The sequence below is a fragment of the Butyrivibrio sp. INlla18 genome, assembly GCF_900103635.1.
Classification (GTDB): domain Bacteria; phylum Bacillota; class Clostridia; order Lachnospirales; family Lachnospiraceae; genus Butyrivibrio.
In genome coordinates this window covers 1-57,671 of record NZ_FMXK01000012.1, presented here as the reverse complement: position 1 = coordinate 57,671, position 57,671 = coordinate 1, and the positions used below count along the sequence as shown (strand labels likewise).

Below are 57,671 nucleotides of genomic sequence, written 5' to 3'. Positions count from 1 at the left end.
TGATGGCATATGTTCATCATATATCTTGGTTTCTGGACTTTCTCTTATGGGAGCAACAGTAGATTGCGTTCTTCCTGACAGGATCAAGGATGGATATGGCCTTAGTATCAAGCTTGTGGATGATGCTCTTGCAGATGGCATTGATACTATCATTACTTGCGACAATGGAATTGCAGCCTATGACCAGGTTCAGCATGCCAAGGATAACGGCATGAATATTGTTGTCACAGACCATCACGAGGTTCCAAAGGATGGAGACAAAGAGATCCTTCCTCCTGCAGATGCAGTAATAGATCCAAAGAGACAGGATGGAACTTATCCATTTAAAGAGATCTGCGGAGCAGTAGTGGCTTATAAGTTCCTTCAGGTTATGGCTGGTCTTTTTGATGACAAAAAAGACGAATTAAAGGCCTTTTTTGACGAGAAGATCATCTTTGCAGGAATTGCTACTGTATGCGACGTAATGGAGCTTAGAGACGAAAATAGGATCATTGTGAAGGAATCCCTAAACAGAATTCCTTATACATCAAATAAGGGCTTAAAAGCGCTTATAAACGTAAATGGTCTTAATGCTCGTGAGATGTCTAGCTTTCACTATGGATTTGTGATCGGACCATGCCTTAATGCAACAGGAAGACTTGACCTTGCAACAAGGGCGCTTTCACTATTTACCTGTGAGGATGAGGCTACAGCTGCCAGGATAGCCGGCGATCTTAAGGCTATGAATGATGACCGCAAGGACCTTACCAAGAAGGGCGTTGATGAAGCTATAGAAATGGTTGAGAGCCAGAGCCAGGAAGGAAATCTTCCAAAGGTCATTGTTTTGTACCTTCCAAAGGTTCATGAGTCTATAGCAGGTATCATTGCTGGTAAGGTAAAAGAGAAGTATTACAGACCTACAATTATCCTAACTAAAGCTTTAGATGGCGGCGCCAAGGGATCTGGAAGATCAATTGAGAGCTATGACATGTTTGAACATTTATCTGCATGCAAAGAGCTCTTTACTAAGTTTGGCGGACACAAGATGGCTGCAGGACTTTCACTTCCTGAGGAAAATATCGAGATCTTAAGAAAAAGGCTTAACGACGAATGTGAACTTAAACCAGAAGATTTTCAGGAGATCGTTCACCTTGATATGGTAATGCCACTTAAATACGCTACTATGGATCTTGTTAAAGAGTTTAAATATCTTGAACCTTTTGGAACAGGAAACTCTAAACCAAGCTTTGCTCAAAGAGATGTATATCTTTTATCTGGTAGGATTCTTGGCAAGAACAAGAACTGCGGCAAATACAAAGTATCAGACGGAACAGGCAAGATCCTTGATATGATGTACTTTGGAGATATGGATAAGTGGCATGGATTCCTTACTGAGAAATATGGTCAGGAGGGACTTGATGAGCTATATGCCGGAACAGCAGAAAATATGAAGGTAAATATAGCATATTATCCGGATATCAATAGTTATCAGGGAAGAGATAGCATTCAGATAGTAATGAATGATTTTGTGTAAAAAAAATACCCCTAAAACCACAAAAACACACGCGAAGCGTGTGTCTGCGGTTTCTTATGAGGGGGAGATTGTGAGCTATTGCTCACATCTATACGTATATAATACTGCAAAATTGTGAATAAAATGTGACGAAAAAATAAAAAATGGAGAGGCTAATATGAAACTAAGTAATTTACTGGAAAAACTAGAATTTGAAGTGACTAGAGGGAATTCTAGAGAGAAGATCGACCCATCAGTTGTCGAAATAAAGGATGTAGTTAACGACAACAGAAAGATTTCTGAAGGATCTCTTTTCATCTGCATCAAGGGTGCAAATTTTGATGGACATAGCTGTGCAAAAGAAGCTGCTGAAAAGAAGGCTGCAGCAATCGTTGTAAGTCAGGATGTAGAGCTTCCAGAAGGCTCTGATATTGCAGTAGTAAGAGTAAAAGATACTAGATATGCAATGGCATTTATCTCAGCAGCTTACTTTGGAAATCCAGCAAGCAAATTAAAGACTATCGGTATCACAGGAACAAAGGGTAAGACAACAACAACTTATCTTATCAGAAACATGCTTGAGAACGCAGGTCATAAGGTTGGTCTTATTGGAACTATCGAAGTCATCATTGGCGATGAGCATATTCATGCAGAGAACACAACACCTGAGTCATTCGCGCTTCAGGAATACATGGCCAAGATGGTTGAAGCTGGATGCGATAGCGTAGTAATGGAAGTATCATCTCAGGGACTTATGCTTCATAGAACTCAGGGATTTACTTTTGATATAGGTATCTTCACAAATATCGAACCTGATCACATTGGACCAAACGAGCACACTGACTTTGAAGACTATATGCATTGCAAGAGCCTTCTTTTCAAGCAGTGTAAGGTTGGTATCTTAAACGGTGATGATGTTCATGTTGATGATATCTTAGAGGGACACACATGCAAGGTTCAGACTTACGGATTTGGTGAAGGCTGCGACCTTAGAGCAATCAATCTTGCATATATCCACAAGCCAGGCGAACTTGGTGTATTCTTTGATACTGATGGATTCCTTAAAATGCATGCAGAGATCAAGACACCAGGTAAGTTCAGTGTATACAATGCTCTTTGTGCTATTGCTGTTGCACACAATCTTGGATGCACACCAGAAGAGATCGCACCTGCCCTTAAGGAAGCCAAGGTTAAAGGAAGAATTGAGATGGTCAAGGTGTCTGATGATTTCACACTTATGATCGACTATGCTCACAATGCTATGGCCCTTAAGAGCCTTCTTACAACACTTCGCGATTATCATCCAAACAGACTTATCTGCCTCTTTGGCTGCGGTGGCAACAGAAGTAAGCTCAGACGTTTTGAGATGGGTGAAGTAAGTGGAAGATATGCTGATGTTACTATCATCACATCTGACAACCCTCGTTTCGAGGAGCCAGAGGATATCATAAATGATATTGAGACTGGTATGAAGAAGACAGATGGTAAGTACATCAAGATCACAGATAGAAAAGAAGCTATTGCATACGCCATTGATCACGGCGAGCAGGGCGATATCATCGTACTTGCAGGTAAAGGCCACGAGGACTATCAGGAGATCAAGGGCGTAAAGTATCACATGGATGAACGTGAACTTATCCAGGAGATTCTCGACGAGAGAAAGTAAATCATTGTAAACTATATTTATGTACGCAAATGTAATCATTGATATTTCACATGAGAAGGTGGACAAGCCTTTTCAATATAAGGTACCCGATAACCTAGCGGGTAAGATTGACATTGGAAGCCCTGTAGTTATTCCCTTCGGTAGAGGGAATACTACCAGAAAGGGCTTTGTTATTGAGCTCACAGATGAGCCTAATTGGGATCCTGACAAGATAAAAGAGATAATCGATGTATCTGATGAAGTGGTATCAGCTCAGGATATATCAATGAAGCTTGCAGCCTGGATGAAAAGACACTACGGTTCTACCATGATAGCTGCTCTTAGGACAGTTCTTCCTGCAGCCAAGAAGCAGAATATACAGGTCCACAAGTACATTTCTCTTAGAATGGACTTAAGGCAGGCAAGAGATCTTTATAACGAGTGTGTTAGGAAAAAGCAAAAAGCCAGAGAAAGGCTTTTAAAGGAGCTTTTAGAGAATCCTGAAGACAGGATTCCTTATGAATTTGTTACTGGTAAGCTTAATATAGCTTCTCAGACCATCAAAGCGCTTTCTGACCAGGGAATCATCAAGATTGAGAGTGAAGAGTATTATAGAAAGCCAGTGGCAGCAGAGAGTTCAAGATATGGCAAGGCTGTCCTTAGTGATGAGCAGCAGCATATCGTTGATACTGTCAAAAGAGATTACGATGAGGGCAAAAGAAATACATACCTCATTCACGGCATTACTGGAAGCGGCAAGACGGAAGTGTATATTGCCCTTATTGATGATGTTATCAAAAGGGGTAAACAGGCAATTGTTCTGATTCCAGAAATAGCCCTTACCTATCAGACTTTGATGAGATTCTACAGACACTTTGGAGACAGAGTATCTGTAATGAATTCTACACTTTCTCCAGGAGAAAAATTTGATCAGATGGAGAGAGCAAGAACTGGCGATATAGATATCATTATCGGACCAAGATCAGCTCTTTTCACACCATTTCCAAATACAGGAATCATAATAATCGATGAGGAACATGAGTCTGCCTATAAGAGCGAGACCATGCCCAAATACCACGCAAGGGAAACAGCAATAGAGTTATCTAAGCTTCTTCCTGATGGGGCAGCTGTAGTACTAGGATCAGCCACACCTTCCTTGGAGTCTTATTACAGAGCTCAGACAGGAGAGTACAAGTTATTTGAGCTAAATAGAAGGCTTACAGGCGGGACACTTCCTACAGTTGAGATAGCAGACCTTAGAGAAGAACTCAGAAAAGGCAACAGATCCATCTTTTCATTAAGATTACAGGAGCTCATAGAGGATAGACTTAGTAGAGGCGAGCAGACAATGCTCTTTATCAATAGAAGAGGTCTTGCCGGATTTGTATCCTGTAGATCCTGCGGACATGTATTTAAATGCCCACACTGCGACGTAGCTCTTTCTGAGCACAGAGGTGGAAGGCTTGTGTGTCACTACTGCGGCTATGAAGAACCAGTCAAAAAAATCTGTCCAAAATGTTCTTCTAAATATGTTTCTTCCTTCAGGGCAGGAACACAGCAGATAGAAGATGAGGTCAAGAAGTTCTGGCCACAGGCCAAGGTCCTTAGAATGGATGCTGATACCACTAGAGCCAAAGGAAGTTATGAGAAGATCCTTTCAGCCTTTGCCAACAAAGAAGCTGATGTACTTGTGGGAACGCAGATGATCGTAAAAGGGCATGACTTCCCTGACGTTACTTTGGTTGGAATACTTGCGGCAGACATGTCTCTTTACGCTAGTGACTATAGAGCAAGTGAGAGAACCTTCCAGCTCCTGACTCAGGCAGCGGGAAGAGCAGGCAGAGGAGACAAAAAAGGCAACGTTATAATCCAGAGCTATCAGCCTGACCATTACAGCATAATTGCGGCGTCCAAGCAGGATTACAAGGAGTTTTATGATGAGGAGATCGCTTACAGAGATCTTTTGAGCTATCCTCCTGTGTCGCACATGATGTCAGTTCAGATCATGAGTAAGGACGAAGAAGAGGGAATGGCCTTTGCTACAAGGCTCAGAACTCTTATGGAACAGAGAAAGCTTGAAGGTTCTGTATTTATTGGACCTGCAGCGGCCTCGATCGGAAGGATCAATGACATCTACAGAATGGCTGTTTATGTTAAGATGAGCGATTATCAGGGACTTATATATTACAAAGACCTATTAGAAAAATATATCAGAAGCCTTGAAGACCAAGGAAAACTTAGGTATATATCAGTTCAGTTTGACTTTGATCCAGTCAATGGATTCTAAGAAGTAGTTGACATTTTTTAAAAATAAGATATCATATAATAAAATTGTACAAAACTTAATTGCAAATGCAATATATCAAAAATGCTTTATTATATGATAATATAGATTGAATCAGATTATTTATAATAAAGGAGGCCAAAATGGCACTTAGAACAATAAGAGAATACGGTGATGATGTACTTGCAAAGAAGTGTAAGGACGTTAAAGAGATCACTCCTAGAATACAGGAATTAGTAGCAGACATGCTTGAGACTATGTACGAAGCTAACGGTGTTGGACTTGCTGCACCTCAGGTAGGAATCCTCAAGAGAGTTGTAGTGATCGACTGTTCTTCAGAAGGTGATCAGCCAATCGTTATGATCAACCCAGAAATCTTAGAGACAAGCGGCGAGCAGACAGGCTATGAGGGATGTCTTTCACTTCCAGGTAAGTCAGGTGTAGTTACAAGACCAAATTACGTTAAGGCCAAGGCTTTTGATCTTGAAGGCAAAGAATATATCATCGAAGGCGAGGAGCTCCTTGCTAGAGCTATCTGTCATGAGCTTGATCACCTTGATGGACATATGTATGTAGAAAAGGTTGAAGGCGACCTTGTAGACAACGAAGAAATTATGGCACAAGCAGAAGAGGATCAGGAAGAGGAATGATCTTTGATCTGCTCACACCATATATGAGCAGGGTATCAGATGTTAAATGAAAAGACTTTAGAGCTACTTATGAGCTCTTTTCCTAAAATACTAGAATATGGATTAAAGGTTACACTTCCGCTTGCGGCACTGGCATTTATCTTGTCTACTGTGATCGCAGTACTAGTGGCTATGGTGCAGTATGCGGATGTACCTGTGATCAAAGAAATCTGCAGGCTCTATATCTGGATCATAAGGGGCACACCTCTTTTGGTTCAGCTTATGGTAGCTTTCTATGGACTTCCACTTTTGGGAATCCATTCTAATCCGTTTGTTATGGCTGTTATAGTTTTTTCTATAAATGAAGGTGCGTATAGTGCAGAGACCATGAGGGCTGCCATGGAGGCTGTTCCTGCGGGGCAGTTAGAGGCTGGCTACTGCGTGGGCATGAACTATATGCAGATCATGTGGCATATCATCCTTCCACAGGCTTTCAGAACAGCGTTCCCATCACTTTTCAATGCGCTTATCAGTATGGTAAAAGATACATCACTTGCATCAAGTATCACAGTAGTTGAGATGTTTACCAGAACCAAGCAGCTTGCAGGACAATCATATAATTATCTGCCTCTTTATATTGAGGTAGCGCTTGTTTACCTTATTTTCTGTACTGTACTGACATTTATTCAGAAGAAGGGTGAAAAGATTCTTGGAAGCTACGGTCAGCGCAAGTAAAGAGGGCATACTATGGCACTATTACAGGTAAAAGATATTAAGAAGACCTTTGGGGATAATGAAGTCCTTAAGGGCGTTAGTATAGAAGTAAATAAAGGCGATGTTGTATCAGTTTTGGGACCATCAGGTTCAGGTAAGACTACACTTCTTAGATGCATCAACTTTCTTGAAAAAGCTGATGGCGGAAGATTTGTATTTGATGGAAGAGAGTATGACCTTTCTGATATTTCCAAAAAGGATATAGCAGCTATCAGAAAAAAGACTGGCTTTGTGTTCCAAAATTACAACTTATTTGCCAATAAGACTGTTATCCAAAACGTGACACTTGGCCTTACATCTGCAAGAAAGATTCCTTCAAAAGAGGCAGAAAATATCGCAATAGACGTTCTTACCAAGGTAGGAATGGAAGAATTTAGAGATTATTATCCAAGTCAGTTATCAGGCGGACAGCAGCAAAGAGTTGCTATTGCAAGAGCTCTTGCTACAAAGCCTGAGATACTATATTTTGATGAGCCAACTTCAGCACTTGATCCTCAGCTTACAGCAGAGGTATTAGAAGTAATGAGAAAGCTTGCTTCTGAGGGTATGACTATGATAGTCGTAACCCACGAGATGGGCTTTGCCAAAGATGTTTCATCCCATGTTATCTTCATGGCAGATGGAAATATCGTAGAGGAAGGACCTGCAAAGGAGTTTTTTACAGCTCCAAAACAGGCGAGGACCAAAGAGTTCCTGCGGCTCACAGAAAACTAAATAAGGAAACTGCAAACTAGTTTACAGATAGACAAGGAGAATATTATGAAAAGAAAACTATCTATGCTACTGACAACAGTTCTTTTAAGCGCATCTATTGCTGCTTGTGGTTCACAGAGCGGAGCAGATGAGACTACAAATGAAACTCCAGCAGAAACATCACAGGCTGAGAATGCAGCAGCTGACACTGAAAATGCTACAGAAGATCACCTTGCACGCATTAAGGCAGCAGGCAAGATCACAATTGCAACAGAGGGCGTTTGGGCTCCATTTACTTATCATGATCCAGAGACAGATGAGCTTGTTGGATTTGATGTCGAGGTCGCAGCTGCTATTGCAAAGAAGCTTGGTGTAGAGCCTGAGTTTAAGGAAGTTGCTTTTGATGGCGGACTTACTGGTGTATCTACAGGAACATTTGATATGATGGCTAACGGCGTAGATGTTACACCTGACAGATCAGAAACTTATGATTTCACAGATCCTTATGCATATGACCATGCAGTAGTTGTAACTCTTGCTTCAAATGATTCAATCTCATCTTTTGAGGATTTAAACGGCAAGACAACAGCTAACTCAGCTGGATCAACATATGAAGCAATGGGAATCAAGTATGGCGCTACAGTATCTAACGTAGATACACTTGGCGAGACCATGACACTTGTATTAAACGGAACTGTTGATGCTACTATCAACGCCAATACATCAGCTCAGGATTACTTCAATACTACAGGAACAACTGATCTTAAAGTTGCAGCTGTGGATTCAGAAGTTACTATGTATGCTGTTCCTCTTGCAAAGGGTTCTGACAATGACAGCCTTAGAGCTGCGATCAATCAGGCTATCTCAGAACTTCGCGCTGATGGTACACTTTCAGAGATCTCAGTTAAATATTTTGGCGCAGATATCACTGCTGAATGATATCGCCTTAAATTGTACAAATGAGTCCTAAAATGGTACACTTAAGAGTGTCCTTTTAGGACTTATTTTTATTTTGAAAGGAATTATTTTAATGAAGATTGTTTTTATGGGAACCCCTGATTTTGCCAGGACAGCCCTTGAAAAGATCATAGAAGCAGGTCACGAAGTAGTGCTTGTTGTAACACAGCCAGACAAACCAAAGGGTAGAAGCGGAGAGCTTCAGGTATCGGATGTTAAGGCTTGTGCCTTAGAGCATGATATTCCTGTATTTCAGCCAGTCAAGATAAAAGAGGCTGAGCATGTAGCTTATCTTAAGAGTATCGAAGCAGACATCTACGTAGTAGCTGCATTTGGACAGATCCTTTCACAGGAGATCCTTGATATTCCTAAGTTTGGATGCGTTAATATTCACGCATCACTCCTTCCAAAGTACAGAGGAGCTGCTCCTATTCAGCAGGCAATCCTTGATGGTGAGAAGGTTACAGGTGTAACTATCATGCAGATGGCAGCAGGAATGGATACTGGAGATATTCTTATCCAGAGAGAAATCCCAATCCATGAGGAAGAGACAGGAGGCGGTCTTTTTGAGAAGCTGTCAATCCTTGGAGGCGAGCTCATAGTAGATGCCCTTCCTATGATCGAAAGAGGCGAGCTCACACCTGTTCCTCAGGATGAAGCAAAGGCAACAAAGTGCGGTAAGCTTTCCAAGAATATGGGTAAGATCGATTTTACTAAGGATGCAGAGACACTCAGAAACCTTGTAAGAGGTCTTAATCCATGGCCATCAGCCTTTACAAGTTTAGGTGGTAAGAGCTTTAAGATCTGGAAAGCCAAGGCATTATCCGAGTCATCAAAGGGAAAAGAGCCAGGAAGCGTAGTATCTGTTTCCAAAGAATCTTTTACTGTAGCAACTGGTGACGGTTTATTAGAGATTACAGAGGTTCAGCTTGAAGGCAAAAAGAGAATGGCAGTTAAAGACTTCCTTCTTGGATATAAGCTTGAAGCTGGAACAAAGCTTGGATAATAAAGAAAAACAATAAGGAAAGAGGCGATATATATGTATTACGGATATGGTAGAGCATTTGGGTATGGAATGGACCCTATGTACTTTTTAGTCATTCTTATGGCTATTCTTTGTATGGTAGCTAGTTACAGAGTTTCATCTGTATATAAGAAATACGCAAGAATTCGCAGTATGTGCGGCATGACTGGTGCACAGGCTGCAATGGAGATCCTCCGTAGAAATGGTATTACTGATGTGTCAGTATGCCACGTCAGAGGAGAACTTACAGATCATTATGATCCTAGAAACAAGGTAGTTAATCTTTCTGATGCAACTTATGATTCAACAAGTGTGGCAGCTATCGGCGTTGCAGCTCATGAGTGCGGACATGTCATGCAGCATCACTTTGGATATGCACCACTGTCCTTTAGAACAGCACTTCTTCCTGCTGCAAATATTGGTTCAAAGGCTGGAATACCTCTTTTGATCCTTGGTATGCTCCTTGGCTTTTCACCACTTATCAGTATTGGAATCGTGGTATTTTCGCTGGCAGTATTGTTCCAGCTTGTAACACTTCCTGTAGAATTTGATGCTTCTCACAGAGCTCTCGTAATGCTTGAAGAGTACGGCATCCTCGGACACGAGGAAGTTGCTGACTCCAGAAAAGTCTTAACTGCAGCCGCTATGACATATGTGGCAAGCGCAGCTTCAGCTGTAGTCCAGCTTCTTAGACTAGTTATGCTAAATAATCGTAGGCGGTAATCAGAGCATGAGAGAAAGAGAGAAACTTGGCAGCCGATTAGGCTTTATTTTGCTGTCAGCAGGTTGTGCGATCGGCATTGGAAACGTATGGCGCTTCCCATATATGGTAGGTCAGTATGGCGGAGGCATTTTTGTAATTATTTATCTGTTATTTTTGCTTATTCTGGGTGTTCCTGTTATGACTATGGAGTATTCCATAGGTAGAGCCAGTAGGATGAGTATTTATCCAGCTTATAAAAAGCTTGAAAAAGAGGGAACTAAGTGGCATTTGTCAGGATTCATGGCAATGTTTGGTAATTACCTGCTTCTTATGTTCTATTCAGTAGTTTCAGGATGGATACTTAGATATTTTGTACTGATGCTCATAGGGGCTTTTGAAGGGCAGACAACAGAGGGAATCGAGGGTGCATTTGCTACTATGATGGATAGCCCTGAGATACTCATAGCATACATGGTCATCACAATGCTGATCACTATGGTCATTTGCTCTATGGGACTTCAGAACGGTGTTGAGAAGATCACCAAGATCATGATGATAGCTCTTATCTGTATCATGATAGTTTTGGGAATCAGATCCCTTACACTTCAGGGAGCATCAGAGGGCGTTGCCTTCTATTTGATGCCAAATGTGGACAACATCAGAAATGTTGGTATTGGAAATGTTATGTATGCAGCCTTAAACCAGAGCTTTTTTACCCTTAGTCTTGGTATGGGCAGCATGGAGATATTTGGAAGCTATATCAAAAAAGAAAGAAGCCTTGCAGGAGAGGCAATACTTGTTGCAGGACTTGATACTTTCGTAGCTATCGTTGCAGGACTTATCACAATTCCAGCATGCTTTGCTTACGGTGTATCTCCTGACAGTGGTCCAAGCCTTATTTTCCTTACACTTCCTAATGTATTTACAGCACTTCCTCTTGGAAGAGTGTGGGGAAGCTTATTCTTCCTGTTCATGTATTTTGCAGCTCTTTCTACCATGGTTGGTGTATTTGAGAACATAGTAAGCTTCTCAATCGATATATTTGGAAGCGAGCGCAAAAAGGCAGCTCTCGTAGCAGGCATAGTCATCACACTTGGTTCTATCCCTTGTACCCTTGGCTTTAACGTGCTCAAAGGCTTTGAACCACTCAAGCCAGGAACCAACATCATGGACCTTGAGGACTTCATTGTTAGTAACGTTATCCTGCCTATAGGATCACTTATTTGCTGCCTGTTCTGCACAACCAAGTACGGATGGGGCTTTGATAAGTATTTAGAAGAAGTGAACAGCGGTCTTGGAATCAAGGTAAGCCGCAAACTTAGCTGGTACTTTAAATATGTTCTTCCAGCGCTCATCACATTCCTGATGATCTACGGCATTGTAACGTATTTTAAATGATTTATGAGGGTGAGTAATTGGCTAATATTCGTGAGATTGTTTTAAATATCCTAATGGAATATGACAAAGACAAGGCTGGTAAGATGTCTTTGTTAAAAGATTCTTTGGAAAAGTACGACTATCTTGAAACAAGAGATAAGGCGTTTATAAAAAGAGTAGTTGATGGGTGCCTTGAGAGACAGACCCAGATCGACTATTGTTTGGATCAGTTCTCAAAGGTAAAGGTGCAGAAGATGCAGCCTCTTATCCGAAGCCTTATGAGAATGGGAACCTACCAGATCATGTTTATGGATCAGGTTCCAGACTCAGCAGCCTGCAATGAAGCAGTTAAGCTTGCTGACAAGCACAAGTTTTCTGGACTCAAAGGCTTTGTAAATGGAGTCCTGAGAAATATTTCCAGAAATAAAGACAACATCAAATACCCTGACAAAGCTATAGATAATGGTTGTGAGTATCTTTCAGTGTTTTACTCAACACCAAAGTGGCTCTGCGAAATGTGGGTATCTGAGTATGGCTTTGACAAAACTGAGAGCATTTTGGAGTTCTTTTTACAGGCAAGACCGACAACAATAAGGCTCAATGTACCTAAGCTCATGGAGATGAATAAGGCTTCAGACCTTGATTCATCTGTTGATGCCTTTGTAAAAGAGCTAAATGAGGCAGGAGCAGTAGCTAAGAAAAATCCAGTTCTAAGCTATGCTGTAGACCTTGAAAAGACAGATAACATCAGATTCCTTCCAGGATTTGATGAGGGGCTGTTTACAGTTCAGGATGTAAGCTCAATGCTTGTTACTGAAGTTGCAGATCCAAAAGAAGGACAGACCGTTATAGATGTCTGTGCGGCTCCTGGAGGCAAGACTCTTCACGCAGCTGAGAGAGTTGGAGTAGAAGGAAGAGTCATATCCAGAGACCTTTCTGATAGAAAATGTGACATCATCAGAGAAAATGCTGAGAGACTTGGACTTTCAAATATCGAAGTTGAGGCCTTTGACGCTAGGATCCATGATGGAAACCTTGAGGATATGGCGGATATTCTTTATCTTGATGTACCTTGCTCAGGACTTGGCATCATAGGTAGAAAGAGCGATATCAAGCTTAACACCACCAAGAAAGGCCTAAAAGAGCTGTCTGAACTTCAGTGGGAGATAGTAAAATCAGCCTATGACTACGTCAGACCAGGCGGAATACTCATGTATTCAACCTGCACTGTCAACAAGGCAGAAAATGAAGCTATGATCGATAGGATCTGCAAAGAGCTTCCTTTTGACAGGGTGGATATTACAGAGAATCTTCCATCCAAGATAGACAAAAAGACCTCTAAGGATGGCTATATTCAGCTTCTTCCTGGAGAGTTTGAAACAGATGGATTTTTTATTGCAAAGCTTCTAAGGAGAAAAGAGAAGTGACAAAGATAGATATTAAGTCTCTTTCACTTTCAGAGCTTGAGGATAGTATCAAAGAACTTGGCGAGCCAAAGTTTAGAGCAAAGCAGCTCTATGAATGGATGCACGTCAAGAAGGCCAGAAGCTACGACGAGATGACCAATATATCCAAGAGCTTAAAAGAAAAGTGTATTGAGCATTACGATTATACAGCGCTCCAGGTTGTGGATGTTCAAAAGTCCAAGATTGATGACACTCAGAAGTTCCTTTTTGGACTTTCTGATGGCAACGTTATCGAGAGCGTATTCATGAAGTACAAATTTGGAAATAGCGTGTGCATCTCATCTCAGGTTGGATGCCGTATGGGATGCAGGTTCTGTGCATCAACTATAGATGGTGTAGTCAGAAACCTTAATCCCTCAGAGATGTTAGACCAGATATATGCTATTTCAAGGGAGACTGGTGAAAAGATATCACGAGTGGTAGTTATGGGAAGTGGAGAGCCACTTGATAACTATGACAATCTCCTTAAGTTTATAAAGCTTTTGACTGATGAAAATGGAATGAACATGGGGCAGAGAAACCTTACAGTTTCTACCTGTGGAATTGTTCCCAATATATACAGACTGGCTGATGAAGAGCTTTCTATTAACCTGGCACTGTCTCTTCACGCATCCAATAACGAAAAGCGCAAAAAACTCATGCCTATAGCTGAAAAGTACAGCATTGACGAAGTACTTGATGCCTGCAGAGCATATTTTGACAAGACTGGAAGACAGCTCACCTTCGAATACTCCCTTGTAAGCGGAGTAAACGACACCGATGAAGATGCTGCTGAACTGTCCAAGTTGTTAGAGGGCATAAATGCCGTAGTTAACCTTATTCCCGTCAATCCCATCAAGGAAAGAGACTTTAAGCCCACAGATCGTTCTGGGGCCTTGGCTTTCAAAAATAAACTTGAAAAAAGTCGAATAAATGTTACTATTAGAAGGGAAATGGGCAGGGATATAGATGGTGCTTGCGGACAGCTTAGAAGGCGCCATTTACAGCAAGAAAAGTGATACCTGCTTATTTTTGCATGAAAAGAGTTTGCTCGGGAGGCAAGATTTGTTAAAAACGTTTTCTATAACGGATATAGGTAAAAAACGAAAACTGAATCAAGATTACGTTTTTTCATCTGATAGAAAGATTGGTAATCTTTCAAACGTATTTATTGTTGCTGATGGCATGGGCGGTCATAACGCCGGTGATTATGCTTCACGCTTTACTGTAGATACTATGGTTGAAGAGATCGAGAAGTCTTTTGAGCAAAGTCCTGTTAAGATCCTTGAGAATGCTATCAAGATCGCTAACCGCAAACTCAGGGAAAAGGCTTCGGAGAATCCGAGCTTGTTCGGAATGGGAACAACTGTTGTAGCGTGCACAGTGCTTGGAAGATTTTTGCAGGTTGCAAATGTCGGAGATTCCAGGCTCTATGTTATAAATGACAAGATAACACAGATTACTAGAGATCACTCCTTGGTAGAGGAGATGGTCAGGATGGGCGGCATCGATAGAGAGACAGCCAGAACCCATCTTGACAAGAACATTATTACCAGGGCAATCGGTGCCACGGATACGGTAGACATCGACTTTTTTAACGTGGAATTAAAACATGGGGACATTGTTCTCATGTGTTCTGACGGACTTACTAATATGCTCGAAGATGAAGAGATCAGAGAGATAGTAAGCGGTCAGAGAGATATTATAGAGAAGGCCCAAAAACTTGTTGTGGCAGCTAATAACAACGGAGGCAAGGATAATATAGCTGTTATCCTGATAGAGCCCTTTGCAGAAGAACTGACACACGATGGAGGACTGAATGATTAAGATAGGAATGGTGATCGGCGATCGCTATGAAGTGCTTGAGAAGATCGGCACTGGCGGAATGTCCGATGTATATAAAGCAAAAGATCATAAACTTAATAGACTTGTTGCAGTAAAGGTGCTCAAACAGGAATTCTCAGAAAACGAGAACTTCGTTTCCAAGTTCCGTGTTGAAGCCCAGTCTACAGCTGGACTTATGCATCCAAACATTGTTAATGTATATGATGTAGGCGACGAAGACGGTGTTAACTACATCGTTATGGAGCTTGTTGATGGTATTACTCTCAAGAAATATATTGAGAAGAAGGTACGTCTTTCTGTTAAGGAAGCAGTCAGCATAGCCATTCAGGTAGCTATGGGACTTGAGGCAGCTCATAACAACAACATCATTCACAGAGATATCAAGCCACAGAACATTATGATTTCTAAGGACGGTAAGGTTAAGGTTACAGACTTTGGTATTGCCAAGGCTGCAACCAGCAACACTATCACATCCAACGTAATGGGTTCTGTGCATTACACTTCTCCAGAGCAGGCAAGAGGTGGATACAGTGATGCCAAGAGTGATATCTATTCACTTGGTATTACACTTTTTGAGATGCTTACTGGAAGAGTACCATTTAATGGTGATACAACAGTAGCGATTGCTATCAAGCACATTCAGGAAGAACTTCCAACTCCTGCTGATTACAACGAAGATATTCCTATTAGCGTTGAGAAGATCGTGCTTAAGTGTTGTCAGAAGAGCCCAGATAGGAGATATCAGAGCGCTGCTGAGCTTATCACAGACCTCAAGAGGTCACTTATCACTCCTGACAAGGACTTTGTTTCTCTTGTTGATCCTGATGAAGAGGGTGCTACAAGAGTAGCTTCTGATGAGGAAGTTAGCTCAGTTAAGGGCGGTGCAGGCAAAATGTCTGATACTGAGCAGATGCGTCTCAATCGTGATTTCTCAAGAGATTACGATAAGGGCAAGAGATATGACGATTACGACAGAGATCGTAAGAGACCTAGAAGAGATTACGACGAATTTGACGATGATGATGATTTCTACTATGAACAGAATAGGAGAAGAGGTTCATCATCTAAAGATAATAAACAGGAATCATCCAAGATCGAGAAGATGACAATAGTTATGGCTATTGTTTCTGCTGTACTTATTGGATTTATCGTTATCATCCTTATTGCTAAGGGTATGGGATTATTTGGTTCATCTGATGCAGGCGCAGAGGCTTCTAGCGTAGCATCTTCACTAGCTACTGAGGAATCAGCAGATGGAATCGAAATTCCAAATGTAACTGGTAAGACATATGCAGAAGCTAAGTCACTTCTTACAGAAAAAGGTTTTAATGTAGAAAAAGCTGAAGATACATCAAACACAGCAGCTAAGGATACAGTAGTATCTACTGATCCTGCAGCAGGAAGTAGAGCTGCTAGTGGTTCTAAGATCACAGTATATATCAGCAATGGATCTAACTATACAGCTTCAGCTACTACTGAGGTTTCAAATGCCAAGGCAGACGGACAGGTAACTGTTCCAAATATAATTGGTATGACTTCAGAGGATGCTGTTATCACACTTGTAGAGTCTGGCCTTGTGGCTGGAACAATTGTTGAGACCAACAATGAGGATTCGAATCTTACAGGTCTTATCTGTGCACAGAGTATTGCCGTTGGCACACCTGTTTCAGAGGGAACTGTTATCAATATGGAGCTTTCTATTGGACCTGCAAGCGTAACATACAGCTATTCAGCAGATATCACAGCTCCAACAGAAGGAGAAAACTTCACCTTTGGAATCCCTGTTAAGGTAACCTTGGTGACATCTGATGGAACAACACTTCTTAGCACAACAACATCAGATTTTCCAGTTCAGGCTACATACAAGGGAATTACTTCTCCTACAGGAACATTAACATTTGTTTATACTGCAACTACTCCTACAACCACCAATCCTGAGACTGGTGAGAGTTCCGGAGGACAGGCTGTAGAATATACAGTTACAAGAGCAGTAACATTTAACCAGGAGAACTGATCATTTAATGCAGGGAAAGATATTAAAGGGAATTGCCGGGTTTTACTACATAGAAACCTCAGATGAGAAAATCTATGAATGTAAGGCAAAAGGCATCTTTAGAAAAGATAATATTAAACCTATGGTAGGAGATGATGTTGAGATAGACATCATTGATGAGGAAAAACGAATAGGTAATATCATCAGGATCCTACCTAGAAGAGCCCAGCTACTTAGACCGCCTGTTGCCAATGTGGATCAGGCGGTTATTTTGTTTGCTATAGTCAAGCCTGATCCAAACTATAACCTTTTGGACAGATTCCTTATCATGATGAGGCAGCAAAACCTCCCTGTTATCATATGTTTCAACAAACAGGATATAGCTTCCGAAGAAGAGAAGCAAAAGCTCACAGAAAGCTACGAAAATTGTGGATATAAGGTTCTTTTCATAAGTGTCAAAGAGGATAAAGGTCTTGATGATCTCAAGGCACTTTTAAAGGGCAAGACTACAACCCTTGCTGGACCAAGCGGTGTTGGTAAGTCATCTCTTTTAAATAAGCTTGTTCCTGACGCGGATATGCAGATAGGCGAGCTTAGCCGCAAGATTGAAAGGGGCAAGAATACCACAAGGCATTCAGAGCTCTTTTTCGTAAAAGAACTGTCAGATGAGAGCTTTGATACCTTCATCATTGATACACCTGGGTTCACATCTCTTGAGCTTAGAGACGTTTCAGTTGATACTCTTATGCAGTATTATCCAGAGTTTGAAGCCTATGAGCCAGAGTGCAGATTTGGTGGCTGCTCTCATATTGCAGAGCCAGATTGCGGCGTCAAGAATGCCCTTGAAAAAGGTCTTATTTCTAAGGTTCGCTATGACAACTACAAGCTTTTATATGAAGAGCTTAGGAACATAAGACCTGTTTATACCAAGAAGCCTAAAAGATAAACTTAAACGACGGAGTGATCCTATGAAAATATACGTAACCAGACATGGACAGACAGATTATAATGCAGCAAAGCTTATGCAGGGCCAGATAGACATTCCTCTTAATGAAAAAGGAAAGAGCCAGGCTAGAGCCGTTGGAGAGAAGTTATCAGGTGTTAAGTTTGATAAGGTATTTGCTTCTACCCTTGGAAGAGCAGTTACTACAGCTTCACTTATTTCTGGAGTTCCAGAAGATGAAGTTGTTAAGGATGAGAGAATAATAGAAGCTGCCTTTGGCGATTATGAAGGCGTTGGATACTTTAAGGTCAGCATTCCAATGTTTCTTTATTGGGGATTTCCAGAGATTTTCCCATGTCCAAAGAAAAATGGCGTAGAAGATATTCCTTCTATGGTATCAAGGATTAATTCATTTCTTTCTGAGCTTGAGAAACAGAACTACGAAAACGTACTGCTTGTGTGCCACGGCGGTATCATAAGAGTAATACGTGGATACCTAGAAGATTCTAAAAAAGGCTTTATCTGGCGTCCAAGACCAAAAAACTGCGAAGTATTTGTATATGAGTCAGTTGACGGCAAACACAAACTTGTTGAAGATATAAAATGAGCCATAGGGACGGGGGTTGTGGCTCATTTTTGAAAAAGTATTATGGAGGTGGCGAGATGATACTCTGCATTGCAGAGGCTCCTTTTTCACAAAAATAAACAATAGAAAAAGGAGCTTACATAAATGAAAAACAAAATAAAGAATTTAAGAGACTTTTACATACTTTGGAGTACTCAGAGCTTATCACAGCTTGGAAGTGCTATTACAGGATTTGCGCTTACACTTTGGATCTATGAAAAGACAGGTTCAGCTCTTAGCACAGCTGCGCTTTCTATCTGTACATACGCACCATATGTTATCATGAGTATTTTTGCAGGTGCCTTGTCAGATAAGTTCGACAAAAAGAAGACTATGCTGATCTGTGATCTTATAGCAGCGCTTACTACAGTTCTTGTGTACGTGCTCTACAAGACAGATGCCTTATCAATGTGGCATTTATATGCTATTAACATGGTATCTGGACTTATGAACACAGTCCAGCAGCCAGCTTCTGAAGTGGCATATTCATTGATCACGCCAAAGGAAGAGTATCAAAGGACAAGTGGACTTAAGTCTTTATCAAGGTCACTTATTTCTATTGGCAATCCGATCATAGCAACAGCTCTTTATGGGCTAGCTGGACTTGATGTGGTAATTGCAATGGATCTTTTGACCTTTGCTATAGCTTTCGTTTCACTTATGTGTTTTATCAAGCTTCCAGAACTTCCGGATGCTTCTGAGCACAAGGACAATGTACTTGTACTTGCAAAAGAGGGATTGGCTTTTTTGAAAAATACTCCTCTTATCCTGTATGTGATCCTATTCATGTCTGGTGTTAACCTTACAGCATCAGCATTTGACGCAGTACTTCCAGCACTTGTAATACCAAAAGCAGGTAATAACATCCTTGGAATTGTTACAGCGTGCTCTGGTGTCGCAATGGTAATTGGAAGCTTTCTTCCAACTATCTTGCCAAAGCCAAAAGACAGAGTAAGAGTAGTTTATCTTACAATGCTCTTTGCTCTTGGAATTGAGAACTTTCTTTTAGCTTTTTCAAGAAACTGGATCATCTGGTGCATAGGTCAGGTAATAGGATGGATATTTGTTCCATTGATGTCAGCCAATATGGATGTTATCATGCGTAACAACATTCCTGTTGAGCTTCAGGGAAGAGTATATGCTTGTAGGAATACACTACAGTTTTTTACAATTCCAATTGGACTATTTCTTGGCGGTTTTCTAGTAGACCATGTCTGTGAGCCATTCATGGCTGCTAATGTTGACAGCACTTTTTGGACAACGCTCTTTGGAATGGGCAAAGGCTCAGGCGCAGCCCTTATGATGTTCATACTTGGAGTAGCAGGTGCTACAATCTGCCTTGTATCCGGTCAGTTTTTAAAGAAATATAAGTATGTAGAGTAAAATTTAAGCAGGTTCTAAATTAAATTTAGGACCTGCTTTTTAACTTTAGTGTGTTATACTGTTATAAATTGTGCATGTGTACAAGATTATGAGGAGTAGTGTATGAAGAAAAACTATAGTTATGTCTTTTTTGATCTGGATGGAACACTTACAGATTCAGGACCTGGTATATTAAACGGCTTTGCCTATGCCATAAAGGAGATGGGCGGAGAGATCCCTGATAGAGAGTTTCTTAAAAGATTCGTGGGACCACCACTTAAGCATTCATTTGGTGTGATCCTTGGCTATTCCCCTGAAGATACAGATAAAGCAATAAAAATATATAGAGACTATTACCACAACAAGGGCGGCTTACTTGAAAACACGGTTTATCCCGGTATTGAAGATCTCCTTGCAGATTTAAAGAACACTGGCAAGAAGCTTGTAGTTGCTACTTCCAAGAACGCCTTTGGAACGAATAAGGTGTTAGAGCACTTTGGACTTAAGAAGTACTTTGACTTTGTGGCTACTTCTGACGATGAACTTAGACCTGAGAAGATCGATGTCATCAGATATGCCCTTGAAGAGTGCGGTATTACTGATCTATCCACTGTAGTAATGGTCGGTGACAGAGAAAATGATATTTTGGCGGCAAAAGAGCTGGGAATTGATTCGATTGGTGTTCTTTATGGCTATGGTGATGAAAAAGAGCTGACTAATGCAGGAGCTACTTACCTTGCCGAGCTTCCTGCAGATGTTAAGGCGTATATAGCCTAAGAAAAAGAGGTATGAAATGAAGTTTTACGTTGATTTTGATGATTGCCTGTGTGAGACAGCTAAGTCTTTTACAGTAATAGCCAAAAAGCTGTTTAATAAGGATGTTCCATATGAGAAGGTTAGATTCTTTAACCTTCAGAAGTCCTTTGATCTAAATGACGAAGAGTATGAAAAGTTAATGCTTGAAGGTCATAAGCCAGAAGTTCTTTTATCCTATGAGGAAACGCCAGGGGCTTCTGAAACTATAAATGAGTGGATAGATGCTGGGCATGAAGTGCTTATCATAACTGGCCGTCCATTTAGTGCTTATGATGCTTCCAGGCAGTGGCTTGATGAACATGACCTAAAGAGAGTGACTCTCTATTCACTTGATAAATACGGAAGGGACTCTTTTATCAAGAACAGTAAGTTTAATCTTACGCTAGATGATTACTACAAGATGAAATTCGACTATGCAGTAGAGGATTCTCCTATGGCTTTCAAATTCTTTGATCATCTTCCTGACCTGAAGGTCATGGTCTTTGACAGGCCTTGGAATAGAGACGCAGAGCTTCCAAGGGATAACTTCACTCGCTGCGCAAACTGGGCATACATACGAGAGCAGGTCCGAAAATGAGCCCTAGGGAGGTCGGTTAGGGCTCATTTTCGAAAGACTACTAGGAGATTAGACATGAACGCAGAAAGAAAAAACGAGCTTAGAAAAGAGTGGGAAGCTGAGGAGAAGATTGCCCACATTCATGGATGGGACTTTTCTCATATCCATGGTAGATACGAAGAGGAAGAGGATCTTCCTTGGGATTACAAAGAGATTATTAAAGAGCATTTAACTGACGATATGAAGCTTTTTGATTTTGATACAGGTGGTGGAGAGTTCCTTTTGTCTCTGCATCATCCTTATGGCAACACAGCTGCTACAGAAGGCTATGAGCCAAATGTTGAGCTTTGTAAAAAAGAACTTCTTCCTCTTGGAATTGATTTCAAAGCTTGTGATGATGCTACTAACGTGCCTTTTGAAGATGAATCTTTTGACATGATGATCAATAGACACGGTGACTTCGACGCTGGGGAGACTAAAAGACTTCTAAAACCAGAGGGAATCTTTATTACAGAGCAGGTTGGAGGTGAGAACGATAGAGACCTTGTAAAGATGGTACTTCCTGACGTTCCTAAGCCATTTCCTGAGCTTGAGCTTGCTATTCAAAAGAAAAAGTTTGAGGAAGAGGGACTAACAGTAATCAGGGCAGAGGAAGTATTTAGAACTATTAAGTTCTACGATATTGGAGCATTCGTATGGTTTGCACATATCATCGAGTGGGAATTTCAGGGCTTTTCAGTAGATAAGTGCTTTGACGAGCTTTTAAAGATGCAGGAAGAAATAGATAAGAACGGAGTTGTAGAGGGAACTATTCACAGATACCTTATTGTTGCTAAGAAGGAGAAATGATGGACATTTGGGAAAAGATGTATGAAAAGGCAAAGGTGCAGTACCATCCTGAGGATGTGTCACCTTTTATATATGCGCACAACGTTGTTTGTGCCATAGAGGCAGAAAACGGTGAGATATATACCGGATTTTGCATCGAGAGCTGTAGCGGAGTAATGAACCTGTGCGCAGACAGAATGGCGGCACTTAACATGTACGCTAGTAGCGGTCAGACGAAGGTCAAGAGATTTATAGCTTTTCGTGACAAGGCTCCAAATGGTGGAGGAAGTGGCATGCCATGTGGTGCTTGCAGAGAGTTTTATTATCAGCTTAATGAAGCTAATGAGGACATGGAGATTTTGGTTGATTATGAAACTAGAGAGACCATCACGTTAAAAGAGCTGATGCCCAACTGGTGGGGAAAAGAACGCTACGCGGAAGCAAAGAATAATAATTAAATAGGATATATAAGAAGCTTGTAGTCTACACGCAGGACTACAGGCTTTTTTATTATAGTAAACAAAAAATTGACAGGTAACGGTCGTTAGAATATAATAGCTAACGATGGTTAGATTTTAAAACAAGAAAGAGGGATTATATGCCAAGAACAAACGCTAAAGAGCCGCTTATCAAGGCTGCAAGAGATCTTTTTTCTAGTAAGGGATATGATGGCACCGGAGTAGATGAGATTGCAGAAGCTATAGGTATAAAGGGACCAACAATATATAAGTACTTCAAGAATAAAGAAGATCTTTTGAAGGCAGTAATTGATAGTGCAGAAGCTGAGTATGCTAAAGGCATGGGGGCAAGTAAACAGATACTAGACGAGGTCAGTTCAGGCAAGGAACTTAAGGAATGTGTTTTGAAGTCTTTGGATTTTACTCTAAAAAATGACACTGTCAAAAAGATGAGAAAACTCGTCAACATGGAGCAATACAGAAATACAACTTTTGCAAAGCTTGCTACCTGGCATCAGCTTACATATCTTCTGAACATATATACTGCGCTATTTCAGAAGATGATGGATAGAGGGCAGATGGTAAAAGGGGATGCTGAAATAATAGCCCTGGAGTTTGTATCGCCAATAACAGTAATGGTTCAATTACTGGACAGAGAACCAAGGAAAAAGAAAGAGGCTTTTCAAACCATCGAGAAGCATATAGATGTGTTTTTAGAAAGATATGGATTTATTTGATCAAGAGGGGAGAAGATTATGAAAACACTTATTATTTACACATCACAAACTGGATTTACAAAGAAATATGCAATTTGGCTTGCAGACAGAGCAGGCGAGGAGAAAGCTGTATAAGATAATTCTCGGAGGATGTTTATGGAAAAAGATAAATTGCTAGTTGAACATCTTTTACTAACTTTTGTGATAATGGGAATATGCTGGGGGCTTTGTGTCATTCTTGGGATTAACGGCATAACAATGAATGATAACCGCTGGATCTATCTTTTCTGGTTTATGGGCGGGGTATCACCAGCCATAGCTTCATATATCACTTTGAAAAAGAATAGAGAAGTGACAGACTTCAAAGAATGGATAAAGCACGTATTTGATATTAAGCAGAAGATAGTGGCATATCTTTTGGCAGTTCTTTTTCCAATTCTTCATGCGGCAATAATGTGCCTGATATCTGGATACAGAAAGGGATTGCCACTTTACTTTTTCCCACTTATGGTCCTTGCAATGATATTTGCAGGTGGATTGGAGGAAGCTGGTTGGAGATACATTACTTTTCCAGAACTTGATAAAAAGTTAGGCTTTGTGATAGCTACACTGGTCACGGCAGTGATCTGGTGGCTGTGGCATTTGCCATTATTCTATATTCCAGGAGCAGGGCAGTATCATAAGAACTTTTTTGTATTCGGAATAATGATTCTTGGATTAAGTTTTATTCTGGGAACTATAAGGAGACTCACCGGAAGCGTGTGGCTATGTGTCCTTTGCCACGCAATCTTCAATTCAATAGGGAACTTTTTTCACTATGATATGTATGGTAGCTTTTTAGCAGCTTCAATAACGACAGCAATAGTAATACTGGTTTCACTGGTATTGATTAACTTACAGAGAAAAGAGGCTTTATCAAGGTAAATCTTTGGAAAGCCTCTTTTTTGCTATATCTTGATGTGTTATCATCTTGAATATGTAGATAACCAAGGTATATGGGGGAAGACATGATGAATATACTAGTTGTTGGTGGCACAAGATTTTTTGGAATACCGATGGTAGAAAAGCTCATAGCAGATGGTCATGATGTGACAATTGCGACTCGTGGAAAATCACAAAATTCCTTTGGAGAATCTACAAAGCAGCTAGTCATGGAACGGACTAACTATGACAGTGTAAAAGAGGCATTGGCTGGGAAATCTTATGATGTCATTATCGATAAGATTGCTTATAGCTCAAATGATGTAAAGAATCTTTTGGAAAATGTAAGCTGCAAAAAGTATATTCAGATGTCATCCTGTTCTGTTTATTTAGAGGATAAAGAAAATATCAGCGAAGAGGACTTTGATTCGCGTAAGTATCCATTAGCATGGATAGACAGAATAAAAGACTACGCTGAAGGTAAACGTCAGGCTGAAAGAGCTGTATATGAATACATGGATGAGTCAGATTGCATCTTTGTAAGATATCCTGTAGTTATGGGACCTAATGATTATACTAACAGGTTAAGATTCTACGCTGACCACATCAAGGAAGAAAAGTCAATGTATGTAGATGACCTTGACTTCGGCATGGAGTTCATTCACGAGAAAGAGGCAGGTCTTTTCATTGCGCATTTAGTTGAACAGGATATTAGTGGAGCAGTAAATGGCTGCGCCAAGGGGATGATCAGTCCAAGAGATATAATTGAATACATAGAAAAGACCACTGCTAAAAAAGCTGTACTAGATGCGAATGGCGATGAAGCATCGTATAATGGAACGACTTCAAATCTGTCCTATGATACAACCAAGGCTAGACAGACTGGCTTTAGATTTTCTGATAGTAATGAGTGGATATTTGACCTGATCAAATCATACTTATAAATGGAGATGAAAATGAGTTACACAGACAAGAAAGTTAAAGTTACAGTAATAGAAAGTAAGTGCCCAAAATATAAAGTGGGTGATGTTATATGTTTTGAAGGAAGCATGCTTGATAAAGAGCATAGCGACAACGTATGTATGGTAGCTATGAATGCAATCTATCCATTTATCTATGCTTTTCGTAGAGGTGGAGACTTAAAGAAAGGTCCATATCAATGTGTGGATTGCAACGAAGCAGTAGTTTTTGAAATTGAGAGTATGTAATTTAAAAGGAGATTACATGGATCATTTTTTTATTTTATAAGACATGGCGAGACAGTTTGGAATGTTGAAAATAAGATCTGCGGAGCAACAGATATAGAGCTTACTCAGAAAGGCCACGAGCAGGCAATAGAGACAGGAAAAAAGATATTGGATCAGGGAATTACTGCTGATGTTATCTTGACATCACCACTTGTAAGAGCAAAAGAAACAGCAAGACATATCTCTGAGATAACAGGAATTCCTATGGAAGTAGAGCCAAGACTTACTGAGCAGAATTTTGGCAGATATGAGTCTACTCCAAGAGATGGCGCCGAGTTCCATGAAGCCAAAAAAGATATGGCAAGCAGATTTGGAACTGGAGAATCCATGCTTCATCTGGCTCAGAGAATTTATAACCTTCTAGATGATATTAAGGCTGGAGATAGAGAAGTAATCCTGGTGGCACATAATGGAATCACTAGAATGGTGGAGTCCTACTTTAAGGAAATGACTAACGAAGAGTTTTCATCCTGCGGTATCAAGAACTGTGAGATCAAGAAATATAGTTTTTAACAAGTGAGGTGGAATATGCGAATTGAACACGTTGCAATGTACGTTAATGATCTAGAAAAAGCCAGAGACTTCTTTGTGAGCTTTCTTGGTGGCAGATCAAACGAGGGTTATCACAATGTTAAAACAGACTTCCGCTCATACTTTATCTCTTTTGATGACGGAGCAAGACTTGAGATAATGAATAAGCCAGAACTGGCAGATTCAGGAAAAGAGCTGAATCGTACTGGACTGATACACATTGCCTTCTCTGTGGGGAGCAAAGTGCGTGTAGATGAACTGACTAAAACCTTGGAATCTGCTGGATATAAGGTTGTTAGTGGGCCTCGTACCACAGGAGACGGGTACTACGAGAGCTGCGTAGTTGTGATCGAAGGCAATCAGATAGAGATTACTGTTTGAAAAATTGGAAATTGAGTGCGACAGAATAATTCATTATGAGCAATGTGAAAAACGGGAAGTTTGTTTATAAAAATGAAGACAGCATGAAGAAGATGCAGGAGTTTTACGATAAGACTCTTGTATCCCTTGATGTACCATATTCGGAGGAGCGTTTTAATACATCTTTCGGTCAAACGCATTGTCTTTTCGTTGGAGATACTGAAAAGCCAAGGATATGCACAATACATGGGGGAAATGGAATCACAACACTGAATCTGAAACTGTTTCTTCCGTTGCTTCAAGAATACAGTATCATTGCTCCGGATGTGATCGGGATGCCCGGGAAAAGTGATCCATACAGGAATATAAGCAGCAAGAAGGATGAATACGGACTGTGGATCAAGGAAGTACTGGATCACTATAAGGAAGAACGAATATCCTTTGTCGTGTCTTCCTATAGTTCTGCCATGTTCCTTTCTTTTGCCAAGAGGTATCCGAAGATGGTTCGTAGTGCCTTACTTCTGGTCCCGTCAGGAATAGCCCATGGCCCGATACTGCCTATGATGGGCAAGATGGTCGTTCCATTTATGAAATACTTTTTTTACCCTTCTGAGAAAACACTTGATGCGGTGATTGAATCTATGGGCGGAAAAGGTGATCCGGTATGGAGAGAATTCTTCGATATTATGATGTCATCTTATAAGATGGAGATGAGGCCACCCAGGGAATATAAAAAGAAAGAAATGATATCGTTTACTTCTCCGCTTCTGATAATCGCATCGGAAAATGACATATTCTTTCCGGCAAGCAGAGTATTCTGTAAAGCAAGAGAAATTTTTGCAGGACCCATTACTACAGTTGAGATAGACAGTAAACACTTACCATCAGAAGAAACGATGATCGATGTATGTAAACGGACGAAGGAATTCTTTAAGAATGCGTAACGGAAATAACTTTCAGTTATATGGACGATGACAAATCATTGTTTGTAGGGCTCTTTCTATGAGAAAGGACATCGATAACTTCAAATTTGCCGAGCTATTAATTGAATAACGAACCGATTAACCTTACATAGACCAGCTTCTCTGGACTCGCCCAGATTCGTGCTGGTCTATTATTATGTCATTTATATTTGATTATTTAGAAAAAAGGTATTAGTACCAAATTTCTAAAATAGTGATTGCTATGAATTGTAAATTCAAGTATACTTTAGAAAAGTGGTAATAAGGCCGAAAATCTAAAATTGGAGTTTTCTATGGAGATTAAAAGAGATAAATATTTAAAAAAGCTCGTAAGTAAAAGAAATAATGGGTTGATTAAGGTAATTACAGGAATCAGAAGGTGCGGCAAATCGTATCTGCTTTTTAATCTTTATTATGATTATCTTATCAAAGATGGAGTGGCTGAGGAATGTATTATATCTGTTCCATTAGATGATGATGATTATATAGAGTATTGTGATCCGCAAAAATTATCAGAGTACATCAAAAGTAAAATAACTGATTCAAACAAGCAGTATTACGTTTTTATAGACGAAGCGCAATATGCAATTACAAAGGAAGAAATGAAAAATCCAGATGTACCCATTAGACTTTATGGTGTTTTAAATGGATTGCTTAGAAAAAAGAATGTCGATGTATATGTTACAGGAAGTAATTCTAAGTTTTTATCTTCTGATATTTTGACAGAGTTCAGGGGGCGTGGCGATGAAATTCATATTGCACCGTTGGCGTTTTCGGAGTATTATCCTGCATCTGGAAAGGATAAATATGAAGCATGGCAAGAGTATTTGTTTTATGGCGGATTGCCACATATTTTAGCAGAACCAGATAATGAATCGAAAGAAGCTTATCTTGAGCGATTGAATTCTGAAATATATATTAGAGATATAGTTGAAAGGTACGATATTCGTGATGCTGCTGGTATGGAAACCTTAATGAAAGTAATTGCATCGGCCATTGGTTCGTTGTCAAATGCTCAGAAAATATCTGATACATTTAATAGTAGTGGCGATAAGTCAATTTCAATGCCAACAATATCCAATTATTTAAAATATCTCACCGAAAGTTTTGTGATACAAAAAGGCGAAAGATATGATATTAAGGGTCGTAAATACATAGGAACACCTTCAAAATACTATTATACAGATTTGGGACTGCGAAATGCTCTTTTAAACTTTCGTCAATTTGAAGAGACACACTTGATGGAGAATGCTATTTACAATGAGTTAATATATAGAGGTTACAAAGTAGATGTGGGTGTGGTTGAAATTCGAGTTGATGAAAATGGGAAAAAAGCACGTAAACAGCTAGAAGTTGATTTTGTTGTTAATCAAGGCAGTAAGCGATATTATATCCAGTCTGCATACGCGTTGCCAAATCAGGAAAAAGTAGAGCAAGAACAAGCATCACTTATAAAAATACCTGATTCATTTAAGAAGATAATTATTACGAGTGGAAACTTCCCGGTGTGGAGAAATGATCAAGGTATAACAATTATTGGACTATTTGATTTCTTACTGAATGACGATAGCCTAGATTATTGACCGTTTTATGCCAAATAGAATAGTTAAACCTAGGAGGAGTAGTCCCACCCATTTTTTTACATAGGACAGTTATTTCGAAAGAGATAGCTGTCCTTTTTTATTAGCACTCTTGAATTGTGTATTCCTTACTGGATAAGGATTCTGTATAATTGAAGACAGTGAAATTAACAAATCGCAGTTTGTAGAGCTCTTTTATAAGGGAAAAGAACGCGACAACTTCCAATTTTACGTACGAAGGAGTGTCTGAGGAGGTTAAGATAGATGTACTATAGATTAGCTACAATGGATGATTTGACAGAAATATGTAATATGATAGAAGCTGCAAAACAGCTTATGTCAGAACAGGGTATAGAACAGTGGGACGATATATATCCCGTCTGTGAAGATTTTGAAGAAGATATAAATAAGAAAACCATGTTTGTGGTTATGGATGATGTTCAGCTTGCTGCTATATACGTCATCAGCGAAGAATGCGATGATGAGTATCTTAAGTGTGAGTGGGAAAATAAAAAGCCCTGTATCATTCACAGATTCTGTGTTTCTCCTTCCTTTCAGAATAAAGGGATAGGAGCTACTGTACTAAATCATATTGAAAAGCAGCTTATCGAATCTGGATATGATTCGGTAAGACTTGATGTGTTTACTAAGAATCCGTATGCACTAAGGCTTTATGATAAAAATGGATATATTAAACGCGGATATGCGGATTGGCGCAAGGGTAGATTTCTTTTGATGGAAAAGAAATTAGAAAGAATCGCAGATTCAATAGATTTAAGGATCCATTACTGAAGATTACATTGAAGGAAAATAGAATCCACATGTGGAATGATATATTTAAGAAACTTAGGAAACTAAAGAGAAATACAGTGAGAAAACTTGATAATATAATGCAGCACATTGGTACAAAGGAGCTGATTGCCATCTCATTGGGAATAGTGGTGATTGCCTTTGCTATCATCTTGGTTATGGCGTACATAGGAAGTGTTAAGAACAATTCTTTGAGTGAAAACAATGGAGAAAACCAGATTGCAAACGAGGGAGCATCTGGTGACGAAGACATGCCTGTAGTCGAGATGGCAAGCGAAGAAACCAAGACCGAATCTACTCCGGATACAACTGTACTTGCTAAAAAAGAAGGTGCTAAGGAGGGATATCTTAACAGATGCGTATTCCTGGGCGATTCTAGAACCGTAGCCATGGTTAACTACGGCTTTTTTAATGATGATTCTGCACTTGCGCAGATTGGAATATCGCATCCAGCATTTGCATCCAATAAATTCATGAACAATGCTGGAAAAGAATATACTATGAAATCTTACCTTGAGTCTCATCAGGCTCAGGTTATATATATTCTTCTTGGTGTAAATGGAATCAATGATTCCAGCGAGGATCATTACAAGAATACATTTATTTCCCTTATAGACAAAGTATCCGAGCTGGCACCTAATTCCAATATTGTACTTGTGTCTATAGGTCCCGTAGATGATAACGGAAGGTACAAAAACTATGTGCAGAACGCATTGATAGACAAATACAATGATTTTCTTTTGGAGATTGCAAAGGAGAAACACATTTTTTATCTTAATATCTCTGAAGTCCTCAAAGGATCTGATGGACAGGTAAAATCTGAGTATAACGGTGGAGACGGACTTCATTATTCTGGAAAAGGATGCGAAGCCATATTCAATTACATAGTAGAGCACCCAGTGCCTGGAATATCTGATGAGGGTGAATATGTAGTTAAGTATGTTAAGCCTGATCCAAACAAGGTCAAGGTTACAACTGGTGATGAATCAGGAATTAACGAAGGCAACTTTGGGGACCTTATGGACATAATGGGAATCACAGAAGATCAGAATGCTTCAGATGCTTCTTCTCAGAGTAGTACTGTGACAGAAGACGAGGAAGCAAAGAAGAAAGAGGAAGAAGAGAAGAAGAAGCAGGAAGAGGAAGAAGATAAGAATCAGGAAGAAGAACCGAAAGAAGAGCAGAAAGAAGAACCTAAAGAAGAACCGAAAGAAGAGCAGGAGGAAGAACAGGTAGAAGAACAGGTAGAAGAGCAGCAGAAAGCCGAAGAAGAGGCCTCAAATAGTGGAACCACCGATAATGAAGGAAACGACGATAACGGTTCAGGGGGCGGAAATGAAGCACCCACCAGCCAGCCTGAAGCATCCAGCGGTCAGACTACAGAAGATAATGGGGATTAAGCAGTTATATTTCAGCATAACGTACTAATCTGGATGACAAATAAGTTGATTTTTTTGCTTCAAGGATATACGATGTATATACAAAGGAGGTGCTGATTATGCAAGCTCAAGTTAAAACATGGGGAAATAGTCAGGGAATTAGAATACCAAAAGAGGTACTTCAGGAAGCGGCTGTTTCAGTTGATGATGTTCTTGATGTAAAGGTATCTAATGGCATGATAATTCTGGTTAAACCATTTAGACATAGAACACTGGAAGAACGTGCCGCAGAGTATGGTGGGCAGCTCCATTTAGATGGCGAATTTGATTGGGGTGAACCGGTGGGAAGAGAGATTTGGGAATGAAGGAAGAGTTGCACCAGGGGGATATACTTAAGATTGAACATATCAAGAAGCCGGTTCTTATTGTAAGTAAGGATTTCTTTAATCAGACTTATGAAATAATTGGCTGCCCTATTTTTGAAAAAGGCGAAGCTGGTCCGCTACATATACACATCAAAACCGAAGAGGTTGATGGCTATGTGCAATGCGAAAAAATGGCACTTCTTGATTTGAATATCAGGGGATATTCGAAGATTGATAGGATATATTATCCTGACATTATAAATATCACAGACGCTATTCAAGGAATCTTTGACTACATCTGAAAATAAATAAACATGGAATCAATGAGATTTCATAATAGGAAGATATTAGCAGTGTATGGTTCGGATTATGGATTGTACGCTGCTTTTTCTGTGTATATAATAACTCATGGATCTTAAGTATGAAAAATACATCCCTAAAGAGTATCTGCTGGACGGCTTTGATGCAACTACCAAGTCAGATTATTATAAAAAGATGCTTGGGGACGAGTAAGTTATATCCGAATTTAAAACGACTCCCTTACCTGTGCCAGAAATTTTTCTGCAATAGGTGTGAAGGTCTGGTACTTGTTCCAGATAAGATATAGCTTTGTTTCCTGTTTGGGAGAAAGAGGACGGAATACAAGGTCGCTTTCTTCGGAGCAGTCTATCAGATGCTCAAAGGTCAGAAGTATACCCAGGCCTTCCTTGGCAAACATTGATGCATTATAAGAAAGACGGAAGGAACCTTCCAAGTGGAGCTTGGAAAAATTCTCCCCGGCCCATTCCGGGATCTCGATATTCCAGCTTTGTTCAGAGCAGAAGAGTGGCTGTCCTATAAGGTCGGCTACTTTTATGCTCTTTTTCTTTGCCAGGGGATGACTCTTTAAGATAATAGCACCCCAGCGGTCAGTATCAGGGAATGTGACATAGTCATATTTATCTTTGTTAGGTGTTTCGCAGATTACGCCAAAATCCAGTAATCCCTTATCAAGCTTTTCTGTTACCTGCTCAGTGTCACCGCTGGTGATGTGGTAGGTGAAGGAAGGATATCTGTCTTTTAGCTTTTTAATCTCTCGGGCTAGATGACAGATCTGATAGGATTCCGCCAGACCAAAGTATATGTCTCCACCTGTGATATCATCCAAGGAGACAAATTCCTGCTCTATCTTATCTGCCATTAAAACAAGATCCTCAGCACGGTCACGCAGTAGCATTCCTTCATCTGTGAGTTTGATGGAAAAACTATGCCTTATAAATAGTTTTTTTCCAAGTTCTGCCTCAAGACTCTTTAATGCCTTGGAAAGAGTAGGCTGTGTGACATGGAGTAATTCTGCGGCTCGTGACATGTTCTCTTCTCTTGCGACGGCAAGAAAATATCTTAAATTCCTTATTTCCATAAGAATCCCCTTAAATAAAGTGATATGCCAAATGTGAATATCATGATATTCATTATAACCATTAGCGAAGAGATTGTACATGGATTATAGTGAAGATGTCAGATAAAAACACAACATAAACAGGGAATAAAGAGATGGATACAGAAGATATTGTTGAATGCCTCAGGCATCTTGGCTTTGAAGATGAAAAGTGCATACAGGCAGGAAAATATAAAAAGGTGGAGCAGAATGAAGAACTGCTGGGATTTCTTAGAAAGTGCCGGTGCACGCTAATGGATGAAATGCATGAGAGCCAGAGAAAAGTGGACTGCATGGATCTGATGATACACAGACTTGAAAAGAACAGTTAACAACATGAATAAGGAGAAAAAAGAGATGATGAAAACTGAAAAATTAAACCTGACAACCAAGTGGGATAAGACATTTGAGAAGAGCGATAAGGTTCTTCACAGTAAAGTGACCTTCATAAACCGCTATGGCATAACACTTGCTGCAGATATGTATGAACCAAAGGATGCAGAAGGAAAACTTCCTGCACTTGCGGTATCAGGACCATTTGGAGCAGTAAAAGAGCAGTGCTCCGGGCTTTATGCACAGACTATGGCAGAGAGGGGATTTTTGACGATTGCCTTTGATCCTTCATATACCGGAGAGAGTGGCGGCGAGCCCAGATACATGGCATCTCCTGATATTAATACTGAGGATTTTATGGCGGCGGTTGATTTCCTGAGCCTGAATGAAAAAGTGGATCCGGAGCACATCGGTATCATTGGAATCTGCGGCTGGGGCGGAATGGCTCTTAACACTGCTGCATTAGACCCACGCATTAAAGTTACCGTGGTTTCAACAATGTATGATATGACCAGAGTAAATGCAAACGGATATTTTGATTCGGAAGACTCAGAAGAAGCTCGATATGAGAACAGGAAGACAATGGCTCTTCAGCGCCTGGAAGATTTAAAGAACGGTTCCTATAAACGTGCAGGAGGATGCCTGCCACTTCCTGTTCCGGAGGATGTTCCGTTCTTTGTGAAAGATTACAGCGAATACTATAAGGGCAGGGCATATCATGAAAGATCCCTTAACTCCAATGAAGGATGGAATGTGATCGGATGTGAGTCGTTTATGAATCAGCCTATCCTTAAGTATTCAAATGAGATCAGAAGCGCAGTGCTCATCATTCATGGAGAAAAGGCGCATTCCTGCTATTTCTCGAAGGATGCCTATGCAAATATGATAAAGGACAGCAAGTATACGGAAAATAAGGAACTCATGATCATTCCGGATGCTGTTCATACTGATTTGTATGATAATCTTGATGTGATCCCATTTAACCATATCGAAGAGTTTGTAAGGAAATATGTATGAAGATAAGAATAGCATTTATACTGTTCGTTTTTGTATTTCTTATGCCGGGAGCAACGGCGTGTGGTACAGTTGATGCCTATAGCTATCCATATGAAACGGAGGTGAATGACACGAAGACTTTGCTGATGAAGATTGGAGATACAAGTGTAGATGTTGCCTGGGAAGAAAATGCTTCTGTAGAAGAGCTTAAGAGTTTAGCTGCATCAGGACTGACAATATCGATGTCGATGTACGGCGGCTTTGAGCAGGTGGGACTTATCGGAAAGAGTATCACGAGAGATGATAAACAGACAACTACAACAGCTGGAGATATTGTTTTGTATTCCGGAAATCAGCTGGTAGTCTTTTACGGCTCCAATTCCTGGGCATATACAAGGCTCGGAAAGGTCAACTTGTCTGAAAATGAATTAAAAGAACTACTGAGCAACGGTGATGTTACGATTACACTCAGTGTTGAATAGGAGGATATATGGCAAAGAAGGTTTTGATAATTGAAACAAGCATTACGAGATGAGCGGTCAGATGAAGCTTATACAGATGAAAAAGCTGTCAGTGGTGTGAACGGCTGGATTGATTGCTTTGAAAAGGTTGAGTTCAAGGGGAAGGTTTTTGCCGGCGGTGTAAATGATCGTGGTGAGATTGCAGGGCATAAGGCGTTGAACGAGGCTTATGCTTTGGGAAAATCAATCTAAACTGCTGCGCATAAAATTACAGGATAACTGATATTAAAGATAAATAAAAGATGTACAAATTGAGCAGGTGCAATATTTGCACCTGCTCTTGACATTGAGGTGCAAATATTGCATTATAAATATACATCTAGTGCAAAAAGTGCATTTGAATGCTTTATGAGGTGCAAAATGAGTGAGGTTAAAAAACTTAGAATAGAAAAAAAGCTTACGCAACAGCAAGTTGCAGATCTAGTAGGGATTTCGCTTAGGTCATATAAATCCTATGAAAATGATAAGGATAAAGAAGGCACCATCAAATATGCTTACATTCTGGATAAGCTCAAAGCTCTGAACCCCATTGATGAGGAACATGGTATTCTGGATATGGATTTCATCATAGATAAGTGCAAAGAAGTATTTGATGAATATCCTGTGCATTACTGTATTTTGTTTGGCTCTTATGCCAAAGGAAAAGCTACAGAATCCAGTGATTTAGACTTCCTTATTTCTTCTGATGTGAAGGGACTTAAGTTTTATGGGCTAGTTGAAAAACTCAGGTTGGCTTTACATAAGAAAGTGGATGTTCTTAATCTGGACCAGCTTAAGGATAACCTTGAACTTACTAATGAAATACTTAGGGATGGTATTAGGATTTATGGATAATATAAAAAATGATCATTATTATCTTGAGAAGATAAAGAAAGATATTGCATTTATTGTGATTCATATGAAGGACGTGGATTTGCAGGAACTTAATGAAAATGAAGTACTTCTAGATTCTATGCTCTTTAGAATCCGAATTTAATCGCACAAATATCAATTTGTGGGGGGATTATGGTTTTATATCATTATTTTGATAAAAAGATCAGGCCGTTTAAGAATCTTTCAGATCTCAGCGAAGAGGAAGCAAACCAAATATTATTATCTATAAAAGATAATAAAACGAATTCCATGTGCGCAAAGAGGCAGGAGAGCTATATTTCTGATAGAAGAAGATTTGAAGGAATTCTAAGAGAAGAATTTTTAAAGAAAGGTGGAAGAATAGAGCGTAATGTTCCGCACTATCTTGTGGTTGGAAAATGCCCATGGCTTCAAAGCTGGTATGAGGATTGCGATTATATAGAGATCGATACTGCGGATTTAGACTTGCGTACTGTTTCTTTTACATATGGAGATTCTCATCCGACATTTAGTGACAAGATAAATGATGGAAAAGAGTATCGAAAAAAACTTTATACCTATGAGGAAATACTGAAAATCATTGATAAATACGGACTGCCTCAGGACTGGAATCCGGATGGAAAACATGGACCAGAACGATATGTGGAAGTTCATGTTTGGAGTGACATACAGACGGGAAAAAGAAGTTAAATAAAGCTTGGAGGAGAAGACTATGACATTAGAACCCATTACTATAACTGATAAGCTTGGAAGAACTGTTGAGTTAAGGTCAGCAAGGGTTGAAGATGCTGAAGACTTGATTCAGTATCTTAAGGTTACTTGCGGAGAAACTCCATACCTTATAAGAGAACCTGATGAAGTTACGCTCACTTTGGAAGCTGAAAAGAACTTTCTTAAGAGTAAGATTGAATCTGAACGTGAGCTTATGCTACTTGCATTTGTCGATGGCAAACATGTGGGCAATTGCGCTTTATGAGAAGCTTGGTTTCAAGAAATATGGTACTTTTCCTGACAACATGAAATATGCAGACGGAACATACCGTGATGCATACTGGATGATGAAAAAGCTGGAGAACAAATGATGAAAGTTCTTTTTAGAAGATATGTCGCATCCTAAAATGTGCTAGATAAGATGAGAGGGTGTCATGAAAAAGAAGATACTGATTTCAGCTGCGGCGCTTGTAATACTTGCAGCGCTTATGGGATTAACAGCTGGTTTATTTTATTTTGGAGTGCTTCATATAAATAATCCTTCCAAGAGAAAGTACCCTATTAGAGGCGTTGACGTCGCTCATTATCAGGGAGTAGTTGATTGGGAAGTGTTGTCAAAAGAGGATATTTCTTTTGCATATATAAAGGCAACAGAAGGCTCTAGTTCCGTAGATGAGCAGTTTGAAAAGAACTGGAACGAAGCGCAAAATACAGATCTTAGGATTGGAGCGTACCACTTTTTTAGTTTGGATTCATCTGGGGCAACACAAGCAGAGAATTTCTGTAAGACAGTGACACCTGTTCCAGGCATGCTCCCACCAGTAGTTGATGTGGAGCCTTATGGTGGATATAGAGAGCCAGATATGCTTGATAAGGACAAGATGCTTGCTGAACTTGGGGATTTCCTAGATGGAGTAGAGACTTGCTATTCCATGAAGCCTGTTATCTATACTACAGAGGAATGGCTTCCTGTGATACAAGAAAGGTTCGCAGACTACGATGTCTGGATCAGAAATGTTTACGGCAAGCCAGATCCATCAATTAACTGGACTTTCTGGCAGTATTCCAACAGGCATGTGTTATCAGGCTACTATGGAACTGAAAGATACATTGATATGAATGTCTTCTATGGGGATGAAGAGACATTTTCAGCCTACAATTGAATTTTGCTAGTTGTTGAAGCAAATCTAATGAGCATAAAAATAGAAAAAATCTGGCAAAATTGCATAAATATGCAAGAAAAAGTATGCTTAATTCAAGCCACAATACATCAGCCATGGCAGGAACAGCGCCCGAGAAACGGCGTAAAATCAAGGCGAAGACCTATAAAAACAAGCTATCCTTAGCTTAAAACATGGATTTTAGGTGATTCTAAACTGCATAATCTCATGTATATATAATACTTTAATAGTTTATTTATACTTTCATATCACAAAATATAGTAATATTGAATTATAAAATAAAAAGGAAAACTGCACTAAATAACGTAATCAGCATCACTGTAACTTAGGCTCTTAACATGTTTTCCAGGAGACTATATATGTGGGATTTAAGTTATGCATTTCCAAGTTTATTATTGCTTCTGATATATCTTGGGTATTACTATGTCCTTCCGCATATTCCAACCAAGAGAAATCTGACCTTCGTTTCTCTTTTGGTCATCGAGTGTGGCAGCGTTATCATGGACATATTGTCTAGCTGGGTAGATATGCACCATACTATTTATCCTTTATCTATTGAGTATTTTACCAACAGTCTTTATTTCATATTGTTCTTTTTGCGCACATACGCATTCTTTAGTTTTACAGCTAGTGTACTTAGGATCGACAATTGTAGAAATCTGCTCGTACAATTATTTGTGAGGATACCTTCTGTTTTTGGAATAGTTGTAACATTTTTTAGTCCATGGCTCAAAAAGATCTATTACATGGATGAAAACGGATATCATAGTGGACCGTGGTATAACTATATCTATATAGCAAGTGCGTTATATCTTCTTGGAACTTATGTAATATTTTTTATTTACAAAAACAAACTTGTTAGAAGAAGGGAAGTAGCAGGAATCTTCTGGTATAACACTATCCTAGTGATAGGAGTGATCTTAAGATATATGTTCCCAAGTCTTTTACTTGAAGATACTTTCTGCCTTATTGCCATAGTTATAATCTATCTGTCCTTTGAAAACCCTGACTTTTACCTTGAAGGAAGAACATCATTTTTTAACAGTAAAGCTCTTAAGGAATACCTGGGAGAAATAAGTGGAACCAAGGAATATAACATGTTTGCAGTTGTTATCAAAAACTACAAAGATGTTCGTGAGATCTACGGCGCCCAGCAGATGGCTCTGGGTATACAGATGATAGGCAATTTCCTTCAGAAAAAATACCCTGGATCTCTGATCTTTTACTACAGAAGTGGAAGATTTATAGTGCATGGTCATGAGAAATATAACTACGATGATATGCGAAAAGAAATATCAGATAGATTCGAGATGCCTTGGAAGGCCAACGGGGCAGAGCTTTACCTGGATGCAGGATACATATATATGGGTCCGAAGGAAAGTTCCAGATCAGCAGATGTAGTCCTTAATATGCTTACAAGTGCTCTTGGTAAGGCAGAGAGCACAGTGGATGATCTGATCATCCTTGGGGAGCAGGAATTTAGGGATAATGCTAAAGAGACTGAAGCAAAAAGATCTCTTGAATATGCTATTGATCATAACCTTGTTGAAGTATATCTTCAGCCTATAATTGACAGCATTACCAAAAAAGTAATCGGTGCAGAAGCTCTTGCCAGGATAAAAGATCCTATGGGTAAGATTATCTCCCCTAGTATATTTATCCCACTAGCAGAGAAAAGTGGGCAAATTGTCGAACTCGGAGAGCAGGTCTTTGAAAAGGTTTGTAGGTTCATCAGTGAAAATAATATGAATAAGATGGGACTTAAATGGATCAACGTAAATCTGTCACCTATCCAGTTTATGAGACCTGATATCGGTGATAAGCTCTTAGCCATTATGAAAAAATATAACGTTAACCCTGAAAAGATCCATTTTGAGATCACTGAAGAGATCATGGTTGAGGAGTCACTGCTCACAAAGCAGATAGAACTTTTACAAAATAGTGGACTGTACTTTGTGCTTGATGATTATGGCAAAGGTTATTCCAATCTTTATCGCGTAAAGAAATGCCCATTTATCAATATCAAGCTAGATATGAGCCTTGTCTGGGAATATATGAGAGAACCTGATGTTATGCTTCCCAATATGGTCAACACCTTTAAGAGTATGGGATTTAGCATAACTGCAGAGGGAATAGAAGATGAAAAGATGGATGAGGAGATGAGCAGAGTTGGATGCGATTATCTTCAGGGGTTCTATTTTTCCAAACCTATCACAATGGAGGAATTTGTGGCTAAATATTCCTAAATTAGTAGTATAATATAAGTAGTCTATTAAGGAGCAGTCTCTTAGGGACTGCTCCTATTTTTACGTAAGAATCAAGGCATTAGGAGATATTATGAAAACGGGTATTGTAATGGAAGGCGGCGCAATGAGGGGAATGTTCACTTGCGGCGTTTTGGATGTGCTCATGGAAGAGGGAATTACCTTTGACGGAGCTGTAGGGGTATCAGCAGGAGCAACCTTTGGTTGCAATCTCAAATCAGGTCAGATAGGCAGAGCACTTAGATATAACAAGAAATACTGCACTGACAAGAGATATCACAGCATTTCCTCACTCATTACAACTGGAGATATTTATAACGTGGATTTTTGCTATGAAGAGCTTCCTTACAAGCTTGATAAGTGGGATGTAGACTCTTTTGCAAGTAATCCTATGGAGTTTTACTGCGTGGCAACAGATGCTGTTACTGGTAAGCCTGTGTATTACAAGTGCGAAAAAGGCGATAGGAAGGACATCAAGTGGATCCAGGCGTCAGCATCCATGCCTCTGGTATCAAGACCTGTTAAGATAGATGGCGGCGTGTATCTTGATGGTGGCATTTCAGATTCAATTCCTCTTAAATTTATGGAGAAAAAGGGCTACGACAAGATTCTTGTAATTGAGACTCAGCCCAAGGACTATGTGAAGGGCAAGCAAAAGTATATGCCTCTTGTAAGGCTCATGCTCAGGAAATATCCAGGCATGATAAAGGCCATGGAAGACAGGTACCTAATGTACAATGAGGAAAAGAGATACATAAGAGAAAAAGAAGAAAAGGGCGAGATAGAGGTGATCAGACCTTTAGAACCTCTTAATATAAGCGCTATAGAAAAGGACCCTAAGGAACTTGAACGAGTTTATCAGCTGGGCAGAGCTGAGGGTAAAAAATATATTGGTAGGAGAAACGCATAATGGAAAAGAGATTAGATCCATTATTTACTAAATGGAATATTGGAAAGGTTGAGATTAAGAACCGCTTTGTTATGACATCCATGGGAGGAACAGATCTTTTTGGATGGATGGAAAAGAATCATTTCGACAAGGCAGGAGCAGATTTCATTCTGGAGGTTGCAAAGAATAATGCAGGACTTGTACTTCCTGGATGTCAGCCAGTTTATAATCCAATGTTTGGACAGTGGCTTTACAAGAATCAGAAGATGTATCAGGATCTTGCAAAGTGGATGCCAGAATTCCATAAGACAGGTGCTAAGCTCTTTGTTCAGCTTACAGCTGGCTTCGGTAGGTCTTTTACCGTAAGCTCGATGATGGAGACTTTATACAATAACAAGGCTCTCAGAGTATTATCCAAGCCATTTATGGACCTTGACAAGATCACAGCTACTGCAAGCCCATCACCTAACAGATGGTCAGACAAGCTCCCTTCAAGAGCACTTACAGTAGAAGAGATCAGAGAGTATGTTGAGGCCTTTGGTAAGACAGCAAGGCTCCTCAAGGACGCAGGTGTTGATGGTGTTGAAGTTCATGCAGTTCATGAGGGATACCTCCTTGATCAGTTTACTCTCGATTATGTTAATAAGAGAACTGATGAATACGGCGGTAGCTTTGAGAATAAGTACAGATTTGCTGTGGATATCGTAAAAGAGATCAAGAAGACCTGTGGAAAAGACTTCCCTGTATCACTACGATACAGTGTAATTTCTAAGACTAAAGGATTTAGACAAGGTGCCCTTCCAGGAGAAGATTATGTAGAGGCTGGAAGAGACTTTGAAGAGTCCAAGAAGGCAGCTAAGTACCTTCAGGATGCTGGCTATGACATGCTCAACTGCGACAATGGCACTTATGATGCGTGGTACTGGGCTCATCCACCTATCTATATGCCAGAAAACTGTAACCTTGAGGACGTTGAGAACCTCAAAAACTTCGTAGATATTCCTGTAGTATGCGCAGGAAGACTTGATCCTAGGGTTGCAGCTGATGAGATTGCAAAGGGCAAGCTTGATGGTGCCGGATTTGCAAGACAGTTCCTGGCTGATCCAGAGTGGATCACTAAGCTCATGAACGACAAGGAAGATGACATCAGGCCATGTATCCTTTGTCACAACGGATGCTTTAACATGTGCCATTACAAGGGCGTTCCAAACGATCAGAAGCTTAGCGATAGCCTTCACCTTGCAAGATGTGCTGTTAATGCAGAAACAATGCAAAAGGACAAGCATTTCATCAAAAAGACCAGGCACCCTAAGAAGGTTATCATCATCGGTGGTGGTATCGGCGGAATGGAGGCTGCAAGAGTATTGAAGCTCCGCGGCCATGAGCCAGTTATCTATGAAAAGACCTCTGAACTTGGCGGAGCATTTATAGCTGCATCAGCTGAGTCTTATAAGGGTAAATTGCGAGACCTTCTTTCCTGGTACAAGAGAAAGATGGAGGAGCTTGGTATTGAGATTCACTATAATACTGAGATTACAGACGTTAGGTCTTTTGGTAAGAGCGACATCATTATGGCTACAGGAGCCAAGGCTAGGATCCTTAGAAGTGTTCCAGGTTATGAGAACATGATAGAAGCCTGCGATTTCCTTAGAGGCAAGGAAGTTGGTGAGACGGTTGCTGTAATAGGCGGTGGTCTTACAGGTTGCGAGATAGCTTATGAGCTGGCACTTAAGGGCAAGAAGCCAATTATCGTAGAGATGAAGGATGACCTTGTATCTCAGCCTGGTGTGTGCCTTGCAAATAGCTCATATCTTAGAGAATGGTTTGAGCTTCACAAGGTTCCTGTTTACCTTGAGACTAGTCTTAAGGAAGTAAGACCTGATAGCATCCTTTGCACTACCAAGGATGGCAAAGAAATAGAGATAAGCTGCGATTCAGTTATCAGTTCTGCTGGATATATTTCAAATCCTATTATCAAAGATAGCGAGAGAACAAGTAACATCGACCTTGTAGGCGACTGCAGAAGCGTAGGAAACTTAAGATCAGTTATTTGGAGAGCATATGAAGTTGCCATGAGAATCTGACAGATGGAGAGTGCTTTATGAATATCTTTTACGGGAAAAGTTCATCAGGTAGTCTGGCTGAGGCATTAAATGGCCTTACAGCACCAAAGCTTATTATCATCCTTAGCTGTGAGGAGAAGTTTGAAGTAAATGTTGAGACATTAGAAAGGCTCTATCCTGGAATCCCCAGTATAGGATGCACTTTGATGTCCTATGGGGCTGATCTTGTAGAAAATGGAGCATCTGTAATTGCCTTTACAGGAGGAGTTTCCATAGCTACAGGCGTTTTAGAAAAGACAAGGACAGCACCTGCCAGATTCATAAAAAGACTTATTGATGATGTGGAAGCTCTTTCTCCTGGTAATGACGATACAGCCCTTGTTAACTTCTGTACCGGTGGAGACAAGAAGATGCTAAGCACCATCTCCTATGAGATAGAAAGTAAAGGTATTCATTCAATAGGTGCAGGAACAAATAAAAGCCTAGTTTCAGCTAATGGCGTTATCTATGAAGAAGCAACAGTTTATGCTGTTATCAAGAACCTATCAGGCAAGATAAAGTCCTATAGCGAAAATAGCGACGAAGCAGAAACAGAGCAGGTTTCACAGATAATGGAAAAGATACATCTTGATTTTCCTTCTTTTCCTTCAGTTCTTGCCATGAATAATTTTTCAAGGTATCAGGCCTTCAAAGATAATGGAGAGCTAGACTCATACCTTAAAAAGCTTGAAATGCTCGGGGACTTGTGTGGCATTGTTGGCTACGGAGTGCATTTTAAGGATAAGTTTTTAAAGGGCGCTATGTCATGCATTGTTTTTGAGTGAGGTGGGCTATGTTTGATGTGTTTGGCAAAAAGAAGTTAAACGATCAGGAAGAATTTGATGAAGAGGCTATAAATGAGAAAAGAGCAAGGGCAGAAAAAGACGAAGCCATCATCTACATTTCTGATTCTATAAAAAAATATACAGATGACCTTAAAGGACAGCAAAAAAGCGTTAATGAGGCTTTGAAAAATCTTGAAGGAGCTCTTTTGGCTAGCTCTTCCAAGGAAAAGATAGGGGCAAGCGTTGAGGTCCCTGATGCAGAGAGACTTTTGGAAAAGTTCGATGTGGAGCCTTTCAAGCTATCTAAGGTAAAAGAAGAGCTTACAGATGGCGTAAAAAAGGCATCTGAGAGCCTTGAAGCTGTTGATACGTCGGTTCCTACAGCTCCTGAGAAAGCGTCACTTGCAGAAATCAAGACAGAGCTTGAAAATATCAGGAAAACCCAAAATAGCATCATGGAGGAAGTTCTTTCACTAAAGAACATTGCATCAAGAGGAGATGTGCTGGCACTTACAGCTACCATTGAATCCTCCAAGATAGGAGATGCCGCAATACCGATTGCCTATGTGGCAGGAGACCTTAGAGGCATTGTTGCTGATATAAGAGCAGTATATGACAAAGCTTGTGAGCTCTCAGAGGGAACAAAAGAGCTAAACGACAAGATTGATAAAATGATCGATGACAAAGCTCAGGAAATAAATTATAAAGCTGAGATTTTCTCAAAAGAGGTTGAGACAAAGCTTGGAGAGATTGATACTGCGGTAATGACAAGTAAGGATAAGGTTGATAGCCTATCAGGAGCAGGAGTTATCCTAGATGATGTATCTCAAAGCATAAGGGATAAAGCAATGAAAAACAGTGAAGCTGTAGATGCCAAGCTAAAGAGCCTAGGCGAAGTATTCACCAATATGGAAAAAGCTGATGAAGATCTTCAGCAGTTTCAGGATAAGATGAAGACTGCGATCAGTAACGTTAATACCGATGAGAGTATCTATGAAAAGATAGGAGATCTGTTAGAGCAGATAAGACCTATTATTCAGGAAGATTAAAGCAAAAAGCTGACGTGCATAAAATGCGCGCCAGCTTTTTTATAAGGGGAGATAGAAAAAGGCAAATTATAAAACTGCGTCAAGCTTCTTGGCAAGGGCATCTGCAGGCATTGCACCAGTTGCACTGTCTACAACTTCGCCGTTTTTAAAGATAAGGAAGCTTGGGATTGACATGATGCCGTATTTTGCAGCGAGAGCGTTTTCTTCATCAGAGTTTACTTTGCCGACTTTGATCTTGCCGTCGTAAACTTCTGCCATCTTCTCAACTACAGGCATCATCATCTTACATGGTCCACACCAGTCTGCGTAGAAATCAACTAAAACTGGAATGTCACTGCCGAGTACTTCTTCATTGAAATTAGCTTCTGTAAATTTATATTCCATAACGATAATCTCCTTTATTTACTTTTTTATGTTTAGTAGTGGCTTAAATTTTGATTACAATTATATTTTACACAATATAATTAAATTGTCAACAATTAAATTTTATTATTTTGAAAAATCTTTTTTGAAACCGCAAAAAATAGCTAGAATATGGCAAATAAAGGGAAGAATATTTTTTTGTAAAATGCGAAGATAATCAAAATGATATATAGAAAGGGAAAAGAATATGGGGGCATTTGAAAGTAAAAACTATAGAAATTTCTTTAAAGAGATAGGTAAGACAGACGAAGAGATAGCTGCCAAGATAAAAGAGGCAGTAGATACTTTCTTTTACGATGAAAACGAGAGAATATATCATGAAGATAAAGACATGGGTTATCTTGTTGATACCGGTAATATTGACGCCAGAACAGAGGGGATGTCCTATGGCATGATGATGTGCGTTCAGCTTGATATGAAAGAGGAGTTTGACCGCATTTGGAAATGGACCAAGAAGTACATGTATATGGAAGAGGGCGAGAATGAAGGCTATTTTGCATGGTCTTGTCAGCTTGATGGTACCAAGAATGCCTATGGACCAGCTCCCGATGGAGAAGAGTTTTTTGCTATGGCTCTTTTCTTTGCATCTCACAGATGGGGAGATAGCGAAGGTATCATGAACTATTCAAAAGAGGCTAAAGAGATACTTAAGGCCTGCATTCACAAGGGTGAAAATGGAAGAGAAGGCTGCCCAATGTGGAATCATGACAACAAGCAGATCTTGTTCGTGCCAGGAAGTCCATTTACAGATCCTTCATATCATCTGCCACATTTCTATGAGTTATTTGCTCTTTGGGCTTATGAAGAGGATAGAGATTTCTTTAAGGAGGCAGCTAAGGCCAGCAGAGAGTATTTAAAGACGGCCTGCCACAAGGAAACAGGACTTAGCCCTGAATATGGAAATTTTGATGGAACACCTATGGATAAAGAGTTATCTTGGGGATATTTTGGAGATTTCTTTAGCGACGCCTATAGAACTGCCGCAAATATAGGACTTGATGCAGTATGGTTTGGTGATGACAAGGAGCTCTTATCAATTCCTCTTAGGATGATGAAATTCTTTGGAACAGATCTTGAAGCTGTAAGATGTACCTATAAGGTTGATGGAACACCAGTAGACAGACCGGTCCTTCATCCAGTAGGACTCGTATCAACTATTGCTCAGAGTGCTCTTACAGTTCCTTATAGCGATGAAAAGGGTAGTGATTACGAGATAGCCAAAAGATGGGTGAACTGGTTCTGGAATCAGCCACTTAGAAAAGGCGTTCGCAGATATTATGACAACTGCCTGTATATGTTTGCCCTTCTTGCTCTTTCAGGAAATTATAGGATCTACTAAAAAATGAGCCCTAGGGACGGGGTTGTGGCTCACTTTCTCCGTTCCTAGGGCTAGATTTTTGGTTGAAGATTAAGCTGATGTAGCTCCAATCCGGAAGAATGCCATCTCTTCGTCCAGAATCTTTGCAATCTTGTTTAGGCTGCTTGCTTTCTGAGATACTGTTTCCATTGTCTCTGAAAGCTCCTGCATGGAAGCTCTTGTTTCTTCTGAGCTTGCAGCATTCTCCTGAGAGATAGAAGAGAGGTTAGTGATAACATCACTGATAACCTTGCTGGCCTGATCGGATTTATCAACGTTAGTAACGATCTCACCTGTAAGAGCAATTGATCTGTTGATGTCTTCGATAAGAGCATCAACCTGCTCGATTGTTCTGTGGATAGTACTACGCTGGTTATTGATGATCTCCTGAACACTTCCAGCTTCTTCCATGGTCTTATTAGAATCAGCAGCAAGTCCCTTCATGGACTCCTGGATATTTCTAGCAGCTTCTGCAGACTGATCTGCCAGCTGACGGATCTCTTCAGCTACTACAGCAAAGCCCTTACCTGCTTCGCCAGCTCTTGCAGCCTCAATACTAGCATTGAGAGAAAGAAGATTGGTCTGAGCAGCGATAGCATCGATGATAGTAACAGCTTCAGAAATGGTTGTTACAGCAGTATTGGTATTACCAATAAGTTCAACGATTCCGTCGATGGCTTCAATACTTTCTCTTGTGGATTTTCTAAGTTCACCCAGCTTTTCCTGGCTGGCTGTGGAATTCTGCTGCATTGAATCAGCAAGTCCCTGCATTTCCTTTGTATTAGCTGTGATAAGTTCGATCGCATCGTTGATATCACTTACGCTACCCACAGCATCCTGTAAGGATTCAGCCTGGCTAGAAGCTCCGGTAGCAACCTGAGCTACAGCAACAGTTACATGCTCTGCAGTTTCAGATATTGTATTAACGGTATCGCTAAGATATCCAGCAGAATCATCAACTTCATCAGAAGATGTTCTGGCATTTCCGATAACGCTTCTTATCTTTTCAGCCATATCAAAGAGAGCACTGGACATTTCACCAAGCTCATCTTTTCTATTCTTTACCTTATCGCTTAAGTGAATCTCAAGATTACCTGTAGACATCTGACGTACAGCCTGTACGTTTTCATCGATAGCCTTGATGATCTGAAGTACATAGAATACTGTAGCGACAGTGAAGGCAATGATAATGAGACCAGCAATAGTGATCATGGTCTTAATTCTGTCATTGATATAAGTTGAAATATTGATCTTCTTAAGTCCTACAAAAGCCATACCATAAACGTCACCAGTTTCGTTGTCAATCAGTGGCTCATAAGCAACATAGTATTTTTCTCCATTGATCACTACATTCTGAGCCTGATAGGACTGCTTTCCATTAAGTACAGCAGCAATAACAGCATCTCCGGCCTTAGTACCTACTACACCTGAGATACTTGATCTTTCTCTAGTATCCCCCCTAAAAAAGGTATAGTCATAACCTGTCTGATCACTTAGCTTCTTTTCAAGGTTATCCAAATTTTCAGTGGAATATTGAAGCACCATGGCATAAGATTGGCATGCAGCCTTAACACCTGTTTCGACCTCGGTTTCCATGCCACGGCGAAGATTGATAACGCCAATAAGAGTAGCAATAGAACCTACAAGAATAAGAGCTAGCATTACAAGTCCGCTCATTATTACACGCAACGAGGTTATTTTACTTTTTTCCTCCATAAGTTACCTCCATGAAAAATGGGTTGATAAGTGCGACTTGTGTTATAAAAAATTATGCAAAATATAACGAAAAACTCTCAATAAATATACTAACATATCGACAAAAAACGCCGAAAATTAATTTTGTATTAACAAAGGGTGAATATAAAATAATATTACAATATATGGTATTTTTGCCACTTGATCTCATGCAGATACTGTGTTTTGCTTGAAAAAATATTTTTTATCCATTATGATTATTGTGTTGCGTTTAGCGTAACAAACGGAAACTTATAAAAGGAAAGAGAGAAAAAATTATGAATTGTAACACATGTGGAGCACAGATTCCAGAAGAATCACAGGTTTGCCCAAACTGCGGCAACCCAGTAACACCAGTAGTAAATGCAACACCAGTTCAGCAGACACCTGTAAATAACGGTCAGCCTATGGGAGCACCAGTTGATGGTTCAGCATTTAACTATGTTCCTCAGCAGGAGCCACTTGGAATGAAGTGGGCTAACTTCCTTGGATACTTTGTACTTTGGATCGGAGCACTTATCAATCTTTTTTCTGGTGTAGGATTTTTAACAGGTACTGTTTATAACGCAGCAGGAGTAACAGCAGAGGAAGTTTATTCATACTTTAGCGCGCTTAAGCCAATTGATACTATCGTAGGTGTTTGTACACTTGGAACAGCTGTAGTTGGTGTTATGGCAGCTATTTCTATCATCAAGCGTAAGGCTAATGCAGGTAAGCTCGTTTGTGCTCTTTACGCTGTTAACTTTGCTTTATCATTCGTTTATGCATTACTTGTTACTGTAATGACATCAATTCCAGGATTTAGCTCAAGTACGATCATTCAGCTTATCGGTTCAGTTGTTATGTTCTTTGTAAACCGTTATTACTTCAATAACCGTTCAGATGTATTTGTAAACTAAGTTCTGATCATTAAATAAGATTTGAAAAAGGATGCCCTTTGTGGCATTCTTTTTTTATACAATAGGAAATTCCTTTGGATTTCCTATTGTATAAAAAGCGCTCCGCTAAGGATGCGACTGGTGCGCAGATGAATTTTGCAAGCTAAAGCTTGCGCGTACCAGCGCGCAAAGAGTCGCGAGCGACTCTTTGTTCTACGTTAAACATCGGGGAAAAGAGATATGAAGATAGCAATAATTCAGGCAAGCTCACAAGCTGGGAAGAATGAGTTTATCTATGAAACAGTAAAGAAATATGCTAAGGATTCAGAGGTTATAAACTTTGGATGCTTTTTAGATGATGATATTAAATACAGCTATATAGATATTTCTATTTTGGTTGGAATGCTAATATATAGCGGCTCTGTAGACTTTGTGGTCACAGGTTGTTCCTCAGGCCAGGGCATGATGCTTGCGTGCAACAATATGCCTGGAGTTCTCTGCGGATATGCATATTCTCCTATGGATGCATATCTTTTTGTCCAGATCAATAATGGAAATGCTATTTCACTTCCTCTCGGAGAGGAGTATACTTTCAGCGGATATGACAATCTAGAATCTACTATAGCCAAGATGTTTAGTGAGCCCTTTGCTCAAGGGTATCCCAAAAGTGAAGCCGCAAGGAAGCTTAAGGATACTGAAAAGCTAAAGACCATCAGGAAGAATTCTCAGGTGGATATGCTAAGCCTTCTTGATACCTTGGATGAGGAGACGGTTCAGAAGATTCTTGGTAAAAGAGATGTCGTAGAATATATCTGCTCATATGGAACAGAGGACATTGCTACCTGGATAAAGACAAAGAGGTAATTACCAGATGTATAGACTGATATTTGTTGATATAGATAAGAGCCCAGATGATATTCTCATGATGCAGCTTGGAATGTTAAAAGAGAGAAATAAAGCTAGGGTCGTAGGATTAAGTACTGCGGAAACGACTTCGACGGAGACTTTTGGGAATATATTTGATGAGTTTTTGACTTGCAATGAGGGAGCATCTTTTACTACAATACAGAAGTATTGCGACGACTTAAATGTCCCAGTAAGTGAAGTATTAGTCATTGGTGACTATTCATTAGACAGTAATACTGCGGGATTTAAAGTGCAGAGACCGTCAGATATGGCGGCATCTTATAAAAAAGCTATGGAACTTTTAAGAGGATTTAAACGTGAGTAAAAAGATTCTGATCATAAATACAGGCGGCACATTGTCGTCAGTCATGAAGAGTAATGGCCTGATCCCAGGCTTATCCATATATGACATGCAAAAAGAACTGCAGATGGTATCAGGTGATACTGACATCGAGATAGAAGATTTCTGCAGCCTTGATAGTGCCAATATTTTCCCAGAGGACTGGTGCAAGCTTGCAGAGCGCATCAGTGAATGTAGAAATGACTACGATGGAATAGTTGTGATCCATGGAACGGATACACTTGCATATACTTCATCAATGCTATCATTTATGCTCAGAAACATTGGTATACCTGTAGTAATTACTGGCTCTCAGCTATCTATCACTAATCCTATAGCTGATGCTATGGAGAACTGCAGATGTGCTATCCATATGGCAGCAAGCCAGATTCCTGGCGTGTTTGTGGCATTTAATCGTAAGGTAATGCTGGGCTGCAGAGCTTCAAAAGTAAGATCCCTTAGCTTTGATGCCTTTGAAAGTATCAATTATCCAAACATTGCAACTATCAGCTCCCTTGGTATGACAATAGATGAGAAGGCAGTTCCAGAAAGAAGCGGAATCTTCAAGCTTTCTAATACATTTTCTGATAAAGTCTGCATGATCAAGATGTTCCCAGGCATTCACAGGAGCTTCCTTGAAAGTATTGCTGATCAGGGCTACAAAGGTCTTTATATTGAGGCCTATGGAATTGGCGGTATGCCATTTGTAAAGCACGACTTCATCGGAACCCTTGATAAGCTCATTAAGGGCGGCATGACAGTAGTTGTTGGAACTCAGTGCAGATACGAAGGCTCCAAGATGGACGTCTATGAAACTGGTAAAAGAACTCTCGAGATCGGAGCGTTAGAAGCCCATGATATGACCAGTGAAGCAGCCCTTACCAAGCTCATGTGGATCCTTGGCATGACAGATAACAGCTCAGAAATTAGAGATTATTATTCAATTAATATGGCAGGCGAAATGACTGTCAGAAAATGAGCCCCAGGGACGGAGGTTAGGGCTCAAAAAGGGGACGGCTTAAAACCGTCCCTTTTGTGTTATATATTTCAGTTCATTGCTACGCCGTTTACGTATAGAGTATATCCGTTAGATACAACATTTGAGATGTTTCCATCAAATGATGTGATGTATGTATCAGCTGTAAGTGTCCATGTGCTTGTGCTATCAAGAGTTACGTTAACTTCTCCAATCTCTGTTGAAACTGTAGTGCCTTTTGCGTTTGTAATATCACCGCTTATTGTGCCAGTAAAGCTTGATCCCTTAGTGAGATTAAGTGTAAGAGTAGAATTATCGCCTACAAGGATTGTTCCTTCAAGTGTCTGATCTACTGCATTTAATGTTGCAATGTTATCAGAACCATTCCAACCATCGTCACATACTGAAAGAAGAATATTGTCAGAGTCTTTATTTGTGATCTTTACGTTTTCAAGGTTGATAACAGCATTAGTGTTAGTTACATGGAATACATGACCATTTTTGCTTGTAAGTGAGCCACCTGTCATATCAAAGGTTGATGTACCGCTGTCGGCGTCACCTGACATAGACTGGTAGATCATGATAGAGTCAAGGAAAGTAGCATTTCCGTTCATCTGAGTATTGTTTGCAGTCATGTCGCAGTCTGTGAGTGTGATAGAGTTCATACCTTCAATACAGACTGCTTCTGAGAGGTTTGAAACTAGTGTTGCATTTGAAACAGTAATGTCTGCAGTTGAATAGATAGAAGGAGAGCCAAGACCGTTAGTAGTATAGGTTCCTCCATCTACAGTAACTGTTCCGCCTCCTCTGTCAGTTCTGATGGCAGCAGATGACTGACCACTTGTTGTAATTGTAAGATTCTTGGCATTTGTGACACCGCCGCCTGTTGTCATGATTCCGCCTGAACCATCACCAGTTGTTGTGATCACTGTATCAGAAATGTTAATTGTTGTGCCATCACCGGCAGCCCCGTTCTGACCGCCGTTACCACCATAGGAAAAGACACCGTTTGCTCCGTCAGCATCAGATGTGATAGTGCCACCTGGGATAGTGGTTGTTGAGCCATCTTTTACCAGAACAGCTGCGTTAAGGCCATAGAAGTTGCAGTTATCACCGCCGTCTGAGTCTCCAGTCTTAGTAACAGTTGCATCTGTAATAGTGACGTCTTCAGAAGTTTCTATCAAAAGAGCTGATTCGTCAGCTGTGGTGCTTGAATAAGTCTTGCCTTTCTGGGAGTCGCTACTTGTGATCTCTACAGCACCTGAGTAATCTATATCAGCACTACTCATTCCGCCGCCGCCAAAACCACCGCCAGGAGCACCGTCTGGGGCTTCTCCGTCAGGCTTATCAGGTGCACCATCAGGTCTTTCTCCATTTGGAGCTTCACCTTCTGGCATCTCTGGAACTTCACCTTCAGGCATTTCCTCGCTACTTATATCTTCTGTAGAAATAGTAGTTTCTGTTGTTGACTGTGTAGCTTCTTTTTGAACACAGCCTGTAACAGTAGCACACATAACCATAAGTCCTACATATGGGATTAACTTTTTTACTTCTAATTTTTTCATAATGTTTCTCCTTGCAAATGAATTGTTTGTTATGAGTGCATTATGAATAGCGAACCTAAATCCAACTTAAAAGTATAATAAAATGTATATAAAATGAGCCCTAGGGACGGAGGTTAGGGCTCAAAAATATGCTATTGACTGTGATAATGAGCCCTAGGGACGGAGGTTAGGGCTCAAAAATATGCTATTGACTGTGATAATAGAAATTGGTATTATACATACCAAGAGTATGTATGAGGGTAACCTATGGCGAGAAATAAGTATCCAGAACAAACTGTAGAAAAGATATTAGATGTTTCGGAGCGCCTTTTTTTGGAAAAAGGATATGATAATACCACCATTCAGGATATTGTTGATAGTTTGGATGGGCTATCTAAAGGTGCCATTTATCATCATTTTGATAGTAAAGAAGCAATTTTATCTGCTATTGAAGGACGTATTTTTAGCAAAGATAATCCCTTTAAAATAGTTGAGAATGATGATAGCCTTAATGGTTTGCAGAAGTTACAGACAGCGATTAGCTACAATCAAAAGAAACAGAGTAAACCAGATAATAAGAAGATTAGTAATGAGATAATTCCTCTTCTAAAAAACCCAAGGATTTTAGCTAGTTCCATTGAATCTAATAGAAAATATCTAGCACCTGAGTTTTATAAATTGCTTGAAGAAGCAAAAACAGATAATTCGATCAGTACTCCATATACAAAAGAGATTTCTGAATTGGTGCCGTTATTGGAGTTATGGATGATGCCATCTGTGTTTCCTGCTACACAAGAGGAGATGGTTAAGAAGTTGGAATTTATCAAAGAACTTTTCGATAAATTAGGAGTTCCAATATTTACTGATGAGTATATAGAGAACACAAAAAGATTGTTGAAATAAAGATTGTCGTAAAAGACAATTTTTATTTTTGCAGTATACATACCGAACGAATGTATGAAAAAGGAGATTATAGTACATGAAAAAAGTATTTTACACAAAAAACGTATTACCTTTTGTTGTGACACTAGTATTCACAATCCTTCAAGGGATATTGATGTTGGGGATATCACTAATTCTTAAGGCTATGATAAATACCATATCAGGTACAGATGTTAAGTCGCTAAAAGAAATAACTATGATGATAGTGCTTTTTCTATTTTTACTTAGCGCTTCTTATGTATTTATCTGCATATTCAAACCTATTTTTATGAAGAAGGCACTAACTAACTATAAGAATTCTATGATGGATAATATCTTAAGAAAAAAGCAGTTTTATCTTAAAGAAGAGGATACATCTGTATTATTGTCAGGTTTGACAAATGATTTAAACACGATTGAAGCGAATTATCTTGATGCATCTTTTATCTTGATAAAAGATATAGTTTATTTTGTTGGCGCTATAACTTTGATGCTGATTGCATCGTATACATTAACTGGAATAGTGATATTACTTATTATCATACCAATGGCAACTTCGATGCTTACAGGAAGAAGTCTTGTTCCTGCTGAAAAAGAAGTGTCAGAGAAAAATGTTGATTTTGTCGCATTGCTAAAGGATTGTTTTCAAGGATTTTCAGTAATTAAGAGTTTTCAAGCGGAAAAAGAAATTCTCAGTGTTGTATGTGGGCAAAATGATGAGCTTGAAGAAATTAAATGTAAAAGAAATGCTATTAAAATCTTAGTAGGGATGATTGGAATGATTGTCAGTCTATTTGCTCAGTTTGGAATCTTCTTTGCAGGAGTATGGATGGTTGTAACAGGAAGAGGAATTGATGCTGGAACGGTATTACTATTTGTAAATCTTATGAATTTTATTGTTACACCGATAGCAGAGGTGCCATCGTTACTTTCATCAAGAAAAGCTGCTATTGCGCTCATAGAAAAGATGGAAGAAAAGGTCAAAATCGATGATAAATTGGAAAAAGGTATAAAAGTTTCTGAGGATATTTCAAAAGGAATAGTTTTGGAACATGTGTCTTTTGGATATAATGAAAATAATACAGTTTTAAAAGATATTTCTTTAGAATTTGAACCTGGTCGAAGCTATGCGATAGTAGGAGGCTCGGGATCTGGGAAAACATCATTATTAAATTTGTTAAGAGGAAGTACTGACATATACGAGGGGGCAATTAGATATGATGATCATGATTTAAAGACTATTGAAAAAGAAAGTCTTGCAAAGCTTATATCGGATATAGAGCAGGAAGTTTTTGTATTTGATGCGTCAATAGAAGATAACATAAAAATGTTTAAAGATTTTCCTAGAAAAGATGTTGAGAGTGCTGAAGATAAAGCAAATATCAAAAATATTATCTCAGAAAGAGGTCAGGAATTTTTGTGTGGTGAAAATGGGAAGCATCTTTCTGGAGGTGAAAAGCAGAGAATATCTATTGCTAGAAGCATATTGAAAAAAGCAAAGGTTATAATAGCTGATGAACCTTGGTCATCTTTGGATAAACAGAATGCTTATGATATTTCCAAAGAAATAGTTGGAATAACTGATGCGATACGTATAGTGGTAACACATTTATTAGATAAAGATATATTGAAACAATACGATACCATAATAGCAATGAGAGATGGGAAAGTTGTTGAAATGGGAACATATGATGAACTGATTGAAAATGATGGTTACTTTAAAGCACTGTGCAAAATGGCGTGAGAGTGGTTATAGGAGAAAAGGGGACGGCTTAAAACCGTCCCTTTTCTATGTGCCTTTTGTACTATTAGCTTTTAACAATTGCTTTATTTTTGCTAATCAGTTCGTTATATATTTTTTCGGGATCATAGTCTGGAGCATATTTGATAGCGATATCATATATTCTTTTGATATGATCCTCATCTTCTACAAGGTCAGCAGCAATCTTACCAGCATCTTGTTTCAGAGATATTTTCTTTGATACCTGCTTGATTAGTTTAATTTCTTCGCCATTTCGTCTTTCTTCCTGTACATCAAAGCCTTCCCAATCATCGAAAAGTCCCATATGCTGCCTCCTTTCAATCTTGTCGACCAAATCCTGGATATCATTCTCAGGAACATTCTGCTTTCTTAGTATTACAGCAATAACTCTTGCAATAACTTTCAGAACATCTTCTGGAGAGTTTTCAAACAAGCCATCGAGGTAACCTTTAGGGAGTTTTAGATTTTTATAATCTCCAAATGCATCGTTTAATACTATGCGTTCAGATAGTGACTTGCTTGCAGTCCATTCATCTTTGCCTTCATAGTAGACAATAGGGAGAATGGGTGGATATTTGAAATCCTTAGTGTGTGATACTCCAGGAATAAGCTTATTTTGTTCTTGCTCATAGTCCTCCCAAATATAGACCATGTAGCGGAGTATCTGCATAATTACATTATAGTCTACGCCGGACTTGTGTTCAATCAGCGCTATGAAAATCTCTTTGTTTTCTGCTAGGTGCACCTTTTTGATTACATCTGCATCCCTTTGTTCGGTGAACATAGGAATAAATCTTTCTGTTACATCTTCGATGTCTTCAGGCTTAATCTTCTTTAATTCTTCCATGTCTACGTAGTCGTTGAAGAGCTGAGAACATAGTACAGGGTTTTCAAATATAATCTTGCCTCCACTATCAGCAGTTTTGCTATTACTAATTTGTTTGCTTTTTTTCATTAAATCCTCCTTAAGTATTAGTTTTGGCGCCATATCCTAATACACGAGAGGTAGTAATGAATAATAAAGAGAAAAGAAATATGACAAGATCAAAAAAGTGGAACATGCCAAAATGTTTTGGTTGTAATATTCAGTATATCTTCAAATTCAATAGGGATAAATGGCGAAATGCCTCGATACCTCTATGTGTATAAGATTTGTCGTTTGGTTATTCTATCATTTTCCAGTTTGAATGTAAATATATTAGGTTTTATCGCTTATATTTTGCGCACAAAACGGTATATATTGACTTTAATTTGCATGGTTATGTATTATGTTATAGTTGTTTCTTATCTATACTTTTTATTGAGGGGAAAACTTATATATACAGATATGGAGGTACTGTGATATGACAAAAAGAAATATTGGTTGGGCACTTGTATGTATTGGTTTATTTATGCTTTTCAAGATGATGAGAATATCATCATTTGGATTCTACAGCATAGGCAGAGTTAATACATCAGCTATAGTTTTGGTGCTTCTTATTCTTTCTGCCATTGCAGTAGTAGTAAAGAAAAATAAATTCACGATCGGATGCCTTATCGCATCATTAGTTGTTTTTGTTCTTGCACTAATGCTTGGCACCGAAATTTACTTTAGTTATGTTTCACTCATCGATGTACTTTTAGTATTTGTTCCAATCGTTCTTGGAGCAGGACTCATCATCAAAAGTGCACTTGAAAAAGTAGGACACAAAAAAGACTAAGCGAGAAAAAGTGAGCCCTAGGTCGGTTTGGGGCTCACTTTTTTAGTGGTAGGGAGCATGCTATGGGGTGCCCGACCGCAGACTCACAGGCAGCTACCCTACAGTATATTTTTTCTCATCCTTCGAATTTTGTAGTTCATGGCATTTATTTTTCTTTTGAAATTCTTTGAAACAAACTCGTCTTTAATACTCATTTTTGTCTGTAAAGTTTTGGGTTTGAACGATTGTCAAGAAAACGCCATTTTCTTATGCTCATAAGCAGTTTTTGACACGCATGCGGTTTGCGTTGTTTGAAGCAGGGCGTAAAGAATTTATAATAAGTGGTCACGCCCGCTTTTGGCGGGCTTTGTAAACAGGAACAAGAGGTGACTCTGCAAGCTGATATGTAATGACCTCCTGTCAAGTAAAAAATGACAGGAATCACTACAAATGTATTTAATTGTTTCTGAAGGCATCTTGAAAGAGCCTCGGAGTATCAGTTCCCGGCATTGGCCACTCTGATATACGTGGATTGGTTACCAACAGGTCAATGGTCCGCCGTGAGCTCTACCGTCTAGCGGCGTGGATCACAGATTTCTCTGTGCCGACATAGCTTGCTCGTAGATAGCTCGAACCTTGAAATGGCCGAAGCCCTTTCAAGATGTCTTCAGTTGTTACTTATTATTGGCCAGATGTAAATGGCGTAAGCCATCTTACATCTGCTTGATTAC

60 protein-coding genes and 1 pseudogene (1 of these 61 running past the window's edge) are annotated in these 57,671 nt (G+C 39.6%); 56 read left to right on the top strand and 5 right to left on the bottom strand.

The genetic code is table 11. From position 1 onward, the window contains the following. The 34 genes from recJ to BLS24_RS09670 form a co-directional block, all read left to right on the top strand. Window positions 1-1,513 carry the 3' portion of a single-stranded-DNA-specific exonuclease RecJ gene (gene recJ / locus BLS24_RS09830; protein ID WP_091758580.1) on the top strand. It extends 284 nt beyond the left edge of the window, so 1,513 of the gene's 1,797 nt are visible here — the last part of the coding sequence; its start codon lies beyond the left edge, outside the window; the stop codon is at window positions 1,511-1,513. Between the two features lie 157 nt (window positions 1,514-1,670). Continuing rightward, the gene (locus BLS24_RS09825) at window positions 1,671-3,158 is read left to right on the top strand and encodes a UDP-N-acetylmuramoyl-L-alanyl-D-glutamate--2,6-diaminopimelate ligase (protein WP_091758578.1); all 1,488 of its coding nucleotides are present in this window, start codon (window positions 1,671-1,673) and stop codon (window positions 3,156-3,158) included. Window positions 3,159-3,177: 19 nt separating this feature from the next. Next, window positions 3,178-5,424, top strand: coding sequence for a replication restart helicase PriA (priA, locus tag BLS24_RS09820; protein WP_091758576.1), 2,247 nt, complete (start codon window positions 3,178-3,180; stop codon window positions 5,422-5,424). Window positions 5,425-5,564: 140 nt separating this feature from the next. Further along, a complete protein-coding gene (gene def / locus BLS24_RS09815) occupies window positions 5,565-6,071 on the top strand; it encodes a peptide deformylase (protein ID WP_176764406.1) in 507 nt (168 codons plus the stop codon). Between the two features lie 39 nt (window positions 6,072-6,110). Continuing rightward, window positions 6,111-6,785: an amino acid ABC transporter permease gene (locus BLS24_RS09810; RefSeq protein ID WP_091758572.1), complete on the top strand. Its 675-nt coding sequence runs from the start codon at window positions 6,111-6,113 to the stop codon at window positions 6,783-6,785. 12 nt (window positions 6,786-6,797) lie between these two features. Further along, entirely contained in the window at window positions 6,798-7,538 is a 741-nt protein-coding gene (locus BLS24_RS09805) for an amino acid ABC transporter ATP-binding protein (protein WP_091758569.1), read from the top strand. Between the two features lie 45 nt (window positions 7,539-7,583). After that, window positions 7,584-8,456 carry a transporter substrate-binding domain-containing protein gene (locus BLS24_RS09800; RefSeq protein WP_207647972.1) on the top strand — a complete coding sequence of 291 codons (873 nt, stop codon included), beginning with the start codon at window positions 7,584-7,586 and terminating at the stop codon, window positions 8,454-8,456. A 91-nt stretch (window positions 8,457-8,547) separates the two neighbouring features. Further along, window positions 8,548-9,480 (top strand): methionyl-tRNA formyltransferase, encoded by a 933-nt coding sequence (gene fmt, locus BLS24_RS09795; RefSeq protein WP_091758567.1) that lies wholly within the window; start codon window positions 8,548-8,550, stop codon window positions 9,478-9,480. A 33-nt stretch (window positions 9,481-9,513) separates the two neighbouring features. After that, window positions 9,514-10,221, top strand: a complete 708-nt coding sequence (locus tag BLS24_RS09790) for a zinc metallopeptidase (protein ID WP_071176494.1) — start codon at window positions 9,514-9,516, stop codon at window positions 10,219-10,221. A gap of 7 nt (window positions 10,222-10,228) precedes the next feature. Beyond that, window positions 10,229-11,599: a sodium-dependent transporter gene (locus BLS24_RS09785; protein ID WP_091758565.1), complete on the top strand. Its 1,371-nt coding sequence runs from the start codon at window positions 10,229-10,231 to the stop codon at window positions 11,597-11,599. A 17-nt stretch (window positions 11,600-11,616) separates the two neighbouring features. After that, window positions 11,617-13,005, top strand: coding sequence for a 16S rRNA (cytosine(967)-C(5))-methyltransferase RsmB (gene rsmB / locus BLS24_RS09780; protein WP_091758563.1), 1,389 nt, complete (start codon window positions 11,617-11,619; stop codon window positions 13,003-13,005). Continuing rightward, complete coding sequence (gene rlmN / locus BLS24_RS09775; protein ID WP_091758560.1) at window positions 13,002-14,042, top strand: dual-specificity RNA methyltransferase RlmN; 1,041 nt, start codon at window positions 13,002-13,004, stop codon at window positions 14,040-14,042. The genes rsmB and rlmN overlap by 4 nt, the downstream gene beginning before the upstream one ends. Window positions 14,043-14,088: 46 nt before the next feature. Continuing rightward, window positions 14,089-14,850, top strand: a complete 762-nt coding sequence (locus BLS24_RS09770; RefSeq protein ID WP_091758558.1) for a Stp1/IreP family PP2C-type Ser/Thr phosphatase — start codon at window positions 14,089-14,091, stop codon at window positions 14,848-14,850. After that, window positions 14,843-16,882, top strand: coding sequence for a Stk1 family PASTA domain-containing Ser/Thr kinase (gene pknB / locus BLS24_RS09765; RefSeq protein ID WP_091758555.1), 2,040 nt, complete (start codon window positions 14,843-14,845; stop codon window positions 16,880-16,882). Before BLS24_RS09770 ends, pknB begins: the two co-directional genes overlap by 8 nt. Window positions 16,883-16,889: 7 nt before the next feature. Continuing rightward, window positions 16,890-17,807 carry a ribosome small subunit-dependent GTPase A gene (gene rsgA, locus BLS24_RS09760; protein WP_091758553.1) on the top strand — a complete coding sequence of 306 codons (918 nt, stop codon included), beginning with the start codon at window positions 16,890-16,892 and terminating at the stop codon, window positions 17,805-17,807. A gap of 22 nt (window positions 17,808-17,829) precedes the next feature. Next, window positions 17,830-18,411, top strand: coding sequence for a histidine phosphatase family protein (locus BLS24_RS09755; protein WP_091758551.1), 582 nt, complete (start codon window positions 17,830-17,832; stop codon window positions 18,409-18,411). Between the two features lie 123 nt (window positions 18,412-18,534). After that, window positions 18,535-19,812, top strand: coding sequence for an MFS transporter (locus BLS24_RS09750; protein ID WP_091758549.1), 1,278 nt, complete (start codon window positions 18,535-18,537; stop codon window positions 19,810-19,812). A 102-nt stretch (window positions 19,813-19,914) separates the two neighbouring features. Then, window positions 19,915-20,568 (top strand): HAD-IA family hydrolase, encoded by a 654-nt coding sequence (locus BLS24_RS09745; RefSeq protein WP_091758547.1) that lies wholly within the window; start codon window positions 19,915-19,917, stop codon window positions 20,566-20,568. Between the two features lie 16 nt (window positions 20,569-20,584). Next, entirely contained in the window at window positions 20,585-21,184 is a 600-nt protein-coding gene (locus BLS24_RS09740) for a 5' nucleotidase, NT5C type (RefSeq protein ID WP_091758544.1), read from the top strand. 54 nt (window positions 21,185-21,238) lie between these two features. Further along, window positions 21,239-22,012: a class I SAM-dependent methyltransferase gene (locus BLS24_RS09735; protein ID WP_091758541.1), complete on the top strand. Its 774-nt coding sequence runs from the start codon at window positions 21,239-21,241 to the stop codon at window positions 22,010-22,012. Beyond that, entirely contained in the window at window positions 22,009-22,449 is a 441-nt protein-coding gene (locus tag BLS24_RS09730) for a cytidine deaminase family protein (RefSeq protein ID WP_242872271.1), read from the top strand. Before BLS24_RS09735 ends, BLS24_RS09730 begins: the two co-directional genes overlap by 4 nt. 140 nt (window positions 22,450-22,589) lie before the next feature. Then, window positions 22,590-23,186 (top strand): TetR/AcrR family transcriptional regulator, encoded by a 597-nt coding sequence (locus tag BLS24_RS09725; protein ID WP_091758537.1) that lies wholly within the window; start codon window positions 22,590-22,592, stop codon window positions 23,184-23,186. Window positions 23,187-23,204: 18 nt separating this feature from the next. Continuing rightward, on the top strand, window positions 23,205-23,300 hold the full coding sequence (locus tag BLS24_RS15145) for a flavodoxin domain-containing protein (protein WP_242872270.1): 96 nt from the start codon (window positions 23,205-23,207) through the stop codon (window positions 23,298-23,300). 21 nt (window positions 23,301-23,321) lie between these two features. Continuing rightward, the gene (locus tag BLS24_RS09720) at window positions 23,322-24,089 is read left to right on the top strand and encodes a CPBP family intramembrane glutamic endopeptidase (protein WP_176764405.1); all 768 of its coding nucleotides are present in this window, start codon (window positions 23,322-23,324) and stop codon (window positions 24,087-24,089) included. A gap of 83 nt (window positions 24,090-24,172) precedes the next feature. Next, window positions 24,173-25,030, top strand: coding sequence for an NAD-dependent epimerase/dehydratase family protein (locus tag BLS24_RS09715; RefSeq protein ID WP_176764404.1), 858 nt, complete (start codon window positions 24,173-24,175; stop codon window positions 25,028-25,030). Window positions 25,031-25,042: 12 nt separating this feature from the next. Further along, entirely contained in the window at window positions 25,043-25,294 is a 252-nt protein-coding gene (locus BLS24_RS09710; RefSeq protein ID WP_071176480.1) for a TIGR04076 family protein, read from the top strand. 36 nt (window positions 25,295-25,330) lie between these two features. Continuing rightward, window positions 25,331-25,846, top strand: a complete 516-nt coding sequence (locus BLS24_RS09705) for a histidine phosphatase family protein (RefSeq protein ID WP_091758529.1) — start codon at window positions 25,331-25,333, stop codon at window positions 25,844-25,846. A 15-nt stretch (window positions 25,847-25,861) separates the two neighbouring features. Then, a complete protein-coding gene (locus tag BLS24_RS09700) occupies window positions 25,862-26,245 on the top strand; it encodes a VOC family protein (RefSeq protein WP_091758527.1) in 384 nt (127 codons plus the stop codon). Window positions 26,246-26,328: 83 nt separating this feature from the next. Beyond that, window positions 26,329-27,168 (top strand): alpha/beta fold hydrolase, encoded by an 840-nt coding sequence (locus BLS24_RS09695; RefSeq protein WP_143015160.1) that lies wholly within the window; start codon window positions 26,329-26,331, stop codon window positions 27,166-27,168. Between the two features lie 311 nt (window positions 27,169-27,479). After that, window positions 27,480-28,769 (top strand): ATP-binding protein, encoded by a 1,290-nt coding sequence (locus tag BLS24_RS09690; RefSeq protein WP_091758523.1) that lies wholly within the window; start codon window positions 27,480-27,482, stop codon window positions 28,767-28,769. Window positions 28,770-29,030: 261 nt separating this feature from the next. Next, window positions 29,031-29,558 (top strand): GNAT family N-acetyltransferase, encoded by a 528-nt coding sequence (locus tag BLS24_RS09685; RefSeq protein WP_091758521.1) that lies wholly within the window; start codon window positions 29,031-29,033, stop codon window positions 29,556-29,558. Between the two features lie 77 nt (window positions 29,559-29,635). Beyond that, window positions 29,636-30,976, top strand: coding sequence for a GDSL-type esterase/lipase family protein (locus BLS24_RS09680; protein ID WP_176764403.1), 1,341 nt, complete (start codon window positions 29,636-29,638; stop codon window positions 30,974-30,976). Window positions 30,977-31,074: 98 nt separating this feature from the next. Continuing rightward, window positions 31,075-31,320 carry an AbrB/MazE/SpoVT family DNA-binding domain-containing protein gene (locus BLS24_RS09675; RefSeq protein ID WP_091758517.1) on the top strand — a complete coding sequence of 82 codons (246 nt, stop codon included), beginning with the start codon at window positions 31,075-31,077 and terminating at the stop codon, window positions 31,318-31,320. After that, window positions 31,317-31,622: a type II toxin-antitoxin system PemK/MazF family toxin gene (locus BLS24_RS09670; protein WP_091758515.1), complete on the top strand. Its 306-nt coding sequence runs from the start codon at window positions 31,317-31,319 to the stop codon at window positions 31,620-31,622. The genes BLS24_RS09675 and BLS24_RS09670 overlap by 4 nt, the downstream gene beginning before the upstream one ends. A 224-nt stretch (window positions 31,623-31,846) precedes the next feature. On the opposite strand, the gene BLS24_RS09665 is transcribed toward BLS24_RS09670, so the two are convergent. Next, window positions 31,847-32,719 carry a LysR family transcriptional regulator gene (locus BLS24_RS09665; RefSeq protein WP_091758513.1) on the bottom strand — a complete coding sequence of 291 codons (873 nt, stop codon included), beginning with the start codon at window positions 32,717-32,719 and terminating at the stop codon, window positions 31,847-31,849. A gap of 134 nt (window positions 32,720-32,853) precedes the next feature. Here BLS24_RS09665 and BLS24_RS09660 point away from each other — a divergent pair, with 134 nt between their 5' ends. From BLS24_RS09660 to BLS24_RS09600, 14 genes and pseudogenes are all read left to right on the top strand, one after another. Then, on the top strand, window positions 32,854-33,069 hold the full coding sequence (locus BLS24_RS09660) for a hypothetical protein (protein ID WP_091758511.1): 216 nt from the start codon (window positions 32,854-32,856) through the stop codon (window positions 33,067-33,069). A 25-nt stretch (window positions 33,070-33,094) separates the two neighbouring features. Continuing rightward, on the top strand, window positions 33,095-34,087 hold the full coding sequence (locus BLS24_RS09655; protein ID WP_091758509.1) for an alpha/beta hydrolase: 993 nt from the start codon (window positions 33,095-33,097) through the stop codon (window positions 34,085-34,087). Then, window positions 34,084-34,548, top strand: a complete 465-nt coding sequence (locus BLS24_RS09650; protein WP_242872269.1) for a cyclophilin-like fold protein — start codon at window positions 34,084-34,086, stop codon at window positions 34,546-34,548. The genes BLS24_RS09655 and BLS24_RS09650 overlap by 4 nt, the downstream gene beginning before the upstream one ends. 30 nt (window positions 34,549-34,578) lie before the next feature. Then, window positions 34,579-34,779 (top strand): hypothetical protein, encoded by a 201-nt coding sequence (locus BLS24_RS09645; protein ID WP_091758507.1) that lies wholly within the window; start codon window positions 34,579-34,581, stop codon window positions 34,777-34,779. A gap of 168 nt (window positions 34,780-34,947) precedes the next feature. Beyond that, window positions 34,948-35,421 (top strand): nucleotidyltransferase domain-containing protein, encoded by a 474-nt coding sequence (locus BLS24_RS09640; RefSeq protein WP_091758505.1) that lies wholly within the window; start codon window positions 34,948-34,950, stop codon window positions 35,419-35,421. Then, complete coding sequence (locus tag BLS24_RS15295) at window positions 35,414-35,563, top strand: hypothetical protein (protein ID WP_176764402.1); 150 nt, start codon at window positions 35,414-35,416, stop codon at window positions 35,561-35,563. Before BLS24_RS09640 ends, BLS24_RS15295 begins: the two co-directional genes overlap by 8 nt. A gap of 29 nt (window positions 35,564-35,592) precedes the next feature. Beyond that, a complete protein-coding gene (locus BLS24_RS09635; protein ID WP_091758503.1) occupies window positions 35,593-36,129 on the top strand; it encodes a hypothetical protein in 537 nt (178 codons plus the stop codon). A gap of 22 nt (window positions 36,130-36,151) precedes the next feature. Next, window positions 36,152-36,521: pseudogene (locus BLS24_RS09630) on the top strand (hypothetical protein). Window positions 36,522-36,584: 63 nt separating this feature from the next. Then, window positions 36,585-37,313, top strand: coding sequence for a GH25 family lysozyme (locus tag BLS24_RS09625; protein WP_091758502.1), 729 nt, complete (start codon window positions 36,585-36,587; stop codon window positions 37,311-37,313). 377 nt (window positions 37,314-37,690) lie between these two features. Next, on the top strand, window positions 37,691-39,577 hold the full coding sequence (locus tag BLS24_RS09620; protein ID WP_176764401.1) for an EAL domain-containing protein: 1,887 nt from the start codon (window positions 37,691-37,693) through the stop codon (window positions 39,575-39,577). A gap of 91 nt (window positions 39,578-39,668) precedes the next feature. Further along, the gene (locus BLS24_RS09615; RefSeq protein ID WP_091758500.1) at window positions 39,669-40,505 is read left to right on the top strand and encodes a patatin-like phospholipase family protein; all 837 of its coding nucleotides are present in this window, start codon (window positions 39,669-39,671) and stop codon (window positions 40,503-40,505) included. Beyond that, on the top strand, window positions 40,505-42,568 hold the full coding sequence (locus tag BLS24_RS09610) for an oxidoreductase (protein WP_091758499.1): 2,064 nt from the start codon (window positions 40,505-40,507) through the stop codon (window positions 42,566-42,568). Before BLS24_RS09615 ends, BLS24_RS09610 begins: the two co-directional genes overlap by 1 nt. Before the next feature lie 17 nt (window positions 42,569-42,585). Next, window positions 42,586-43,371, top strand: a complete 786-nt coding sequence (locus tag BLS24_RS09605) for an FIST N-terminal domain-containing protein (RefSeq protein ID WP_091758498.1) — start codon at window positions 42,586-42,588, stop codon at window positions 43,369-43,371. Window positions 43,372-43,379: 8 nt separating this feature from the next. Continuing rightward, complete coding sequence (locus tag BLS24_RS09600) at window positions 43,380-44,420, top strand: hypothetical protein (protein WP_091758497.1); 1,041 nt, start codon at window positions 43,380-43,382, stop codon at window positions 44,418-44,420. Window positions 44,421-44,486: 66 nt separating this feature from the next. On the opposite strand, the gene trxA is transcribed toward BLS24_RS09600, so the two are convergent. Next, window positions 44,487-44,804 (bottom strand): thioredoxin, encoded by a 318-nt coding sequence (gene trxA, locus BLS24_RS09595; protein ID WP_091758496.1) that lies wholly within the window; start codon window positions 44,802-44,804, stop codon window positions 44,487-44,489. 226 nt (window positions 44,805-45,030) lie between these two features. Here trxA and BLS24_RS09590 point away from each other — a divergent pair, with 226 nt between their 5' ends. Beyond that, window positions 45,031-46,182, top strand: a complete 1,152-nt coding sequence (locus BLS24_RS09590; protein WP_091758495.1) for a glycosyl hydrolase family 8 — start codon at window positions 45,031-45,033, stop codon at window positions 46,180-46,182. Between the two features lie 69 nt (window positions 46,183-46,251). Here BLS24_RS09590 and BLS24_RS09585 read toward each other — a convergent pair whose 3' ends face one another. Continuing rightward, the gene (locus tag BLS24_RS09585) at window positions 46,252-47,916 is read right to left on the bottom strand and encodes a methyl-accepting chemotaxis protein (RefSeq protein WP_091758494.1); all 1,665 of its coding nucleotides are present in this window, start codon (window positions 47,914-47,916) and stop codon (window positions 46,252-46,254) included. 296 nt (window positions 47,917-48,212) lie between these two features. On the opposite strand from BLS24_RS09585, the gene BLS24_RS09575 reads away from it, so the two are divergent. The 4 genes from BLS24_RS09575 (at window position 48,213) to BLS24_RS09560 (ending at window position 51,037) form a co-directional block, all read left to right on the top strand. Next, window positions 48,213-48,833 (top strand): zinc-ribbon domain-containing protein, encoded by a 621-nt coding sequence (locus BLS24_RS09575; RefSeq protein ID WP_091758489.1) that lies wholly within the window; start codon window positions 48,213-48,215, stop codon window positions 48,831-48,833. Between the two features lie 219 nt (window positions 48,834-49,052). Continuing rightward, window positions 49,053-49,676, top strand: coding sequence for an RpiB/LacA/LacB family sugar-phosphate isomerase (locus BLS24_RS09570; protein ID WP_091758487.1), 624 nt, complete (start codon window positions 49,053-49,055; stop codon window positions 49,674-49,676). Window positions 49,677-49,683: 7 nt separating this feature from the next. Continuing rightward, window positions 49,684-50,043, top strand: a complete 360-nt coding sequence (locus BLS24_RS09565; RefSeq protein ID WP_091758485.1) for a hypothetical protein — start codon at window positions 49,684-49,686, stop codon at window positions 50,041-50,043. After that, a complete protein-coding gene (locus BLS24_RS09560; RefSeq protein WP_091758483.1) occupies window positions 50,036-51,037 on the top strand; it encodes an asparaginase in 1,002 nt (333 codons plus the stop codon). Before BLS24_RS09565 ends, BLS24_RS09560 begins: the two co-directional genes overlap by 8 nt. A gap of 68 nt (window positions 51,038-51,105) precedes the next feature. Here BLS24_RS09560 and BLS24_RS09555 read toward each other — a convergent pair whose 3' ends face one another. Further along, on the bottom strand, window positions 51,106-52,599 hold the full coding sequence (locus BLS24_RS09555; protein ID WP_091758480.1) for an autotransporter outer membrane beta-barrel domain-containing protein: 1,494 nt from the start codon (window positions 52,597-52,599) through the stop codon (window positions 51,106-51,108). A 246-nt stretch (window positions 52,600-52,845) separates the two neighbouring features. Here BLS24_RS09555 and BLS24_RS09550 point away from each other — a divergent pair, with 246 nt between their 5' ends. Both BLS24_RS09550 and BLS24_RS09545 read left to right on the top strand, forming a co-directional pair. Continuing rightward, a complete protein-coding gene (locus BLS24_RS09550; protein ID WP_091758478.1) occupies window positions 52,846-53,481 on the top strand; it encodes a TetR/AcrR family transcriptional regulator in 636 nt (211 codons plus the stop codon). Window positions 53,482-53,557: 76 nt separating this feature from the next. Then, window positions 53,558-55,243 carry an ABC transporter ATP-binding protein gene (locus tag BLS24_RS09545; protein ID WP_091758476.1) on the top strand — a complete coding sequence of 562 codons (1,686 nt, stop codon included), beginning with the start codon at window positions 53,558-53,560 and terminating at the stop codon, window positions 55,241-55,243. Window positions 55,244-55,307: 64 nt separating this feature from the next. Here BLS24_RS09545 and BLS24_RS09540 read toward each other — a convergent pair whose 3' ends face one another. Beyond that, window positions 55,308-56,216 carry an Rpn family recombination-promoting nuclease/putative transposase gene (locus BLS24_RS09540; protein ID WP_176764400.1) on the bottom strand — a complete coding sequence of 303 codons (909 nt, stop codon included), beginning with the start codon at window positions 56,214-56,216 and terminating at the stop codon, window positions 55,308-55,310. A 388-nt stretch (window positions 56,217-56,604) separates the two neighbouring features. On the opposite strand from BLS24_RS09540, the gene BLS24_RS09535 reads away from it, so the two are divergent. Beyond that, entirely contained in the window at window positions 56,605-56,961 is a 357-nt protein-coding gene (locus tag BLS24_RS09535; protein WP_091758472.1) for a hypothetical protein, read from the top strand. The last annotated feature ends 710 nt before the right edge of the window (window positions 56,962-57,671 follow it).

Coding starts and splice junctions, on each gene's coding strand:
- BLS24_RS09665 (WP_091758513.1), bottom strand. CDS start 32,719: ATGGAAATAAGGAATTTAAGATATTTTCTTGCCGTCGCAAGAGAAGAG.
- BLS24_RS09605 (WP_091758498.1), top strand. CDS start 42,586: ATGAATATCTTTTACGGGAAAAGTTCATCAGGTAGTCTGGCTGAGGCA.
- trxA (WP_091758496.1), bottom strand. CDS start 44,804: ATGGAATATAAATTTACAGAAGCTAATTTCAATGAAGAAGTACTCGGC.
- BLS24_RS09640 (WP_091758505.1), top strand. CDS start 34,948: ATGAGTGAGGTTAAAAAACTTAGAATAGAAAAAAAGCTTACGCAACAG.
- BLS24_RS09805 (WP_091758569.1), top strand. CDS start 6,798: ATGGCACTATTACAGGTAAAAGATATTAAGAAGACCTTTGGGGATAAT.
- BLS24_RS09535 (WP_091758472.1), top strand. CDS start 56,605: ATGACAAAAAGAAATATTGGTTGGGCACTTGTATGTATTGGTTTATTT.
- BLS24_RS09690 (WP_091758523.1), top strand. CDS start 27,480: ATGGAGATTAAAAGAGATAAATATTTAAAAAAGCTCGTAAGTAAAAGA.
- BLS24_RS09715 (WP_176764404.1), top strand. CDS start 24,173: ATGATGAATATACTAGTTGTTGGTGGCACAAGATTTTTTGGAATACCG.
- BLS24_RS09615 (WP_091758500.1), top strand. CDS start 39,669: ATGAAAACGGGTATTGTAATGGAAGGCGGCGCAATGAGGGGAATGTTC.
- def (WP_176764406.1), top strand. CDS start 5,565: ATGGCACTTAGAACAATAAGAGAATACGGTGATGATGTACTTGCAAAG.
- BLS24_RS09800 (WP_207647972.1), top strand. CDS start 7,584: ATGAAAAGAAAACTATCTATGCTACTGACAACAGTTCTTTTAAGCGCA.
- BLS24_RS09700 (WP_091758527.1), top strand. CDS start 25,862: ATGCGAATTGAACACGTTGCAATGTACGTTAATGATCTAGAAAAAGCC.
- BLS24_RS09810 (WP_091758572.1), top strand. CDS start 6,111: ATGTTAAATGAAAAGACTTTAGAGCTACTTATGAGCTCTTTTCCTAAA.
- priA (WP_091758576.1), top strand. CDS start 3,178: ATGTACGCAAATGTAATCATTGATATTTCACATGAGAAGGTGGACAAG.
- BLS24_RS09540 (WP_176764400.1), bottom strand. CDS start 56,216: ATGAAAAAAAGCAAACAAATTAGTAATAGCAAAACTGCTGATAGTGGA.
- BLS24_RS09585 (WP_091758494.1), bottom strand. CDS start 47,916: ATGGAGGAAAAAAGTAAAATAACCTCGTTGCGTGTAATAATGAGCGGA.
- BLS24_RS09635 (WP_091758503.1), top strand. CDS start 35,593: ATGGTTTTATATCATTATTTTGATAAAAAGATCAGGCCGTTTAAGAAT.
- BLS24_RS09745 (WP_091758547.1), top strand. CDS start 19,915: ATGAAGAAAAACTATAGTTATGTCTTTTTTGATCTGGATGGAACACTT.
- BLS24_RS09565 (WP_091758485.1), top strand. CDS start 49,684: ATGTATAGACTGATATTTGTTGATATAGATAAGAGCCCAGATGATATT.
- rsgA (WP_091758553.1), top strand. CDS start 16,890: ATGCAGGGAAAGATATTAAAGGGAATTGCCGGGTTTTACTACATAGAA.
- BLS24_RS09825 (WP_091758578.1), top strand. CDS start 1,671: ATGAAACTAAGTAATTTACTGGAAAAACTAGAATTTGAAGTGACTAGA.
- BLS24_RS09550 (WP_091758478.1), top strand. CDS start 52,846: ATGGCGAGAAATAAGTATCCAGAACAAACTGTAGAAAAGATATTAGAT.
- BLS24_RS15145 (WP_242872270.1), top strand. CDS start 23,205: ATGAAAACACTTATTATTTACACATCACAAACTGGATTTACAAAGAAA.
- BLS24_RS09725 (WP_091758537.1), top strand. CDS start 22,590: ATGCCAAGAACAAACGCTAAAGAGCCGCTTATCAAGGCTGCAAGAGAT.
- BLS24_RS09655 (WP_091758509.1), top strand. CDS start 33,095: ATGATGAAAACTGAAAAATTAAACCTGACAACCAAGTGGGATAAGACA.
- BLS24_RS09575 (WP_091758489.1), top strand. CDS start 48,213: ATGAATTGTAACACATGTGGAGCACAGATTCCAGAAGAATCACAGGTT.
- BLS24_RS09685 (WP_091758521.1), top strand. CDS start 29,031: ATGTACTATAGATTAGCTACAATGGATGATTTGACAGAAATATGTAAT.
- BLS24_RS09710 (WP_071176480.1), top strand. CDS start 25,043: ATGAGTTACACAGACAAGAAAGTTAAAGTTACAGTAATAGAAAGTAAG.
- pknB (WP_091758555.1), top strand. CDS start 14,843: ATGATTAAGATAGGAATGGTGATCGGCGATCGCTATGAAGTGCTTGAG.
- BLS24_RS09740 (WP_091758544.1), top strand. CDS start 20,585: ATGAAGTTTTACGTTGATTTTGATGATTGCCTGTGTGAGACAGCTAAG.
- BLS24_RS09545 (WP_091758476.1), top strand. CDS start 53,558: ATGAAAAAAGTATTTTACACAAAAAACGTATTACCTTTTGTTGTGACA.
- BLS24_RS09755 (WP_091758551.1), top strand. CDS start 17,830: ATGAAAATATACGTAACCAGACATGGACAGACAGATTATAATGCAGCA.
- BLS24_RS09720 (WP_176764405.1), top strand. CDS start 23,322: ATGGAAAAAGATAAATTGCTAGTTGAACATCTTTTACTAACTTTTGTG.
- BLS24_RS09785 (WP_091758565.1), top strand. CDS start 10,229: ATGAGAGAAAGAGAGAAACTTGGCAGCCGATTAGGCTTTATTTTGCTG.
- BLS24_RS09610 (WP_091758499.1), top strand. CDS start 40,505: ATGGAAAAGAGATTAGATCCATTATTTACTAAATGGAATATTGGAAAG.
- BLS24_RS09555 (WP_091758480.1), bottom strand. CDS start 52,599: ATGAAAAAATTAGAAGTAAAAAAGTTAATCCCATATGTAGGACTTATG.
- fmt (WP_091758567.1), top strand. CDS start 8,548: ATGAAGATTGTTTTTATGGGAACCCCTGATTTTGCCAGGACAGCCCTT.
- BLS24_RS09735 (WP_091758541.1), top strand. CDS start 21,239: ATGAACGCAGAAAGAAAAAACGAGCTTAGAAAAGAGTGGGAAGCTGAG.
- BLS24_RS09620 (WP_176764401.1), top strand. CDS start 37,691: ATGTGGGATTTAAGTTATGCATTTCCAAGTTTATTATTGCTTCTGATA.
- BLS24_RS09675 (WP_091758517.1), top strand. CDS start 31,075: ATGCAAGCTCAAGTTAAAACATGGGGAAATAGTCAGGGAATTAGAATA.
- BLS24_RS09670 (WP_091758515.1), top strand. CDS start 31,317: ATGAAGGAAGAGTTGCACCAGGGGGATATACTTAAGATTGAACATATC.
- BLS24_RS09730 (WP_242872271.1), top strand. CDS start 22,009: ATGATGGACATTTGGGAAAAGATGTATGAAAAGGCAAAGGTGCAGTAC.
- BLS24_RS09650 (WP_242872269.1), top strand. CDS start 34,084: ATGAAGATAAGAATAGCATTTATACTGTTCGTTTTTGTATTTCTTATG.
- BLS24_RS15295 (WP_176764402.1), top strand. CDS start 35,414: ATGGATAATATAAAAAATGATCATTATTATCTTGAGAAGATAAAGAAA.
- BLS24_RS09600 (WP_091758497.1), top strand. CDS start 43,380: ATGTTTGATGTGTTTGGCAAAAAGAAGTTAAACGATCAGGAAGAATTT.
- BLS24_RS09625 (WP_091758502.1), top strand. CDS start 36,585: ATGAAAAAGAAGATACTGATTTCAGCTGCGGCGCTTGTAATACTTGCA.
- BLS24_RS09695 (WP_143015160.1), top strand. CDS start 26,329: ATGAAGAAGATGCAGGAGTTTTACGATAAGACTCTTGTATCCCTTGAT.
- BLS24_RS09570 (WP_091758487.1), top strand. CDS start 49,053: ATGAAGATAGCAATAATTCAGGCAAGCTCACAAGCTGGGAAGAATGAG.
- BLS24_RS09790 (WP_071176494.1), top strand. CDS start 9,514: ATGTATTACGGATATGGTAGAGCATTTGGGTATGGAATGGACCCTATG.
- BLS24_RS09590 (WP_091758495.1), top strand. CDS start 45,031: ATGGGGGCATTTGAAAGTAAAAACTATAGAAATTTCTTTAAAGAGATA.
- BLS24_RS09660 (WP_091758511.1), top strand. CDS start 32,854: ATGGATACAGAAGATATTGTTGAATGCCTCAGGCATCTTGGCTTTGAA.
- BLS24_RS09750 (WP_091758549.1), top strand. CDS start 18,535: ATGAAAAACAAAATAAAGAATTTAAGAGACTTTTACATACTTTGGAGT.